This is a genomic window from Parendozoicomonas sp. 209JJ7-1 (assembly GCF_058147085.1).
Map to the genome: position 1 here is coordinate 1 of NZ_JBYVJU010000012.1, position 57,671 is coordinate 57,671.

Genomic DNA, 57,671 nt, shown 5'->3' on the forward strand with positions numbered 1-57,671 from the left:
GATGTTTTTAATGCTCAAGGCAAGGTGCCTGTAAACACCACACAGGTCAATCGTACTCTCCGTGATGATTCTGCAGACTGGGTTTACCTGCCCTTAATTCAGGCTTTAACGGCACTGGCCGCCTTGTTTCATGACTGGGGCAAGGCCAATCAACAGTTCCAGCACAAGCTTCAGGTTGAATCTAAAAAACCATTAGGGGATGCCTTGCGCCATGAGTTTGTTTCCTGTCTTTTACTGAAAAAACTTATCGGTCAGCCAGAAAACGACCAACAATGGCTGGAATTGCTGGCCAATGGCGACTTACTTCAGTTGGATCAGTTGGAACATCAGAAAGAAGACCAGCCTCTCAAGGATTTACCACTCACTGCACAAATTGTTTTCTGGTTAATTGCTTCCCACCACAAGTTACCTTATTCAGAGAACTGGGGAGGTGCAAAAGCACCAGACTTATCAGATTCTCTCAACAAGATTGACCAGGACTGGGGTTTTTACATTTCACAAGCCAGCCAGACACTGAATAACTGCCTGCGGTTTGAAAACGGGTTATTAAGTACATCAAAACCCTGGTTAAAACAGATTAAACGCTGGGCGGGGAAGCTGTTACAGCTTCAGCCTCACCTGCAGCAACTGACTGAGAGCGGTGCAACCCGGTTATTGCTGCACCATTGCCGCCTGAGCCTGATGCTGGCTGACCACGGTTATTCCTCTATACAGGTGGATGGAAAGTGGCAGGGGCAAACCAATCTGGTAGCCAATACCAAAAGCTATAAGGCCGGCAATAAAAAAGGGTTTATTAAAACAAGTGAACCCAACCAATACCTGGACCAGCACCTGCTTGGCGTCTGTGAGTACGCAACCAAAAACATTCGCCTGTTACCGTCTATGGAAAAACAGGCACTGAAAAGCCCTAACACCGCCAGTCTGAAGAAAAAAAGCCCCCCTGACTTCGCGTGGCAGGATAAAGCCGTCCAAAAGATTAAAGCATGGCAAAGCTCGGAAACGAACTATCAGCAACAAGGCTTCTTCGCTGTCAATATGGCCAGCACTGGCTGCGGGAAAACCTTTGCCAATGCCAAAGTTATGCGTTGTTTGTCATCAGATGGCGACAGCCTGCGTTACATTCTCGCTTTGGGTCTGCGTACCCTGACCTTACAGACCGGGGATGAATACCGGGAGAAAATCTTCCACAACAGTGACGGCTCAGACCTTGCTGTGTTAATCGGCTCCAAGGCTGTTTTGGAATTGCATGAGGACAAAAGAGCTGCTGAAAAGGAAGAAAGCAGCCTTTGGGAGCAGAATGGCTCTGCGTCCGCCCGCCCCATGCTAGATGAACAGGACCAGGTGATTTACGAAGGCGACTTCCCCGAAGACACCTTAGGCACCGTACTTAAAAACGACAAAGATCGTGGTTTTTTTCATGCCCCCGTGCTGGCCTGCACCATCGATCATTTGATGGCCGCCGTCACCAGCAAGCGAGGCGGACGTTATATTCTGCCGAGCCTGCGGTTGATGTCGTCTGATCTGGTCATTGACGAGATTGATGACTTTACCGGTGAAGACTCCATTACCATTGGCTGGCTTATCCATCTGGCCGGTATGCTGGGGCGCAAAGTCATGATCTCTTCTGCCACTATTCCTCCCGCTATGGCCGAAGGTTATTTCAGGGCCTACCAGAACGGTTGGCAATTGTTTGCCAGCATGCGTAATAAGAGCAGCAAGATAGGTTGTGCCTGGATTGATGAATTCAACACTCAGGTGCAAACGGTGTATGCCCCTGAAACCAGGGAGTTGCTGGCAAACTATCAGCAGCTGCACAAAAAATTTATTGATGCCCGCATTAAAAAACTGTCCCAACAAATAGCCCGGCGCAAAGCCACCATTATTGAATGCTCACACCTACTGACACTGGCACAGTCAGAGAAGCAAACGGCTTATCACCAGGTCATTACTGAAGCAGCCCTGCAAATGCATCAGCAGCATGGCTGGCAGGAGCCAGGCTCTGGGTTGAAGATCTCATTTGGTGTTATTCGCTTTGCCAATATTAACCCGGCTTTGGCTTTCACCCGTGCTTTGCTGGAGTGCACAGTAGCGGATGATACCTGTCTACGGGTTATGCCTTACCACAGTCAGCAGGTTCTGCTGTTACGCAATGCCCAGGAACAACATCTGGACCGGGTACTGAAACGTAAGGAAAAAACCGGTGAACCACCACAGGCACTGGCTGACGGTATTATCAAACAGCATATTGCCTCAGCAAAACAGCAAGGTTGCCACAATCTGGTATTTATTCTGGTCGCCACGCCGGTAGAAGAAGTTGGTCGGGACCATGATTTTGACTGGGGGCTTATCGAACCCTCTTCCTACCGGTCACTGGTGCAGATGGCAGGGCGGATCCGGCGGCATCGAATGAGTGAAGTGGAGCAACCCAATATTGGCATTCTGCAGTATAACTGGAAGGCATTAAAAGAGGGTGATAAGGCGGGCAAGTGCTACTTCCAAAAACCCGGTTATGAAATAGGAAGCAAAGACAGAAAAGTGTTCTCCTTTCGCTCCACGCACAATATTACAGAACTGGTTAACACTAAAAACATGGCTGAAAGGTTTGATGCCAGCCCTCGTATATCCCCACCAGATAAAAAAGACCGGTTAGCAAGCCTGGAGCATGCCGTTATTCACCATGATCTTTGTGAGAGCAGCTCCACAAAACCACATACCCTGCACGGCTACCTGACCCAGTGCTGGTATTTAACCAGCATTTGCCAGCATAAGGTTTCATTCCGCAAAAGTGAGAGCAATGTTCAGCTTTACCTTACGATTGCGGAGGATGAAACCACATTTTTTATTGAGCGGGATAACAATGGAAAACCCTCAAGACTGGAGAATGGCGAACTGGCCAGTGCCGAACAGTCCCGCCACATTGGCCGTATTCAACTAACAGCCCAGCAAAGCCAGCGTTTATGGCTTAATCGCGATTACACAGAACTACTCGCACAACAGGCTGAGCGGCAGCAAATCAGCCCTTTTTACGCCAGTATGCGTTATGGCGAATTGACCCTGCGAGACCAGGATGACCACTGGTTTTACAACGACCAGCTAGGGCTGTTCAAAGAGATTTAATTATTAACAGACTTTCCTCAAACAGGCTTTTCTTAAACAACAGGAGGACACTATGGCCGATCCGGCAGTCCGGGCCTTTTTCGAAGATCGAAAACAGGCCTGGTTGAAAAGTAAAATCAAAGCATCAATGGATGATGCCCAGGTGCAGGACATACAAACGGAAGGGAACCAAAAGTTCTCTTTTGAGCACTGGTTACCTAATGCCGCCAAGCGTGCAGGGCAAATCAGCATCTCCACCCACCCCTGCACCTTCAGCCACCCCAGTGCCCGGAAAAACAAGAACGGTTCAGTTAATTCCATTATTGCCAAAGCAGAACATAACAATGATGGCTTTTTGCGCAGTGGTAACGTAAAAACCAGTACCGATGCTTTAGGCAATGCCGCAGCACTGGACGTGTACAAATTCCTCACACTGGTGATGCATGATGGCCAAACGCTGTTGCAGCATATTGAGCAGGAGACCGGGCTTGCAACCACTCTTCTGACCATAAATAGCCAGGATTACCAGACTCTTCGTGATGGTTTTCTGGCTATGACAGCCACTGCCACAGAGCAGGTTACCAGCTCCAAAATCAAGCAGGTCTACTTTCCTCTGCCAGACCATAACGCAACAGACGATTACCACCAGCTCTCCATTCTCACCAATTCCGGCATTGTGTTTGAAATGCGGCGCCGGCTGGATGCCATGCGTTTTGGGGTTGACCCGGAAAACGCATCTATTGCCGAGCAAAAAAAATACCTGACCAAAGACGAACTAAAACAGGCACGGGATAAACGACGAAAAAAAGAGTTCTTTGAGAAACCATTTACAGAATTATATGGCCTGACAACTATCGGTTACGGCGGCACCAAGCCCCAAAATATCAGTGTGTTGAATAACCAGAATGGTGGCAAAGCGCATTTGTTGTTATCAGCGCCTCCCCAGCTGGAACAAAGAGACTTTAATTTTCCCACCAAAGATTTCTTTCGCCAGTCGGTTTCCCCTTTTAAGGTCAGGGATGCTTTTCTTGCGCTGGACAAGATATTTAAAACCCATAACGCAGAATCAAGTATTCCCTTGCAAAACCTGCGTACAGGGCTGGGCCGCAGACTGGAACAGATTACTGACCTGGTGATTGAAACCATGTGGCGGGCTCGTGCTGTTGCGGCTGAGCAGCATTTTCCAGCCACATCACAGCTGGATAGCCTGCAGAAAAGCTGGCTGCTGGAAGAGTTTGTTGAACAGCGACAGCAGGATGACTGGCTGGATACCCTGGTTCAGACAGTCGTTGACTGGATTAGCCAGGGCTATCGCAAGATCATTGATAATCCCAGTACTCTGGGTGATGCGGAAGTCGGGTTTATCCATGACTTTGTGGACCAGTACCGGGAGGCGTTGCGATGAGTACAGATATTCTGGTTATCCCCCGGCTGAAAATCCATAACGCCAACGCACTGTCCAGCCCGTTTACCATTGGTTTTCCGGCCATGACAGCCTGGCTTGGGGCAGTTCACGCCCTGCAACGGAAACTTCAAACCCGGTCCATCGATATTGAATTGTCGGCCGTAGGCGTGGTGTGCCATCAGTTTGATCTGCAAACCTACCAGGGTCCGGGGGATTTCGTACACTCCATTATCGGCACCGCCAACCCGGTTGATAAAACCGGCGCAAGACCTGCCTTTATCGAAGAAGCACGCTGTCATTTGCAGGTTAGCCTGCTGATTGAAATACCCGAGCTTTCCGCTACCGAGCAGGAACAATTGAAAACCAGTATCACTCATCATCTCAATAGCGGGATGAAACTGGCGGGGGGCGATATTTTGCAGTTTGGCAAGCCGTATATCCCCACCGATTACGAAAAACTGAAAAACCAGCTGATGCCGGGCTACGCCATTGTCGAGCGCCGGGAACTCATGGCTAATGCCATGGAAGACGGGCAGGACGCAGTGGATGCTTTGCTCAGCTTCCTGACTGTAGAAAACCAGTGCACACAGGATGAGCACGGCAAAGTGGAATGGACTCGCCAGCGCAAGGCGAAAGGCTGGCTAGTGCCTATTGCGACAGGTTTTCACGGTATCGCCCCTCTGGGGACAGCTAAAAACCAGCGTGACAGCGATAAACCCCACCGGTTTGCTGAAAGCCTGGTGACTCTGGGTGAATTTGTTATGCCCTACCGGTTGGACTCTATTGATGAACTGCTCTGGCACTACCATACCGACCAGCCCGGCAACCTCTACCTCTGTCAGCAAAAACCTGTTGATCATCAAGGCTTTTAATTCCAAGGAGAAACATCATGGCTAAAAAAGACAACATTGCATCTGTACTGGCTTTTGAAAAAAAACTGGTCCCCTCTGATGGTTATATGTACGGCACCCAGTGGGAACAGCGTAAAGAACTGGCAACACCGTTGAAGCTGCAGGAAAAATCTGTACGGGGCACCATCTCTAATCGCCAGAAGCCCGCGATTCAAAAAGACCCGGCCAAGCTTAATGCAGAAGTGGAAAAACCCAACCTGCAAACCGTTGATGCCTGCTCCCTCGCCCCGGAACAAGACACACTAAAATTGTGCTTTACCCTGAAAGTGCTGGGCGGAATCTGTCAGCCATCTGCGTGCAATAATGCCGCTTTTAAACAGAGTTACAGTACAGCGGCCAAGGCATATATCGAAAAAGAAGGTTTTACCGAGCTGGCTCGCCGCTACGCTCTGAACCTGGCTAATGGCCGGTTCCTGTGGCGTAACCGGGTGGGTGCAGAAAATATCGAAGTGGTCGTTAATGCCTTAAACGGTGAAAAAACCCAATGGACATTTGATGCCACCCAGTTCAGCCCCCGTGATTTTGAGGCCAGCGACAGTGATGTAAGTGCTTTGGCCAGCCGTATTGCCACAGCCCTGGCCAGTGAGGATGACTTTCTGATGCTGGATATCAGCTGTTTCGCAAAGGTTGGTAAAGCCCAGGAAGTTTATCCCAGTGAAGAGCTGGTGATGGACAAAGGAAAAGGCAATAAAAGCAAAATTCTCTATGCCGTGGAAGGGAAGGCGGCCATGCACTCCCAGAAAGTGGGTAACGCCCTGCGCACCATTGATACCTGGTACCCGGATTTTGCTGATATTGAGCAGTCTGCCGGACCTATCGCTATCGAACCCTATGGTGCCGTTACCAATCTGGGTAAAGCTTTTCGCACCCCGAAAGACAAACAGGATTTTTACACTTTCTTTGATGGCTGGGCCCGTGGCGATAAGCTGCTGCGCACTGAAGACGAACACTACGTAATGGCTGTATTGGTACGTGGTGGTGTATTTGGCGAAAGCGACAAGTAGGAGCGGCTATGAAGGTCTACATCGATCTGACTTTGCTGCCCAGCGACGATATCGGCATAAACTTCCTGTGGCAGAAGGTGTTCCAGCAGGTACACCTTGCACTGGCGGAACAGAAAAACGCCACTGGAATTCAGCCTGTTGCCGTAGCGTTTCCCAGCTATCGTTCTCGCCAGTTAGGAAGCAAACTGCGATTACTGGCTGCCAGCTCTGATGATTTGGAGAGGCTAAAACTGGGGCAATGGTTAAACCGGTTAACGGATTATGTGCATCAATCCTCCATCAGGGCAGTACCGGACAAGGTCAAGAAGTTTGTGTGTTATTCCCGGCAGCGCAGTAAAACCAGCAGCGAACGGTTGGCCGCCCGTTATGGCAGGCGGCATAACATGACTCTGGATGAAGCTAAAAAGAAGTATCAGGCTTTTCAACCAAGATACCTGGAGGCACCATTTATCCAGATGAAAAGCCTGAGCGGCGAGTGTGCTTTCCGCCTGTTTGTTGAGCAGACTTTACTCGATAAAGCTCCGGAACTGGAGAAACCGGTTGATTTTGGCAGTTATGGATTGAGTCGCTCTGCGGCTTTACCCCATTTTTGACCAATATATTTTGCTCTTTAAAAAAATGCATTAGAAACAAAGCGTTGCACGCTTGGCCGAAAACATTGGTCAAAGTGGCATAATGGCAGCCCAGGCCTTGCTGCAACGCAGCTTTATTGGTTATTGTTCAGGGTTCACCGCCGCATAGGCGGTTTAGAAAATTCACATAGGTGCATTGAGGCCCGTCTACGTGTTCACCGCCGCATAGGCGGTTTAGAAAACTAATCAAACTGTTAATGATTTAAAGAATGCGTTCACCGCCGCATAGGCGGTTTAGAAACGAACCCCTTCCGGAACCGAAGCAGGAGAAATGTTCACCGCCGCATAGGCGGTTTAGAAAATCTGTTATATCTGAGTGTATTTCCACTCCCAGTTCACCGCCGCATAGGCGGTTTAGAAAGCGTACGCAAAAGGAAGGGGAAAAGGGAAAAAGTTCACCGCCGCATAGGCGGTTTAGAAACACATGTTCAGAAAGTTACAAACGCCGGTTACGTTCACCGCCGCATAGGCGGTTTAGAAATATGAGCGGTGATCGTGATATTTACAATGATCGTTCACCGCCGCATAGGCGGTTTAGAAAAAACATAAAACGCAGGAACAGGGCTGACTGATGTTCACCGCCGCATAGGCGGTTTAGAAAACAAAGCCTCCGGCAAAACAGGGCAGAGGTAAGTTCACCGCCGCATAGGCGGTTTAGAAACAGTAATACAGGGTACGGCGGGGAACACTCAGGTTCACCGCCGCATAGGCGGTTTAGAAAACAGTGACCGGTGAAGGTGGTGGTAGTGATCTGTTCACCGCCGCATAGGCGGTTTAGAAAACAATATCGCCGCTGCGCTTGATTGCGCCGTAGTTCACCGCCGCATAGGCGGTTTAGAAATACAGCCGCTCTTTGAAGAGGCTACCGCCGATGTTCACCGCCGCATAGGCGGTTTAGAAAAGTCATCCCGATAACAAGATCAAGCTGAAAGAAGTTCACCGCCGCATAGGCGGTTTAGAAAAACAGCAAAAAGTGTCAACACACCAAAGAAGCGTTCACCGCCGCATAGGCGGTTTAGAAAACCAGCACGGATAATCGTTGTGCTGGTTGTACGTTCACCGCCGCATAGGCGGTTTAGAAATATGGGTCCAAAGGGTCAAGATGGCAATCCTAGTTCACCGCCGCATAGGCGGTTTAGAAATACGAAATAATGAATACCGTGCAATGTGTCCGGTTCACCGCCGCATAGGCGGTTTAGAAATCGTTGTAGTGACGGGACTCGATAAACCAGGGGTTCACCGCCGCATAGGCGGTTTAGAAAAGTAAGCGTAATGGGGCCAAATTTTTACGACGGTTCACCGCCGCATAGGCGGTTTAGAAATAAAAATTCTTCGGGTGGGTTGGTTTTATGATGTTCACCGCCGCATAGGCGGTTTAGAAAGTGATATGGAGCTGTCGGGTTATGAGGTGATGGTTCACCGCCGCATAGGCGGTTTAGAAAAACTACAGGAATAACCGCTATCAGTAATATTGGTTCACCGCCGCATAGGCGGTTTAGAAATTCGAGGGGCCCGGAAATATAGATGTCCCCGACGTTCACCGCCGCATAGGCGGTTTAGAAATATGCGAGAGAGTGTTTTGAACAGGCTATTCGGTTCACCGCCGCATAGGCGGTTTAGAAAAATAGTCAGCCACTTCTTCAGGCATGGGGATTGTTCACCGCCGCATAGGCGGTTTAGAAAATGGTGGATCCATAACACTTCGATTCCCATCTGTTCACCGCCGCATAGGCGGTTTAGAAAATACTGGCTGTGCTCTCTCCAGAAATTCTGGAGTTCACCGCCGCATAGGCGGTTTAGAAACAGGGGAAGCAAAACATAGTGATTTCTCTCTATGTTCACCGCCGCATAGGCGGTTTAGAAAAGGAGCCAACACCGCCGAAGGACATTAGGGATGTTCACCGCCGCATAGGCGGTTTAGAAAACCACGAGGCTGACCCGGGTTCAGAACCTTGGGTTCACCGCCGCATAGGCGGTTTAGAAAGATGTTTCTGCACCCTGGGGCAGCATGTTATCCGTTCACCGCCGTATAGGCGGTTTAGAAAAGTAAGCCAACGCTTCAACGAATGTCGATAAGGTTCACCGCCGCACAGGCGGTTTAGAAAAGGAGAGCCAAAGGTAAAGGTTTCGGCATTGCGTTCACCGCCGCATAGGGGGTTTAGAAAAATATAAGCGACAAAAGCACCTTTAATAACCTGTTAGGCGCTATTGCAAAAAATTATGGTATCCCATTTTAGGATGATGGTGTCGAACATGATTACCAAGATCATTGAAAGACTCAATACGCCAAGGTAGAGGGCAATGTGGGCATAGAAAACCATTTTGACATTTTTCCATTATCTTTTGGAAATCTTTTTGATGATTCTGTTTATAATGCTTCCTCCTGTTATAACCATTACGTTTCAGTTGAGCGCCACACTTGAACAAGCATCTTGAGACGTGTGATGTAAGAATGTGGTCTTCTCCAAAAGAATAACTGCTAGATGTAATATCATCATTCGCTGAGAACACTTCATATGGCTGCTGAGTTGAAAATTCTTCTAAAGATAACTGATATAAAAACATAGCTATTGCCTGAGGTTCTGTGACTTCACTATCGAAGAGATTATGTAGTTCTTCAGGAAGTAATATATCGACGTTGATAAAATCATTGACATATAATCCCCCTTTATCATGCAAAAGAGCAGAAATTGTTTTTCCAGCTTCGGTCTTTAAGTGTATTTTAACGCCGTTACTCAACGTGTACCCATAGTCGTCTGACATGGCTTGAATAGGCAATAACAATACGCTAAGGATTACAATGAGAGAACAAAATATACTTTCCATATAAATTATCAAGTTAAGATGATGGAAAATTCGTATGAAGCCTAGCAGATATATCTGAATATCGCCTAACAAGAAAAATCCAGGTGACGCCTACGGTGCACCTGATTTAGGCGTTATGTGCAATAGTGGTTTTGGAATAGATTCCTATTATTTGACATTCGGACGAGTATCAAAACCTTTATAGACTTTATTAATAAACAAGTCTTTCTGTTTCATACCCACAAGCCAATTTGACGTTGTGACCGCAAATGGCAGCTGTACTACTCCTTGTTTCTGGCCAATCGGAATCATAGCCATTAGTGGATTGCGTTTATATCCTTTATCTCTTTTTCCTTCACGTCTTCTAACAATGGATTTCGCAAGATATTCACCTTGCTGAACAGCTAGGTAGCCGAGCTTCGCTTCACCAACGTCTGCGATATCGCCCAAAGCATACAAGTTTTGCTCGCCATTAACTTGTAGCCTGCTATTCACTTTTACAAACCCCCGGTCATTGAGGATATGCGCCAACCGTGGTGTAAGAAATTCGTTATTAGGTAATACTCCAGTCGCTTCAAATACCAGGTCAGCATCACTGATTTGTCCACTATTCTGATCGATATAGCGACCACCCTGATTTTGATAGCGACACTTATATTGGATGTTAACGCCGAGTGCTTCCAGTTGCTGCTGGGCTTTTATCTGGGCTTTGGGCTTAAAGCCGTTCAACAGTACATCACCGTTATGCGCCAGAGTGAGTTTGCTGTCCGGCATGGCATGGGCAATTTCTCCGGCCAGTTCGGTACCAACAACACCGCCGCCAATCACCATGACTTTTTTTGCCTGCCGGAGTTGTTTATGCATCTCTGCCAGTTCCTGGTGACGGGATTGAATGTCCATCGCTGTGTTGGTTTTAGCTGCCGGCATGCTGGGATAGCGAGTTCCTGATGCTATGATGCCGCTATCGAAGCTGATCTCTGTGTCATCCTCCAAACGGGCAGATTTTGCAGTCATATCCACCACTTGACCATGTAAAAAGCTGCTGCTGAGAAAGTCCCTGTAGTATTTGCGTGCCTGATTACCTGTACTGACTGGATCGGTAAGATTCCGCAGCATAGCGAAGGTTACCTCAAAATAGTCTTTTTTATCCACCAGGGTAGTGCTGACCCCCTGTTTTTCCAAAGCTTGAGCCGCGGCTACGCCTGCAAAGCCTCCACCAACAATCAACACATCTGTTTTAATCGTCATTATTGTTTACCTGACAAGTGCAACTGAACTATTCCCATCCATGTTATTCAATAGTTTTTTTGCCATAAATGAGCGATTATGAGACACCTATGTGCATTTATGCACATCTCAAATTATGCAGACACGGTCGTGTGATGGATAAGTGGTCAGAACTAAGAACGGCTTACAAACTGGCTAAACTTGGTACACTCAGCGCCACAGCCCTGGATATAGGTGTACACAGGTCTACCGTCATGCGTCATATCGATGCACTCGAAAAAGACCTTGGAGTAGTGTTATTTCAGCGCAACGATAAAGGATATATTCCAACCGAAGCCGGACTGGAGATCATGCGCCTGGGAGAAGTTACCGAATGCCATTTCTCCCAGTTACCCTCAAGGTTAAAATATCAGGAGAAGGCTCTGAAGGGTACTCTTTCTATTACCACCATCAGTGAGATGGCAAGCTTACTGATGCCAGCAATAAAAAACTATCTGGCACAGCATCCAGGCATGCGCATTAATATGATCGGTGATCTGCGTAACTTTAACCTTGAATATGGTGAAGCCGATATTGCTATCCGTGCAGGAGAGAAACCAACAACACCAGATAATGTTGTATTACCACTGATAACGATAGAAGTAGTCTTTTGCGCTCACAAAAATTATATCCGGGACTATGGTTCACCGGATCAGGGTAATATCAAAGGACACCGGTTTATAGCCCTGAATGATCGTCCATTGCATCTTCCCTGGAATGAATGGATTTACAACACTATTCCTGAGCAGAGAATTGTACTGTCCGCTTCCAGCCAGCAAATTCTCAGGCATGGTATACTGTCCGGCTGTGGTATTGGCATCATGCCTAAAGCCCTGGTTAATAACACCAAAGACCTTGTCGAAATTCCGCTTTCTCAAAATTGGCAGCTTTCCATCTGGATTCTGGTGCACAGAGATATGTTTAATATGACAAAGATTCGTAAATTCATTGATATTCTACAGCAACAGAGCACATGGCCCCTTGAATCACTATAACTGTAGACATAGGGCTGCACATAACAAGCGGTTCCAGGTGACGCCTTCGGCGCACCTGAATCAAGCGTTCACCGCCGCATAGGCAGTTTAGAAAAGGGCCAGGATCTGCAACAGGTGCGAAGCGCTGGCACGCAACACCGTGCACGGAAAAAGTGCGGTGGCTGGTTTTGCAATGCGCTGCCCGTGCCTATAGAGTGGCCTCATTTTTCGGATGAAAGCCATTTATGTCGGATTCAACCCTTATTCTGGTCGGGGCGGATACCTTTGCCGGTGAAGCTGCCCTGCATCTTCTTGGTGAGGCTGGTTTGGCCCAGGGCAATATTGTTGCTCTGGTGGCGGATGGAAACAAAGATGAGGCTTCCGTTCAGTGTAATGGCCAGCCTCTGCCTGTTCAGTCAGTCCAGGATTACAGCTTCAGTTCCGGTGAACTGGTTGTGTGCGTGGAAGATGCGGCTCTGGCTGAGATTGTTATTTCCCGGGCTGGTTCCGCCGGTGCCCTGGTTATTGACGCAACGTCGTTCAGCCGTAGCCGGGGGGAGGTGATTCTGGTGCATCCTGAACTGAATCCGGAAGGGTTAATGAGCCTGTCCCAGGATGGGGTTGTGGCTGTGCCCGGGGATGTGGCCATGCCGGTGGCCCAGGTGCTCAGGGCTTTTGGGCAGCTGGGAGAGATTGGTCGTGTAGATATGACCTGCTGTCAGTCCGTCAGCAGCGCAGGCAAGGACGGTGTCAGTGAACTGGCCGGGCAGACAAGCCGTCTGCTGAATGGTTTACCGGCAGAAAACGCCATTTATCCTGCCCAGATCGCCTTTAACCTTCTGCCCGGCAGCAGGAATGGCGGTGATGTGGTCACGGCGGCCAGGGAACTTGCCGTTCTGAGCGGCCATGAAGGTCTGCCCATACATGTTCATGGTATGGTGGCCTCGGTATTTTATGGTCAGCTTATTCAGTTGTCAGTCTCCATGGACTGGGCTGTGGGTGTCAGTGAAGCCTGGGAAGCCCTTGAAGGTATGCCCGGCCTCAAGGTGGTTTACGATGATGAAACCGTCACCCCGATTACCCTGGCCAATGCCGAAGATGAAGAGCGAAAGCAGGCCTGGATTTACGGCTTAAGTGTTTCCGAAGCCCAGGATAATGTCCTGAATATGTGGATTGTGTCAGATAATTCCCGGTCAGGAAGTGTTTCAGGGGCGATACGCTTGTATCAACAGTTGATTACCGAGTTTCTGCAGTGATAACTTAGGCTTATATTGGTGAATTGTGGGTGCTTTTTGTTGTTAACCATGATAAACGACAGAACCCGCACTCTGCAGCAAGAGAATACAAAGACCATTGTCCGGGCTGTGAGTGGCAAAGTCTGATCTGTATGAACAGAATGCTATGGAAAGTAGAACAGTACAGGCAGCAGCTCTCATGTAGTTGCAACCGGAAAATAAATAGAAAGGATAGGGGATGATGTTACGCAAGCTGGCTGCAGCCATTGCAGTTGCGGGAAGCGTTAGCGGGACTTTTGGTTCCGGTGCCGCCTTTGCGCTTGGGCTCGGGGATGTGCGGCTGAATTCAGCTCTGAATCAGCCACTGGACGCCGAAATTGAACTGGTGCAGGTCAAGGATTTGACCAGCGGCGAAGTGCTGCCCAGTCTGGCCACCCGGGGAGACTTTGAGCGCGCTGGTGTTGAGCGACCATATTTTCTTTCCAATCTTCGCTTTGAAACAATTGTCCGTAAAAATGGTTCGGCCTATGTCAAGGTCACCAGTAAAAAGCCGGTTATTGAGCCTTATCTGAATTTCCTGGTTGAGGTTCACTGGCCCAGTGGTCGTCTGCTACGGGAATACACGTTGCTGCTTGATCCACCTGCTTTCAGTAAGCAGGTGGCTGAAAATGCCGCAGGCAGGAAACCCGCCCAGCCTCAGGTTGCCAAAAACAGCCCGAAGCCTGAACCAACTCTGCAAAAAAAAACAGTTAAGAGTCAGCCACAGTCTGTAGCCAGTCAGCCGACGTCGTCTTCCCCGGATGGTTCATCGGAGACTTACAGAGTTCAGAAAAACGATACCCTCTGGGAAGTGGCCCTGAAAACCCGTCCCGGCAAAGATATCAGCCCTGTCCGGATGATGGCGGCGCTGCAGACCGAAAACCCTTCCGCATTTATCAATGGCAATATCAATCTGCTGAAACAGGGTTCTGTTCTCCAGATTCCCGATCGTACGGCTATTGAGGTTATGGATGCTTATTCTGCCAGCAAAAGTGTGGCGGATCAGAACCGTCAGTGGCAGAAAGGCAAGATCCAGGTTGATGCGACCCGTAAGTCTGAGGTTGTGGAAACCGCCCGGGGTACTGTCAGCGAAGATCAACTGAGCATTGTCAGTGCCGGCAGTGTCGATTCCGCCAAAGATGGCGCAGACCAGGGTGATGGCGATGTCTCCGGCCGGTCCAGAACTCTTGAGTCTGCCATCTCAACCAATCAGGAGCATCTGGATACCCTGTCCCGGGAAAACAGTGACCTGAAAGGGCGGTTGCGGGAACTGGAAGATCAGATTGCCTCCCTGGAAAAGCTGGTGATTCTGAAGAGCGACCAGCTCACCGCTGTACAGGCCATTGATAAGCAGGCGGAAAATACTGCGGCCGCTGAGGCTGAAAACGAGACTGTAGATTATAACTACCACGAAGCGGCTCCCATTACCGAAACCGGTGAAGAGTCTGAAGCTGCTCCGGCGGTTGCTCCCGGCCCGGCAGACAGTGCCCGGACACCCACGCCTCCGCCACCTCCTGCGCCCGCCCCCAAGAGCTTTATTGATTCTCTGCTGAGTAATCCCCTTTATCTGGCTATTGCCGGAGGCACCAGTGCTTTGCTGCTGGCTATCCTGGCCCTGGTTCTCGTCCGTCGTCGTAGGGAGGAAGAGGAAAAGGCTGAAGAGGAGCCAGCTATGGATACTGCAGCCCGGGAGATGGGTGCCGGTGTCGCGCCTGCCGAACTGTTCCCGGAACCTGTGCAGGAGTCTGAAACCGAAGCGGTTGATCCTGATCTGGTCATTGATGAAGAGTTGCTGGAAGAGATTGAACCCACCCGTGCCCAGACGTCCGATGCTCTGGGTGAGGCGGAGATCTATATTGCCTATGGCCGTATTGATCAGGCCATTGAGCTGCTGAATGACGCAGTCAACAAAGAGCCGGAGCGTGCGGACCTGCGTATCAAAATGCTGGAGGCCCTGACCGAAGCCGGTGATGCCGAGGGCTTCCTGGTACAGGAACGCGCTCTGCAGGGTATGAATAGCAGCGAGGGTATTAACCGTGCAAGTGAGCTGCGTCCCCGCTTTCCCGCCGGCGCTCTTGATATTGCTATACCTGAGCTGGCTGCCAGTGAAGTGGACGCTGTAGTTGTTGAAGATGCCGTTTCTGAAGCGGATGTTGAGGAAGCCGCCCAGATTGATCCGGAACTTGAAGCCGCTGTTGAAAGCGAGGTTCAGGAAGAGCTTGAGTCAAATGGAGGTGTAGAAGGGCTGGAGTTTGATCTGAATGATTTTGATCTTGAAGCTGACCTGGATATTGAGGAACCTGCTTCAGATCAGACTGACTCCAGCGAAGTTGCTGAATTCGACCTGGATTTTGATGCTTTAGGTGAGGAGGTTGAAACTGAAATTTCCTCCATGGGTGATGAAACTCATGACATGATGGAGCTGGATACGGCGAATATTCAGGAAGAGCTTGAGCAGGAAGTTGATACTTTCGAACTGGATATGGTTCTGGGTAGTACTGATTCTGGAGATCCTGATGCCCATGCTCCCGAGGTTTCAGTGGATGAGTCTTTAACAACACTGGACCTGGATAATGAGCTTGAGCAGCTGGATGAGGAGCTGGCTTCCCTGACCGCAGACCTGGATGGCGTTGATATCGAAACCACCCTGAAACCGGAAGAAGTCAGCGAGCTGAAAGGTCTTGCTGATCCTGAGCCTGCTGAGTCTGCGCCGGTTGAGGCTGCTGCTGCAGAGAAGAGTGAAGCAGGTCTGGCCGAAGATCAACTGGATGCTGCCCTTGAGTCTGTTCCAGCCGATACCGCGATACCTGCGGATATCGAAGCCATGGAAGGGGAATTCTCTTTCCTGGAAGACACCGACGAAACAGCCACCAAACTGGACCTTGCCCGCGCCTATATGGAGATGGGTGATGAAGAAGGTGCCCGGGATATCCTTGATGAGGTGATTCGGGAAGGCAGTGAAGAGCAACAGGGGGAAGCCAAAGGGTTGCTGGAGCAAATCAGCGGCTAAGGATTTTTGCCCCACAGGAAAAGGCTGGTATATCATACCGGCCTTTTTTTATGGTCAGCGAGACAATGACAGACGGACAGACAAAAGCTGTACAGGCAGACATTGAACAGACACAGGTTGAGCAGGCTCCCGAGGTTTTCCGGTTTGCGGCCTGTGTGGAATATGATGGCGCTGCTTTTCATGGCTGGCAGACCCTGAAAACCGGCCTGCCGACCATTCAGGAAAATGTTGAAAAAGCCTTGAGCCGTGTGGCCGACCATCCTGTAGCCGTTGTCTGTGCAGGGCGCACAGATGCCGGAGTGCACGGCTCCCGCCAGATTATTCATTTTGATACCACCTCTGTACGCTCCGAGCGGGGCTGGGTCTACGGCAGCAATACCCATTTGCCGGATACCATAGCCATGGGCTGGGTAAAACCGGTCACTACAGACTTTCACGCGCGCTTTTCCGCGCTGGCAAGACGCTACCGCTACGTGATATACAATAACCCCATACGACCGGCCCATCTCAGCAGGGGGGTTACCTGGAATTACCGTCCCCTTGATGTGGAACGTATGCGCGTAGCTGCCAGCCATCTTGTGGGAACCCATGATTTCACCTCCTATCGGGCGGTGCAGTGCCAGGCGAAAAATCCCGTGCGGACCATCGAACACCTGGAACTGCACAGATTTGGTGATGTGATTGTGATGGATGTAAAAGCCAACGCTTTTCTCCACCATATGATTCGTAATATCGCCGGTGTCCTGATGGCCATAGGTTCAGGGAAGCGTGAACCTGTATGGGCGAAAGATGTTCTTGAGGCCCGGGATCGCCGCGACGGCGGTGTAACAGCTGCGCCCTGGGGGCTGTACTTTGTTGATGTGCAGTATCCGGAAGAATTTGATCTGCCCAGGGAGGCTATAGGGCCGTCTTTTATTGCTCCGTTAATGGCCCAGGCCGGGCTGAATGATGGGGTGAAGCAGCGATAAACAGAGCAGTGATAACCGCTTGTACAGGATAGAAAAAGATGTTTGATGGCAGGTCTGTTTCAGAAGAAAGAACACGGGTAAAAATCTGCGGCCTGCGCCAGCGCGAACATGCGGTGCTGGCGGCGGACTGTGGGGCTGATGCCATTGGACTGATGTTCTATTCCCCCAGCGCACGTAATATTTCCGCAGAGGATGCGACAGAAATTGCTAATGCCGTGGCCGGGCGGGTCACCCGCGTAGGTGTTTTTGTGAATCCGGAACCTGATTTTATTGAAAGCATTCTCAAACAGGTTAATCTGGATGTACTGCAGTTTCACGGTGATGAGACCAACGGTTTTTGCAGCCAGTGGGATCTGCCCTGGATTAAGGCTGTACGGGTGAAAGATGGTATGGATGTGGCGGCCGAATTGAAACAGTGGCCCGGCGCGTCAGCCTTCTTGCTGGACTCCTTTACGCCCGGTATATATGGCGGAACCGGCGAAGCCTTTGACTGGAAACGCTTCCCCCGCCACCTGGATGTTCCCCTGATTCTGGCCGGTGGTCTGACCCCGGCCAGTGTGGCCGAAGCAGTGGTCGCAATAAACCCCTGGGCTGTTGACGTTTCGAGCGGCGTTGAGAGTGCCCGGGGAATAAAAGACGAAACCCTGATACGTGGGTTTATGGAAGAGGTCCGCAATGTCCGTGAAAGACGATGAGCGATACAACCAGCCGGATGAGCGCGGTTATTTTGGCGAGTTTGGTGGTCGGTTTATTCCGGAAACACTGATGCCTGCGGTGCAGGAATTATCAGACGCCTTTGAGAAATTTATCGGTGATCCGGAATTCCTAGAAGAGTTTGACAGGGATCTGGCCCACTATGTCGGGCGTCCGTCGCCTTTGTATCATGCTGATCGATGGTCCCGTGAGCTCGGCGGTGCCCAGATCTATCTGAAGCGGGAAGACCTGAATCATACCGGAGCCCATAAAATCAACCACGCTGTCGGCCAGATTCTGCTGGCAAAACGTATGGGCAAAACCCGTATTATCGCGGAAACCGGAGCAGGCCAGCATGGTGTTGCCACAGCGACTGTAGCCGCGCGTCTTGGTCTGGAATGTGTCGTTTATATGGGAGCCAAGGATGTTGAACGCCAGGCTGCCAATGTTTACCGCATGAAGCTTCTGGGTGCAAAGGTTGTTCCCGTGGAGAATGGTTCCCGAACGTTAAAGGACGCTATCAATGCGACCCTGCGGGACTGGGTCACCAATGTCGACAATACCTTCTACCTGCTGGGTACTGTCTGTGGTCCGCATCCGTATCCGAAAATGGTGCGCACCTTCCAGAGTGTTATTGGCCGGGAAGCCCGTCGCCAGATTCTCGATATGACAGGTAAACTGCCCGATGCCCTGGTGGCCTGCGTGGGTGGCGGTTCCAACGCCATGGGGCTGTTTACCGACTTTATCGATGATAAGGACGTAAAAATCTTCGGTGTGGAAGCCGGAGGTGAGGGTGTGGAAACCGGCAGACATGCGGCCCGCTTCAGCGATGGGCGTAAAGGTGTGCTGCAGGGGAACCGTACCCATATTATGTGTGATGACGCCGGACAGATTATCGAGAGCCATTCCATCTCTGCCGGTCTGGACTATCCCGGTGTTGGCCCTGAGCATGCGTGGTTGCGGCAAATCGGTCGGGCGGAGTATCCGTATATCAAGGATAACGAAGCCCTGCAGGCGTTCCATGACCTGACCCAGTTTGAAGGGATTATTCCGGCTCTGGAAAGCAGTCATGCTCTGGCTTATGTCACCAAGCTGGCACCCACCATGACGCCGGATCAGAGCATTATCGTTAACCTGTCCGGCCGTGGTGACAAGGACATGCATACTGTCGCCGCCATTGATGGCATCACACTGTAAGGGGAAAAGCTATGAGTCGCATTGATGCCTGTTTCGCGCGTCTGCAGAGCGAAGGTCGCAAAGGACTGATCCCCTATGTGACAGCGGGAGATCCTGGCCCCGAAGCTACGGTTCCTCTTCTGCACGCCATGGTGGAGGCAGGCGCGGATATTATTGAACTGGGTATTCCTTTCTCCGATCCGGTGGCCGATGGACCGGTCATTGAACGGGCCCATCAGCGGGCTGTGTCACAGGGCGTTACACTTGCTGACGTTCTGGCAATGGTCGCGGCCTTCAGGAAAAAGGATAATGTCACACCAATTGCCCTGATGGGGTATCTCAATCCGATTGAGATTATGGGTTATGACGCGTTCGCCCGGAGCGCGGCCGAGGCCGGTGTTGATGGCCTGCTGGCGGTTGATATTCCTCCGGAGGACTCAGAACAGCTGCTGGAACCATTGAGAAAAGAGGGGCTGGACGCAATCTTCCTGCTGTCCCCCAATACGGTTGATGAACGCATCAGCAATATCTGCTCTTTCTCCAGCGGTTATGTGTATTACGTGTCACTCAAGGGAGTGACAGGGGCCGGCAACCTCAATGTTGATGAGGTGAAAGAGCGGGTGGAGCATATCAAGAGCTTTACCAGTCTGCCGGTATGTGTAGGTTTTGGTATTCGTGACGGTGCGTCGGCAGCGGCGATCAGCCAGACTGCGGACGCGGTGATTGTGGGTTCGGCGCTGGTGAAAGAACTGGCTTCCCACAGTAATTTCGACGACGCCAGCGCAGCGGTGGCTGCCCGGTTGAACGAGATGCGCCAGGCCATAGATGCGGCGGCGCAATAAACGCCAGCATCGTTACGATACCATCGATCAGTGACCCGACCCCGCTTAGTGCGGGGCTGTGGTTAACAGGGATCAACTGAATAACTGGAACGTTTCATGAGTGGCAGTTGGCTAGATAAACTTGTTCCCTCCCTGTCCCGCACCGGGAAGCAGGCAGGGAAAAGCAGTGTTCCGGAAGGACTCTGGAAGAAGTGCGTGAAGTGTGAGTCGGTTCTGTACCGTCCTGAGCTTGAGCGCAATCTGGATGTCTGCCCGAAGTGTGAGCACCATATGCGTGTCCCCGCCCGTGTGCGCCTTGAGCGTCTGCTGGCGGAAGATACCCGGGAAGAGATGTTCGCTGACCTGGAGCCGGTAGACCGGCTGAAATTCCGGGACAGCAAAAAGTACAAGGACCGTCTGGCCCAGGCCCAGAAGGCCACCGGTGAGAAAGACGCCCTGGTGTGCATGAAAGGGCATATAGATGATCTGCCGGTGTTGGCCCTGGCTTTCGAATTTGCCTTTATGGGCGGTTCCATGGGTACGGTTGTGGGCGAGAAGTTTGTCCGCGCCGGTGAGTACTGTCTGGAGCACAATATTCCCCTGATCTGTTTCTCCGCCAGTGGTGGTGCCCGTATGCAGGAGGCCCTGTTCTCCCTGATGCAGATGGCTCGTACCAGCGCGATTCTGGAGAAAATGAAGCAGGCCGGAATTCCCTATATCTCCGTGCTGACCGACCCGGTTTACGGTGGCGTATCCGCCAGTCTGGCCATGCTGGGTGATATGAATATTGCTGAACCCCGTGCCTTGATCGGCTTTGCCGGCCCCCGGGTTATTGAGCAGACGGTACGGGAAAAACTGCCGGAAGGTTTCCAGCGCAGTGAGTTCCTGCTGGAACACGGCCAGGTGGATATGATCGTCCATCGACATGATATGAAAGAAACCCTGGTGCGCTGCCTGCGTCGTATGGGTGCCCATAGAGCCAGCGGTGTAGCCAAAACAGCGGAAGCTGATGCGGGCTTCGATATTGAAAATCCGGAAGAAGCTGCCGGCGCTGCCTGAAAGCACGAATAAAAGACTGCTTGTAAAGAGGGAAGAATCGCTGTAATTAAACGGGCTGGATTTCTAACCGGCACGCTATACAGCGATGAACCAAGATACTTCCGCAGTACCTTCTGAGACTCCGGCCTGCCCGGAGTCTGCAGACTCCCTCAATACCTGGTTATCCTTCCTTGAAGCCCGTCGCCCTGAGCATGAAATGATGCTTGGTCTGGAAAGGGCGGACAGAGCTGCCAGAAAATTACTTCCTCACGAATTCTTTTCCGAGAAACGCCCTGTCAAAGTGATTACCGTTGCCGGTACCAATGGCAAGGGCAGTACTGTGGCCTGTCTGGCTGCCATGCTGCGGGCTGCCGGTATCCGTGCCGGTGCCTGGACCTCTCCCCACCTGCGCGTCTTTAACGAGCGTATTCGCATTGATGGTGAGATGGTGGCGGATCAGCCAATCTGTGACTCTTTTGCCCGTATTGAAGCCTTACGGGGAGATGACTTCCTCAGTTATTTCGAGTTTGGCGCTCTGGCCGCCCTGGATATTTTTATTCGGGAAAAGGTTGAGGTAATTCTGCTGGAGGTTGGTCTTGGCGGACGTCTGGATGCGGTGAATATTGTTGATGCAGATATCAGCATTGTTACTACGGTTGATCTGGATCACCAGGCCTGGCTGGGGGATACCATTGACAAGATTGCCCGTGAAAAAGCCGGAATCTTCCGCAGTGGCCGTCCGGCGATTTGCGGAGATGCGGAACCGGCCCAAAGCCTGAGCCATTATATTGCAGAGATTCAGGCTGTTGGGCTGCGGAATCAGGATGCTTTCGAGCTGGTTTCAGAAAGGCTGTCTTCAGAAAGGCCGTCTTTAGAAAGGCCGTCTTTAGAAGAAAAAGATTTCCGCTTCCGTGGCCGTACAGCCCAGGGCGACACTGTTCTTATTGATCATCTTCCTGATCCGTCTTTGCCGCTTCCCAGCGTGGCCTGCGCCCTTGAATCTCTGGTGTGGCTGCGTTCGGCCGGTAATCTGCCATTAACCGATGATCATATTCGTCAGGGACTGTCTGAGGTTCATCTTTCCGGGCGTTGCCAGCGTATTGAAACCGTAAACGAAAAAGGGGAGCCGGTTACAGTGATTCTGGATGTGGCTCATAATCCCCAGGCGGCCCGTTATCTGGCTGAACGGGTAAAGGATATTCCCGGGCAGCCACAGGCCGTACTGGGCATGTTAAACGATAAGGATATGGCCGGTGTTATCGAGCCACTGTCCGGTTGTTTCCGCCACTGGCATGTGGCCAGCGTGGAATACGCAGCCCGTACCCGCAGTGGTGCGGAACTGGCTGATGCTCTTATCAGCGCTGGCGAGGTGGTGACCTGTTACGGTTCCGTTGCCAAAGCGCTTAAGGTTTCCCTTGCCACTGCGAAAACTGGTGAGGCTGTTGTTGTTCTCGGGTCTTTTCATACCGTGGCCGAGGCGCTTGCCTGTCTGGACCTGGATGGCGCATCGACAGCCTGACAAGTGTCCGGGTATTATCCCGGTATATATCTGGTTTTAAGCCGTGGATGGCAGCAGGAAGGACAGAGAATGGAGCACAAGCGTAAACAGCGGTTGATGGGGGCTCTGGTGCTCATCGCTATGGCTGTGGTGGTATATCCGCTGTTATTCGACCGGGACCTGCCTTCCAGTGAACTGACCCTGACCATCCCGGAGCCTCCGCCCCAGGGGGAGATACCCAGGTATGTCAGTCGCATCGAGAAACTTTCCCCTTTGCCTGAAGAACCCACGGACTTTGAACAGGCTCCCCCAGCGGCCGGTGACCGGCCAACCCTGGATGATCAGGGTATCCCTGTCAGCTGGACCCTGCAGCTTGCGGCTTTCTCCAGAGAAACCAACGCGATAGAGTTGCAGGATAAACTCCGTGATGGCGGTTACCGGGCTTACACCCGCGCGGGCGTGAACTCCAAAGGACAGACCCTGCACCGGGTTTATGTGGGGCCAGAGCTGCGTAAAGAATTGCTGGTGGGCTTCCGCGAGAAGATCGGGAAGGAATATCGCCTGAAGGGTATGCTGGTTCGTTTCCGTCCCTGAGGGATACCGTTTTTAACCGAAAACCAGAGCGTTTTACGCTGACCGACGTACCTGATTACTGATACAATGCCCGGGATATCCACCCCTAACGAGAGATTTCATGACTTTGACCTGGGTTGACTGGGCCATTGTGGCTATTGTTGTGATTTCGTCACTTATCAGCCTGTCCCGTGGTTTTTTCCGGGAAGTCCTGTCGCTGATGACCTGGATTGCCGCCATTATTATTGCCTGGCTGTTCAGTGGCAGCCTGGCTCTTATGTTTGAGCAATATATTTCCACCCCCTCCCTGCGGGTGATTGCTGCGGCTGCTCTGTTATTTGTAGCCACTCTGCTGACCGGCGGGCTGGTCAATACCGTGATTGGAAAACTTGTGGAAGTCACCGGCCTGACCGGGACCGATCGTGCCCTGGGCATGATTTTCGGCGCTCTGCGGGGGGTATTGCTGGTTACCATGCTGGTGGGCATTGCCGCTTATATGCCGGTCCGGCAGGATACCTGGTGGCAGGATTCAGCAATGGTTCCTCATTTTGAGATGGTTTCTGACTGGGTAAAGAGGCTGGCCATGGAAACCCTGGCGCCGCTCTTTGCCCGTTAATGTGAATGGTTTTCCCGGTGTGGCATGCTCTTGAGCAAATAAAAAGAAAGAGTCGCACCCGTGTTCAATGGCAGTGTGGGCCTCCCCGCTGAATGAAATGAGGTATAAACACCCATGTGCGGTATTGTCGGGATCTCTGCAACCAGCTCGATTAACCAGGAACTCTATGATGCATTAACGGTATTGCAGCATAGGGGCCAGGATGCAGCTGGTATGATGACCTGCCATGAAGGGCGCTTTCATCTGCGTAAGGACAACGGTCTGGTCAAGGATGTGTTTCATACCCGCCATATGAAGCGTCTGCAGGGCAATATCGGTATCGGCCATGTCCGTTACCCCACGGCGGGCAGCTCCAGCTCTGCTGAAGCCCAGCCGTTTTTTGTCAACTCACCCTACGGTATTGCTCTGGCCCACAACGGTAACCTGACCAATGCTGAAGACCTCAAGAATGATCTGTTCCGTACCGAACTGCGTCATATCAATACCAGCTCTGACTCTGAAATACTGCTGAACGTATTTGCCCATGAGCTGCACAGGCACAAGCAGTACAAACCCCAGCCTGAGCACTTCTTTAATGCCGTTGCCAATGTGCTGACCCGCTGTCAGGGTGGCTACGCTGCTATTGCCGTAGTAAACGGCCACGGTCTGGTGGCGTTCCGCGATCCCAACGGCATCCGCCCCCTGGTGTACGGTTCCCGTCAGACAGAAGCGGGCACCGAATATATGATCGCTTCCGAGTCCGTAGCCCTGAGTGCTCTGGACTTTGAGATTGTGCGGGATATCCAGCCCGGCGAAGCGATCCTGATCGACGAAAATGGCAAGGTGCATACCCGTCTGTGCAGTGGCGAGGCCAGGCATACCCCCTGTATTTTTGAGTATGTTTACTTTGCCCGTCCGGATTCCATTATGGATGGCGTGTCCGTATATACGTCCCGTTTGCGTATGGGCCAGAAGCTGGCGGAAAAAATCCAGCGAGAATGGGCGGACCATGATATTGACGTAATCATGCCTATACCAGACAGCAGTCGTCCAGCCGCCCTGGAAATGGCTAATGTTCTTGGGGTCAGCTACCGGGAAGGCTTCGTAAAAAACCGCTATATTGGCCGCACCTTTATTATGCCGGGCCAGACCCAGCGCAGGAAGTCGGTGAAGCAGAAACTCAACGCCATCTCCCAGGAGTTCAGGGGCAAGAACGTGATGCTGGTGGATGATTCCATTGTCCGCGGCACGACATGCAGCCAGATTATTGAAATGGCCCGGGAAGCCGGTGCGAAGAAGGTGTATTTCTGCTCCGCCGCCCCGGAAGTGCGCTATCCCAATGTTTACGGTATTGATATGCCGGTGGCCACCGAGCTGATTGCCCATGGCCGGGAAGTGGATGAGATTGCCGAGCTGATTGGCGCAGACAGGCTGATCTACCAGGAGCTGCCGGATCTGATTGATTCTGTGCAGGCGGATAACCCGGATATCACTGAGTTTGACTGCTCTGTCTTTGATGGCCGTTACCAGGCCGGCCATGTCGATGAGGTGTACCTGAACCAGCTGGCCATGGCCCGTAATGATCAGGCGAAAACCGCATCCGAGAGTGATGAATCCGTTATAGATGTGCATAACCAGTCGGCTTGAACAAAGAGCCAGTCTGCATAACGGAAAAACAGCCAGGCAGCGTTTTTGTTAACGCTGCCTGTGCTCAACAAGAGATATCAAGTATGAGCAATGGCCCCGACTCCCTGGACGCTTTAGCGTTTGAAACCCTTTCTGTACGGGCCGGAACCCTGCGTTCCGCCGAAAGAGAGCACAGCGAAGCGATTTACCTGACATCCAGTTTTGTCTATGACTCCGCAGCCCAGGCGGCAGCGGTGTTTGCCGGTGAGGAAGAAGGGAATGTCTATTCCCGGTACACCAACCCCGGTGTTCGCATGTTTGAAACCCGGATGATGGCGCTGGAAGGGGCGGAAGAAGGCTGTGCTACCTCTTCGGGAATGGCGGCCATTCTGGGTGTATGCATGTCCCACCTGAAAACCGGTGACCATGTGGTCTGCTCCCGCAGTGTATTTGGTACCACGGTGACCATCTTTGCCAAGACCCTGGCCAACTTTGGTGTGACAACCACCTTTGTTGACCTGACCAGCCTTGATCAGTGGCAGGATGCAGTGACTACGGAAACAAAGATGTTGTTTCTGGAAACACCGTCCAACCCTCTGTGTGATGTAGCAGATCTGGAAGCCATTGCCAGGATTGCCCATGATGCTGATGCCCTGCTGGTGGTGGACAACTGTTTCTGCACACCGGCCCTGCAGCAGCCCCTGAGCCTGGGGGCGGATATTGTGGTGCACTCGGCCACCAAATTTATTGATGGACAGGGTCGTTGTATGGGCGGTATTGCCCTGGGTCGAAAGGCGCTGATCGAGCCGATGCAGATCTGGCAACGTTCGGCGGGTGCGAGCCTGAGCCCGTTCAATGCCTGGGTGCTACTGAAAGGGTTGGAGACTCTTAAGCTGCGTATGGATGCTCACTGTCGTAATGCCCAGCAGCTGGCCTGGTGGCTGGCGGAGCACCCCAAGGTGATGGACGTCCATTACTGTGGTTTGCCCCATCATCCCGGTGCGGCCCTGGCTCGCAAACAGCAGCAGGGTTATGGCGGTGTGCTCTCCTTTGAGGTGGATGGTGGCCGGGAAGCGGCCTGGACGGTGATCGACAGCCTGCAGATTATCTCCCGTACCGCCAACCTGGGGGATTCCCGCAGTACCGCGACCCATCCGGCGACGACAACCCATTGCCGTTTAAGCGATGAAGACAAACAGAAGGCGGGGATTGTTGAGGGGCTGGTCCGTATTGCCGCCGGTCTGGAAAATGTTGAAGACCTGAAGGCGGATATTGAGCGGGGTCTCTCCAGGCTTGGATAAAAGGGGTCAGGTTCATTAAAAGTGCGATAAATGGGGTCAGGCACATTAAAGTCGAATCAAAAATGAACCTGACCCCTTTTTACTTTTTTACTCCATTCTTTGAGCTGGATGATTATTGGCAAGGTGGTCGTGTCTGGTCAGGCTCTATGAATGTTAATCTATCATTATCAGAAGCTATTTCACGCCATAATTTACGACTGTCCAAAAGTTTGCTTTCTATATCCACTCCGAATTTTGATAATAATTCTGGATAATTTTTTCCGATTCTTTCCCAGATATCTCTTGTCGTTGACATGAAAACTGTTAAAAGTGATTCACTTAAAGTTAGTGAGCTGCTGTGAATATTTACACAAACCATAAAGTCGCTATCTGCTATAACGAACAAACCTTCTTTTGTGGCGTCGATCGCTGTTTTAGCGACACAAGCATCGGAAAAACAGCCTGTGACAACTAAATCGCTAATATGGTTTTCACGAATATAATCGATCATTTGGTTGTCCATGTCGCCAACTTTTTTATCATTAATCCCACTTTCAATTTTGTGATAGTAGTTAAACCCACGAAAAGCACTATCTTCTGTTTTATTCCATATTAGATAGAAGTTTTTCCTCATGAGTTGTTCCCTGAGATCAGGAATAGTTTCTCCATATGTTTTCCCTTCTGCAGAGTAGTGTACATCTATGAATGTAACATCATTATTGTTATTGAATTCTGCTAGAAGCCTTGCTTGACGACTAATTACTTGGTCGTATCTTTCTAAAGGGTGAAAACTCTGTTTGAAAGCAGACTGCATATCGATAATTAGTATTGCAACTTTTCTTCCATGCAGTAATCTAGAATTAATTTCATGGATGAGTTCATTAATCCCTGCATGCATGTATGTATGAAGAATAGAAAATGATTGTGAAGAGTAAACTGATGCTCAGTAAAATAATCTTTAAACTGAACCATTCTCGAATGTTATTCATGATGAAGGCAGCTCAACATAATTACGACTGAATTATTATATTCTAAAAATGTTGCAGGGGCGTAAAATTTGCTGTTTTTATTTTATATATTAATCTTGGCAACTTACTCTTTGTAAGTAAATCTATATAATTAACTCGATAAGTTTGATGAATGGAATTTAGCCCAGATCAGGTGCGCCGTAGGCGTCACCTGGATTTTTTTATTAGGCTTTTGACTGCGGTCAATTAACTATTTGAGTAGTAGTGTCTCATTAATTGGAATAAATTCACTTGAAGCATTAATCAATGCAGTAGATGTTAAACTTGGTACACCATATACTTCAACCTTCTTGCCCCAATCAATTCTAAGCTTCTTGGCAAGAAGGTCGAAGTCGCCATCTCCTGAAACTAAAACGACAATGTCTACTAGGTTCGCGTATTCCATTGCATCGATAGTGATACCTACATCCCAATCACCTTTCGCAGAACCATCAGACCTTTGAATAAAAGGCTTCAGCTTTACCTCAAAGCCTATTGCTCTCAAAATATTTTGAAACTCATACTGCTTTTTATCACCACGATCAATGGCATAGGCAATAGCCTTTACGACTTCTCTTCCATCTGTAGAAATCCTCCAAAACTTATTGTAATCAAAATTCCGTCTATAAGTTTGCTTAGATGTGTAATAAACGTTTTGTACATCAATAAATAGCGCAACTTTATCCATTATTGAATTCCGGTATTGTTGAGAAGCCTAACAGTTCATATATATGAACTATATGTTGTCTAATCTACTATACGAGATATTGAAGTTCATTAATCCCCCTTTTCAAAAAACATTTTTATAGCTCACATAATATTATCTGTAGTCGAACTTATAAAAGGGGGCGGGTTCATCTGACGCATTTATTCCAAAAAGGAACCTGATTCCATTTCCTGCATTTATTGCAATCAGAAATAGGCAGGTTCCCTCTCCAGCATGCCCGAATCAGGGCATATCCCGCATCTTGTAAACCTGCATGCGATGATTGTGGGTTTTCAGTGCATACCAGCCCGTCACCCCGATAACAGTGAGGCCTACAGTAGCCACGGTAGCCACAGGCAAACCGATGCCCAGCCCCACGCCCAGCTGTGCGCCGGGAGCAGGAGCATTTAAGGCATTTAGAGAAGAGCGCCTCACCAAAGATTCAGGGAATGACAGCCCGGCTTACGGGGCTGTCAGCCACACCGGTAAACTTTTCCCCGCCACCAGCCTCTGAGCCTCTGGATTCATACAGTTTTTCTCCCCCCCCCCAGAGAAGCAAGAGGAGCAGCAGGCATGAACAAAAGGAATAACAGCGCAGGGCAGCCACCGGCTTTCACCCCACTGGCCGGGGCCATTGCCATGGCGGCGGTTTTGGGAGCGGGGATGGTGCAGGGGCAGGCCCCGTCCCTGGATTGCCCGACAGCCTGTTTCAATCAGACAGCCACTTATACCTGTACAAACCCGGGTGGAGAAGTTACACCGTTGCAGTGGACCATAAGAAACCGGGCAGATAATGGATTTTTGTCCACACTCATTCCTACATCCCAACAACCGGCTATTCAAGACATTGTTCGTGGCGTTCTTATCAGCGCCAAACGGTCAAGTAATGAACTGACTGTGACACACACTGCCAGCTCCGTAACAAATGACCTGCGATTTGTCTGTGTAAATGCAGATGAGAATACACCTACCTTCTGTGACCCCCTGGCGAGGGACTGTAATACGGTGTCTCCATCACCCTCTTTCACATCCTCACAGGCCTTAACCTCATCACAGGCTTTAACCTCATCACAGGCTTTAACCTCATCACTGGCCTTAACCTCATCACAGTTTCTGACCTCTTCTTTTTTGTTGCCAATGGCAACCCCCACTACCGAACTACCCACTCTGGTGACTCTGCCATCAACAGACCCCCCCTCCAGCGGCCCCTGTGACGGTGCGGTGTGCCCGAACCAGGTCAACGGTTCCGTCGATGCCCTGTTCAGTGATGGCAGCAGCTTTTACGGGCTGGTACGCCAGGCCGGTAACCAAAAGGCGACACTGATTCGCTATAGCCGGGGCCTGCAGCTTGAGCAGATTAACGGCGACTGCTGCGCCTACAGCTTTAACAACCTGCTGCCGGACAGCCGCAACACCACGCTGACCGAAGGGATTCAGGCCAGTGCCCTGACCTACGATGCCGCCAGCGGCCAGTTCTCCATGGCGTATAATCTGCCCGGCGGCAACAGTACCTTCCTCAGCCGTTACAGCGCTGATGATAATGGACGCCTGACGTTTGTGAACGCCACCGTACAGTTGCCGGACCGGATGCATACCCTGCTGGTGCCGCCTGCTGTCAATGGCATCGCGCCTATGGAGATTCTGGGCCTGAGCAGCGGCGATGCCTGGGAGGTTCCCTTTGACGGTGAAGCCAGCCGCTTTGCCAAGCCCTCAACGCTCCCATCGAATGCGCAGTTTATTGCTGGCTGGCGGGATGAGCGAGACAACAGTGTGTTTGTCGCTGCCCAGAGTTCAGGGCAGGTCAGCGTGATCAAGTACCGGGAAAGTGGTGCCACCTACAAGCCGGATGTCGTCTTTAACAACGGCCAGCCGGTCACGGTGGCGGCCAATCGTTTCCAGTCTGCCACCATCAGCGGTGAACGGCTGTACACTGCCGTGACCGGCAGCAATGGCCTGGACATACAGGCTATCAGCACCCGCACTGGCCAGCCGGTGAGTGATTTCAGCCCCGTCCGTATCCAGAATGTGCCCGCTCAGGCGGTACTGGTGGCACACGGCAACCTGCTGCATCTGGTGCAGGCCGAAGAGAGCGGTGCTGTCAGCTGGAACCAGTATGCCCTTAATGGGCAGCTGGCCGGGGAGTCCGTCGCAACACGGAGCACCGTTTCCACTCTCAGCAACCTGCATCTGTATCTGGACCTGGGGCAGATTATCGCCTCCGGTGCCGACAGCAGCGGCCAGCCCGCCGTAGAACCGCTGACCTTCAGCGGTCTGCCGGGCACCACGTCACCCCTGCTGCCAACCTCCACGCCTACAAACAATGGTGGTGGTACGAATATCGGGGCGGCGGTTGCGGTGCCGGTTATTGTGGGCGGCGCTGTGGTGGTGACCGCCGTCGTTATCGGGCTCGGCGTAAAATACCTTATGAAACACCATGAATACCGGAAGGCCAGCCACAGCCATGCAGCCCCCTGATTGATTTAAGAGGTTTTGATTTTAAGAGACTTTGGATTGAAGAGAATGAGGATACAAGTATGCAATCAACAGCATCAGGCTACCCGCTGACAACACTGGCAAGACGGGTGCCCGCCAGCCCCCCACCGGCTGAACAGGAGGCCGAAACGACGCTGACCAACGTGCCGGATTTTTTACAGAATATTATGGCGAATAAAACAGGTGGCTTGACCACCTGGCTGAACAGTGGGCCAGATCTGGAACAGACCTGGCTGCCCCCTGGCAAGAGAGTACCGGCAACAGCGCTCTATATTGCGGCGGCCAGTGGCAACCGGAAGGCAGTCACACTGCTGCTGGAAAAAGGTGCCAACCCTGATACCAGGCTGCAGGATGGTATGACCCCCCTGATGAAAGCGGCGGCGAACGGAGCGGACGATATCATCAGCCTGTTGATCCAGCACGGGGCGACAGTCGGTCTGTGCCAGGACAGTGGTGTGGACGCGCTCTACCTGGCTGCCCAGTGCGGAAAGAAAGATGCCGTCACCACACTGCTGGAGAATGGCGCGCGGCCCGGTGCTGTCTGGGACTGTAATAACAGTACCGCCATCCATCAGCTTCTCATCAGCCAGGGGGCCGATGAACAGACCCAAACGGCGATCATCAAGGCGCTGGTGGAACATGGCGCAGATATCGAGGCCCGGATGAAAAACGGTTTTACCCCGCTGCTGCTGGCTGCGGAAGCCGGTTCTGCAGAAACCATCAGGACACTGGCAAGGTGCGGGGCGGACGTTAACACCCCCCTGCCGGACAACGGTGAAACACCGCTTTATCTGGCGGTGAAACATGGCCACAAAGAGGCGATTGCCGCCCTGCTGGCGGCCGATGCCGATAAAGATAAAACCTGCAGGGGCTTTACCCCGTTGCACAAGGCGGCTTCTACCGGCCGGCTGGATATAGTCAAAATGCTGATGGGCAAGGGGGCCGATGGACGACGGAAGGCCGACAGTGCAACAGGTGCCACACCGCTGATTATGGCAGCGGAAAAAGGGCACAGGGCTGTTGTCGATCATCTGAACAGTATTTATGGTGGCCTGGATGCTGACTTTTCTCTGGATGAAAAATCAGATGACGGTTACACAGCCCTGCATGGGGCGGCCCGCAATGGCCATCCTGAGGTTGTCAGAACCCTGCTGCAAGCCGGTGCCAACCCGAATGTGAAATGCGCCCTGCTGGGCGAGGGCACACCCCATTGGGAAACCGCAGCCAGCGCTGCCCGGCAGAGACTGCTTGGCACCAAGGTGGATCATCTGGCCGAAGCACTGACCCTGAAAAAACTGTGCGATCACGATTTGAGCGGACGGTTAACAGAGGTGCTTCAGGTGCTGAGTGAAGAGAAGCAAAAGCGCAGCAGGCAGGCAGCAGAGAGGCAAACAGGCGGAGAGTAAACGCCCTGCTGCTTCTGTAACAGATAAGTGGGTCAGGTACATTAAAATCGTTAAAATTGAATCAAAAATGAACCTGACCCTATTTATTGATAGGGAGTTTTTATGTTTTCTGTTGGAAACTCAACCCTGAAAGAAGTTGTTTCATTTACTAACTCGAAGGAACCAGAGTATGTAGCATTAATGAAAGGACGATATGTTAAAAAACATTTTTTAGAAAAGTGTAGCAACGAAGTCTATCTGGCCGAACAGATAGATAATAATAAATCAGTGATTATAAAGTTTGCTAAATATCATGGTGTTATTGAAGTTGAAGCTCTTAAGAAACTTAATCCACATCCGAATGTTGTAGAGCTTATTGATTATAGATTTTTAAATGAGAGTGCAATCTTAGCATTAGAATTAGCCGATTGTTCTCTCGCAAAATTAGTTTGCTTATGGGGAGAAGAGAAATTATATTTGAGCAATGGTCAATTAAATTTCATACTACACCAACTAATTACTATCTGCATGCTTATAGAAGAAAAGGAACTAGTTAGTAACTTTACCTTGCATTCAAAAAATATTATTTATTTTTCAAAGCAACAATTATTAAAAGCCTGTGATTTTGGAGAAGTCAATGCTGGACACCTATGGTTTAGATTAGGTTTACTTATGCATCATATCATTCGGAGAATGAAACATCATTGTACTGGATGGCAAGGTTTGAGTGATCGATTTTGTAAAAAATGTTATTCCGATAGAGATGACAACTTAGTAGAGGAATATGAAGTTTGGAAGCAGTACTGTGAGATAGGAATGGCAGAAATCATTCTTAGCTTACTGCAATCACGTTTATCTAGAGTCAAGTTAGAGGCACTAAATGAAAGCTTAAAAATGGAATCAGAGCTTTTACACGTACCTTCTACTTTAACTTTTTCTGACCATAACGCAGTGAGTTGATTCCTTATAACGCCTAAATCAGGTGCGCCGTAGGCGTCACCTGGAACCACTTGTTATGCTGAATTTGTTCACATTCAAGGCATGTTTTATTGTTGCTTTAGTTTGATTTGAGGTGTTATTTACTGCTGGCGAATTAGGTATTAGTTCTATGATAAAATCACTGCCATGTTGTTGGCTGCTTCCCAATATAGATATAAGGTTGCCATGTTCATCAATATTTATAACAACATCATGGCTTCCATCAGAGTCACTAATATCCCAGTATGCATATATTGTATAAACTCCCTCTGAATAGGTTGAACTTTGGAAATAGAAAATCGGATCAACAAGTTCATTTGTCGATAAGAAAAAAGAAGGCGCTTCTTCTAGCCAAAAAGCATTTCCCGCTAATAACGTTAAATCTTCTAATGGGTAATCATAAAGATGCTGTAATATATTTATCGCACAAGTTTGTTCTCCACTAAACAGAAACACATCTCGCACAGGAGGATAACAGTTTAATTGCTGATTACTAGATAAAGTATGAATTTGGTCTCCTTGAGTTGTAGTTACAACTGTTATTTGCGTTTGCAGAAAAGAGTCTTCAGAGCCTGCCTCTGACTTAGATGGTATTAATTTCATCTGATGCTTTGAATATACTTCAAGTATTTGACTTTTATTTCCTTCTGTTAGCTGATATCTCTTTATGGCAGCTGCATTTGTCGATAATAATATAAAGAAAATACAAAGTAGACGTTTCATTTGAGATGACTGGTAACTATGGATAGCAATAAGTTAGCACATACTGGTGATTTTTCTTATTCGGCATAACGCCTAAATTAGGTGCGCCGTAGGCGTCACCTGGATTTATTTGTTAGGTGATTTTTGTTTTACCCTGCTAATAATAAATACATGCAAGAGTGGGAGAGATTGGTCAACAAAGTATATTAGTACTTCGTTTTTACATAACGAAATTACCCTGGCAATATTTTCTGTTTCATAGCTTGGACCTTCAAGATAAATCGATCCATCATCACTATAAGTAATGGTACCACTCTCAAATAGTGAAGTACTTGGTTCAAAGTATTCGACATGAAATACATCACATGCTCTTACTGTCCAAGGAATGATAATCAGTACAACTAAAAATATTGAAATATATTTATATGCTTTGATCATAACAATAACCACAGTAAAAATAGATGATTATATATAGTAGCTTTTTTGAGTATTTCCTATTTTTTCATCACTTCTTGTTAAAGAATTATAAAACATAATATTGACTGAGATGAATGCTGCGACTTTCGGCACCTAACAATCCATATGTACGACCTATATGTCGTCTAACCTACCATATGAGATAGTGAAGTTCATTAATTTCCCCTTTCAAAAAAATTTATAGCTCACATAGTATTATCTGTAGTCGAATTCATCTCAATCTCAATCGCTCTTCAAGTGCTTATACTTCTCATCACTTTCAAGCGTCTTTCGATAGTGACTTTTCGCCTGCTCAATAGTTTTGTCTGATCTGCCCAGTGCCCGCTGTTGTGCCGTGAACAGATTCAGCCGTTTCTCGACTTTCTTCTGATCTAAAGCCACTTGCCTCGTGATGCCAGGGTTGCTGTCCCAGCCATTGGGTGGAAAACATCTTTAGCCAGCGCTCTGAAGTGTGGAGATGAGCTGCTTCTTAAATTCGGCCAGGGTCGTTCCTTGCGCGATGGCCTGCAGGGGAGCCCAGAGCGACAATCTGGTTGTCCCGCTCGGCACGGGCTTTCAGGTCTTCGGGTGGTTCAGTGTTACGCCAGACGCCGGGAGGGGTGGCTGCAGGGAAGTTCCATTCGGTGAGCCACTTTGACCACTTGCAGGAAAAATGTACCTGACCCCTTTTTACTCTTTTTACTAAGAACAAATTTCCAGCTTATAGAGAAAATGCCTTCTATTCTATATTAATGCTTCTTACTGACTAGGTTAGTTTTAAGAGGTTAACAAGTAATGAATAAGAAAACATTACTCATGTATTTAAAAGAAGCTTCGCTATTAGTCATATGTCTTTTTACAATTAACAATATATACGCTAATGAAGAAGAAACGTTTGCCCAGGAAAAGGCGAACCCGCACTGCATCTGCAACTGTCATTGTGATAAACAAAAGACTTGCAGATTTCTCATTTCAGATGTCGATATCCCTAATAGCGTTATGGCCAATATAAGATGTTCAAAACTATGTGGTCAAGCAAACCTGTACTGGAGTGGAAAGTATGTAGACTGGCCAGATCCTAGTAAGTGTGAATGCTGCACATCACCATAAAACAGGAGGCAATTACAAATCTGCATACATAACGGTTTGATTATTTTATCATTCGATACAGGGATGTAGCGAAGCAGAATATACTAGACGCTTTGCATCTACTCTTAGGCGAATCTGATTCAACTAAGCTATAGCAGCCGGGAGTTTTATCCCGCATCGCGGGAAAAGCTTTACCTTGATCCCGCCAGATAGCTGGCTCCTGGATAAGAGAATCTGGTGCTGTACCCGGCACGTTATAAATCACGCTATAAGCAATAAAGTTTGGGGAAGCTGTGTCTGAAATCTGGAAATGAAGCCATTTTGGAGGGAGATTTGAAGATCTTTGCCCGTCCAGGTTGGAATTCTGGAAAAGTCACCGGTTAAGAAATATGTGGGCTATACTGCCCAACTGCTTTGGGACATCAACAAGGTATAGACCATGTGTGTTTTGAGACAGTATGAAAAGCAACCGGTAAGGCGGTGTGTGTCTGCTTTTTTTACGACTGTCTCCAGGTTGAATTTCTGTATGCTTTTTTCTTGTGCCGTCACTTCAATTACAACTGCAACAGTGTTGTTTGGCGTTGTACAGTCCCATGCCGACACCAGTAAGGATACACGCCGGAATAATACAGGAACCGGTGTGAACTATACCTGCGCCTTTGATGTGCCGGCTTCTCCTCTAATCAATCACGTCGGTCCATACACTGTCTATACCCACACATGCGCCTATAGTGAAGCTGATAGAACCATATCATACGGCCCGGTGGGGAGCCTCTGGTTAAGTGCTACCTGTATAGTGAATAAAGACTCGGCCGGGTATAAACGCCTGGAGCAGGAATGCCGTGCAATTAAGCCAAACCATGATGATAATGTGAGTGGTATGTTTACCACTCCCGATCTCTCTTTTGATAATACAGACGTAGTTCTTTACGTTGAGGCGACCAGTTCAGGAGGGAACTGCCCACACTCAGTTCCCAATTGTCTTATAAACACCACTGGTCAGAGCAGTACGAACTGGGGGATCTCTTCCACAAAGATTCGGCTGAAATCAGTGACCTGTGGCATTGTCTGTGGCTAAATGGGGACATAGCTTAATGGGGTCAGGTTCATTTAAGGGAAGGCTGGCAGCGGTAGAAAGAAAAAGGGGGAGGAAAAATGTACCTGACCCCTTTTCCGCTAGCCTGTGTTGCTGGCAAGCTGAATGGCTTCAAAGGCATCCTGGGGATCTTCAAGCTGGCTGCTGATATCAGCAGCTACGCTTTCTGCAACTTTCGCCATAAAATCAATGGTCTGGGTGCTGTCCTTAAACTGTTCTATCGCCAGCCATTGCCTGATCATTTTTCCCGGGGCCGTATTGGGCGCAAGGTACTTCTGGGTAAGCAGTGACATCACTTCATCGGTAGAGTTAAGGCTCTGCAGCTCCTTTGTGAAATGCTGCACCGGCTGTTTCTGTTTCAGGCTTTTTGTGTAGAGGTCGGTGAGAATCGCCTCGCTGGCGGCGGCTTTAATCTCCTCTCTGGCCCGTATTCCGAAAGCTTCCCCAAGCTGCTTGTAAGTATGGGTATCATCCCCGGCTTTAATTCTTGCGATAGCCAGCTCTTCAAAGCCGTCGCAATACTGGTTAAGTTCACCCAGCAGATCATCAACATCCATTTCGCTAATATCCGGAATATCGCTGAGAGAGTTATCTGGCTCAATAAATGATGCCTGTACACTTTCGTCGTCATTGCCAAAACGCGCCTGAAGGGAAGGTTGTGCTGATTCAGGTTCTGGCTCTGGCTCAGGTGCTATTGGTTCCGCATCCTCCTTCGATATATCTGCTTTCTCCGGTACCTCTGTGTCCTCGGGTATTTCCGTGATTACGGCATCTTCTTCATCCATAAAATCTTTCATAGTGAATGTCCTGTCCAGATCCAGGACTTTTGCAGTTGTATTGAATGGGTGAGTCTTTTCGGTTCTAGCCTGATCTGCGCCAGCCACCAGATTGTCCAGGGTATTAAGACTCCTGTTTTCCATAGAAAGACGGGAGTTCGGGTCAATCACCTGGAGAGCAAAGTCAGGAAGGCTTTTCTTTGCCGGCCCGCTGGCCCCGGGTTCGGGGTGAAAGCTGGACAGACAGGCCACAGGTTGGGCCAGGGAGACCGAATGCTGTTTAAAGGTGGCCGGGGAAGACAGCACCGAAGGATCAGTTTTACCCGGATGCCCTGACAGCGCACCTGTCTGGGGGATTGGGAGGTTATTCATACGATCCATGTTTCGCGTCCCTGCTTTATATCCCATTGAGGTATCCTATTGAGTTTAGGCATAAGCAGGCAGACCGTTCAGATGGGGGAAATGTCCTGCTTGCCCTGCCCGTGAAGATCACGCCGGATACAGGTAAGATTGAAAATTCCTGGGTTTATTTTTTTATTTCCACTCTGGGTGTGTTCTTTAGTTCTATATCGCACCTTTGCGTTTTTCAGGGAGTTGTCATGGATATGACAGTGATAATCGGGGGGCTGCTGCTGGCCGCTCTAGCGGCTGTTGCCGGGTATTTTTTCGCCACACTGGAGGCGAAAAGTCAGATAAGTGTCAGCAAGGCAGAACTGCAGCGGGTGATGGCGGATAAACAGCGATTGGTTGAAGAATTGTCCCGGGAGCAGGCATCCCGGGTTGAAAATGAGGTTCGTGTTCAGAAACTGGATGTGGAACTGGCCCGTCAGGAGACCGCAGGTACGGCTTTGCAGCAGCAGGTGACTGATAAAGCCCGGCAACTGGAGCAGCTGCAGCAGCAGAACAACGACCTGAATGAAAAATATACCCGCCTGAACATCACCCTGGAACAGCGTCAGGAGAGTTTTGACCAGCAGTTCAGACAGTTGGAGCAGAACCGTGAGAGCCTGACCAGAGAGTTTGAGCGCCTGGCCAATGAGGTTCTGGAAAAAAAGGGCCAGAACTTTAAGGAGCTGAATAAAGAGAGCCTGCAGAATCTGTTAAACCCTATTCAAACGGAGATGAAAGGGTTCAAAGAAAAGGTGGAGAAAATCCACGAGCGGGACGCGGAGCAGCGCATCCAGCTGAAAGCCGAGCTGCAGAACCTGCAGAAGCTCAACCAGGATATTACCGATAAGGCGGACAAACTGGCGACCGCGCTCCAGGGACAGAAGAAGATACAGGGCAACTGGGGCGAGCTGATGCTGGAAAATGTCCTGGATGGCTCTGGTTTACGCCGGGATGTGGATTACAAGCGGGAGATGAGCTTTAACACCGAAGATGGCCGTCTGCGGCCCGATGCCGTGATGTTCCTGCCCCAGAAGAAACATATGGTCATTGATGCCAAAACTTCTCTGGCGGCCTACACCCGTTATGTGAATGCAGATAATAAAGTTGAACGCCAGCAGGCCCTGAAAGAACACAGCCAGGCGGTGTCTGACAGAATTGTGGAGCTTTCCGATAAAAACTATTACCAGCTGCCAGGGTTGAATTCCCCGGAAATTGTGGTGATGTTTATTCCTGTAGAGTCCGCCTATGTGGAAGCGCTGAAATATGATAACTCGCTCTACCAAAGGGCGATTGAGAAAAATGTGCTGGTAGCGACACCCACAACACTGTTGACCAGTTTGAATATTGTCAGCCAGTTGTGGCGGTTTGAAGACCAGAATAAGCACACAGCTGAACTGGCCAGCCGGGCAGAGAAGTTTTACAACAAACTCAACAGTTTCCTGGCCAGTATGCAGACGGTAGGCAATCAGCTTGATAAAGCGAAGGATTCTTATACCAAAGCTATCGGCCAGCTCTGTGATGGCCGTGGGAACCTGATTAAGCAGGCCTCGGAGTTTAAGGAGCTGGGGGTCGCGGTCAGCAGAGAATTGCCAGCCGAGTTTGTGGAAAAGGCTCACCTTGAGCTGGACCAGTTGCCCCGGCAGGATGCCTGAGGTTTTTCCGTTTAAGGTTTTGCTTTAAGACTAAACCGCCTGTTGCCCTGCGTCGTTTGTAACAGGCGGCTTTGTACGCATAGTGTGTTTGTTAATGCCTGTTTCTGCCGACTTCTTACTATCCTTGTTCTTCCCGTCAAGTCTGTTAACTGGGTTCCCATGAAGACATTAGTGTGCGCAGCCGGTTCTTTACGCTTATGGTTATTTTCTGTCTGGTTACCCGTTTTTACAGGCTTAATATTCTGCTGCCGGGTTCAGGCTGGAATAGAGATTTTTGACTATTATGGGCGTTTGGTGACGTATACAGACAGACCTATAGTAATCAGCACCATGAGTCATTTGCGTAATGTATTTGAAGGCCCCAATATGATGTCGAAGGAAAACCAGCTGGGCTTTCTGCATATCAGTGTCCTTGATCAGGAGCTGCCCTGGAGTGAAAAAAATTCCGGTCTCGGGAGACCGGAATTCGCTGCGGTTATGAGAACCCGCAAAGCCCTTGAGTCCGTGAAATTATTTGATGAAGGTATAGCCTTTAATGGTCGTATTATTGTCGCTGTGCACGGTGGAGAAGGTGGTTATGCTATCGCGAGTACAGGAGCACCCAGAAAAGATAAAAATTTTCCCAAAAGCTCAGAAATAAAGATTGATCCCGAAACGGGGAAACCCGTCCAGATCGAGGGCTATATAATTATGGAAGCAAGAGACCTCGGCAGAAGGCTGGGAAGGTTCTTTCAGGAATACAAGATAAATCCCGCGCGGATTGATATGTCCTGCTGTTGCGGGGGAGTTATGAGCGAAAGAATTAAAGCGGGGCTGGCGGATTCTGATTACAACGGTGTTGAACTGGTGTCTTTCAGACTCAATACGACCCAGGGTCGCCAGGGCAAAGGGAAAGATATGCGCGCTATTTTCGGTGTGGTCGATACAGAAGCAGGATATCGTGACGTAATTGATGCGGAGCACTTTTACGTTGATGGCGTTGTTGGTGTTTTCAAGGATGCTGTCACCCGTGAGCAGCTGGGTAATCCTCCAGCCATTGAGCCGGTAACATCCGATCATCCCACCCCCTGTAGTCTCTGAAACTCCTGAAGGTAATAAGGTAGTGTATATTACTGGCCTTACTCAATTCTGGAATTTTTCTTTTTTCTTATCTGTCTTTGTTGCCTTAACAGCCTGTTGCCGGGTTCAGGCGGGAATAGAGATTTTTGACTATTATGGACGATTGGTGACGTATACAGACAGGCCTGTAATAATCAGCTCCATGACTCATTTGCGTCGGGTATTTGAAGCTCCCAATATGATGTTAAAGAAGAACCAGCTGGGCTTTCTCCATATCAGTGCCCTTGACCCGGAGTTGCCCTGGCGTGAGGAAAATATTGGGCTCGGGAGGCCGGAATTTGCTGCATCTATGAGAACCCGTAAAACCCTTGAGTCGGTGAAATTGTTTGATAAAGGTATAGACTTTAATCGTCGTATTGTTGTCGCCGTGCACGGTGACCAGGGTGGTTACATTATCGTAAGTGCCGGGGGTTCTGAGGATGAGATCAGCAGCGGTCTGGAAGTACATATAGATCCCGAAACAGGAAAACCAATACCGATTGATGGCTTTATAATTATGGATGCAAGAGACTTCGGCAGAAACATGGGAAAGTTCTTTCAGGAGTACAAGCTCAACCCTGCGCGGATTGATATGTCCTGCTGCTGTGGGGGGCTTGTGAGCGAAAAAATGAAAGCAGGGCTGGCAGATTCTGGTTATAACAACGTTGAACTGGTCTCTTTCAAACTCAATACGATTCAAGGGCACCAGGGCGAAGGGGAAGAGATGCGCGCTGTTTTCGGTGTGGTCGATAAAGAAGCAGGGTATCGCTACACGATTGATGCGCCGCACTTTTACGTTGATGGTGTTGTTGATGTTTTCCAAAATGCTGTCACCCGTGAGCAGCTGGGTAATCCTCGAGCCATTGAGCCGGTAACATCCGACCATCCCCTCTCCTGCAGTACCTGAAGTTCTGTCTCCCTGCAGTCTGCTACACCAGAGTAACGGATAGGTATGGCCAGCTGTTTTTCCTGTTTCTTACTATCCTTGTTCTTCTGCCAGGCCTGTTATCTGTTATAGGGTTCCCATGAAGACGTTGGTGCGTGTTACTGGCCTTTCTCGATTCTGGAAGTTTTCTTTTTTCTTATCTGTCTTTGTTGCCTTAACAGTCTGTTGCCGGGTTCAGGCGGGAATAGAGGTCTTTGACTATTATGGGCGCCTGGTGGGTTATTCGGACAGACCCCTGCTAATTTCCACCATGAATCATATGCGCTGGGTATTTTCCGCTCCCAATATGATGTCGAAGGAAAACCAGCTGGGCTTTCTCCATATCGGTGAACTTGATCCGGAGCTGGCATGGAGTGAAAAAAATGTTGGTCTTGGCAGACCGGAGTTCGCTGCGGTTATGAGAACCCGCAAAGCACTTTCGTCAGTGAAAATGTTTGATGAACAGATAGCCTTTAATGGTCGTGTTGTTGTCTCTGTGCACGGCGGAGGAAATGGTTATGCTGTCGTGAGTACCGGGGGGGCTGATGAGGAGGTTTCAAGGGGATTGGAAGTGCGAATAAATCCCAAAACAGGAAAACCCGTACAGATTGATGGTTTTATAATCATGGAAGCAAGAGACTTGGGCAGAAGGCTGGGAGGTTTTTTTCAAAAATACAGTATCAAGGCAACACGGGTTGATATTGAATGCTGTTGTGGAGACGTTATGGGGGAAAAAATTAAAGAAGGTCTGGCGGATTCCGGTTATAACGACGTTGAACTGGTCTCTTTTAAACTCAATACGGTTCAAGGCTACCAGGGCAGGGGTAAAGGAAAGCGTGCCGTTTTCGGTGTAGAGAGTGCGGGAAAAGGATATCGCCACATGATTGATGCAGAATACTTTTATGTTGATGGTGTTGTCAGTGTTTTTCAGAGTGCTGTAAACCGGGAGCAGTTGGGTAACCCTCCACCCACTGAGCCGGTAACATCCAGGACTGCCGCTACCTGTCGCACCTGAGCCTCCGATGGCAAAGAAACCCCGGGAATTTTTCCTGAAACCTGGCATTGTGGTTTACTCTTGAGCGCCCACAGCTTTATGGGCTGTCAGTCCGGCATGTTTTCTGTAACAATGCGCGACTTTTTATCGTTCCAGAATCCTTTTATGCCAAAGACTGCTCCTGATCTGTTTTCCTACCCCAAATACTGGGCAGAGTGCTATGGCTCTGCCCCTTATCTGCCTATGTCCAGGGAGGAGATGGATGGGCTGGGGTGGGACTCCTGTGATGTGATTATCGTCACCGGGGACGCCTATGTAGACCATCCCAGCTTTGGCATGGCGGTGATTGGCCGGTTCCTGGAGTCCCAGGGGTTTCGGGTGGGGATAATATCCCAGCCGGACTGGAATGGCCCCGAAGACTTTATGAAGCTGGGTCGGCCCAATCTGTTCTTTGGTGTGGCCGCCGGCAATATGGATTCCATGATCAACCGCTATACGGCTGATCTGAAAGTCCGCAGTGATGATGCCTACACCCCCAATGCCGAACCAGGCAGGCGCCCGGACCGGGCGGTCACCGTATACAGCCAGCGCTGCCGCCAGGCCTATAAAGATGTGCCTGTGGTTCTGGGTGGTATTGAGGCCAGCCTGCGTCGTATTGCCCAGTATGATTACTGGTCCAATGAAGTACGCCGTTCGGTACTGATTGATTCAGGCGGTGATATTCTTCTCTACGGTAATGCCGAAAGGGCCATGGCCGAACTGGCCCACCGGGTTGCCGCCGGTGAGAAGGTACAGGATATGAACGATATCCGTGGCACGGTGGTGATTAAACCCTTGACCCCGGAAGGCTGGACCGAGATTGATTCCTCCCGTATCGACTGGCCTCGGGATATTTCTTCTCTGGAGGAAGCTTATGGTGCCAACCCTTACGAGTGGAAGGAGGAGAGTGACTGCGCCGAGAAAAAGAGCGTGCAGGTTGTAGAGCCGGGTGAAGAAGTAAAAGCCGAGCCTGTTCGTATTATTCCCCTGCCTCTGCACCGCAGGGCGGATCTGGATAATGACAGAACCTGCATTCGTCTGCCCTCGTTTGAGAAGGTCAGCAAAGATCCGGCCCTCTATGCCCATGCATCCAGGGTCCTGCACCAGGAAGCCAATCCCCATAATGCCCGGGTGCTGGTACAGAAGCACGGCAATCGGGAAGTCTGGGTGAACCCGCCTCCCATTCCTCTGGAAACACCGGAGATTGATGGTGTATTTGGCCTGCCATACCAGCGTCGTCCACACCCGTCCTATGGGGACGCGAAAATACCCGCTTACGATATGATCAAAACCTCGGTTAATATTATGCGGGGTTGCTTTGGCGGCTGTACCTTCTGCAGTATTACCGAACATGAAGGGCGGGTAATCCAGAGCCGTTCCCATGAGTCCGTACTGGCGGAGCTTGAGGATATCCGCGACAAGGTTCCCGGTTTTACCGGTCAGATTTCTGATCTTGGCGGGCCTACGGCCAATATGTACTTCCTGAACTGTAAGTCTGCGGAGATACAGGCCAGCTGCCGTCGTCTTTCCTGTGTGTTCCCGGGTATCTGTAAAAATCTGGTGACCTCCCATAAGCCCACGACGGAGCTTTATCGCAAGGCCCGTAAGGTGCCGGGTATCAAAAAGATTGCCATAGCTTCCGGTCTTCGTTATGACCTTGCCGTGGAAGATCCGGAATATGTGAAGGAGCTGGTGACCCACCATGTGGGCGGATACCTGAAGATTGCCCCGGAACATACCGAAAAGAACACCCTTGACCTGATGATGAAACCGGGTATGGGAACTTACGACAATTTCAAGAAGATGTTTGAGAAGTTCTCCAAAGAAGCTGGAAAAAAGCAGTACCTGATTCCCTACTTTATCGCAGCCCACCCCGGTTGTTCCGATGAAGATATGATGAACCTTGGCCTGTGGCTCAAGAAGAACGGTTTCCGGGTGGACCAGGTGCAGACTTTCTATCCATCTCCCATGTCCCTGGCCACGGCCATGTATCATTCAGGCCGTAACCCGCTGAAGAAACTGAGTTACAAGGATGGCCGGCTGTATATTCCCCGGAACCTCCAGCAGCGCCGCCTCCATAAAGCGTTTCTGCGCCATCATGATGAGAAGAATTTCGCCACCCTGCGGGAAGCCCTGAAGGAGATGGGGCGCATGGATCTGATCGGTAACGGTCAGCATCAGCTGGTGCAGGGAGAAGATAACCATGGTCGTCAAACCCGCAGGCAGGGAGATCGTCCCCCTGCAAAAAATGCCGGTAAGCCGTTCCAGAAGGCCCGTGGCGGGCAGTGGGACAGCCGCTCGGCAGGTGGTCATAACAGAAAGAAAAACGGCAATGGCAAAAAGCCCGTGTCCAGGTACCGTTAACTTCGCGGACTTTTAACTTCGTTTTTAATTATCCCCGGATTCATGCAGATATTCGGGGATAATTACCTGTGGGAGAATTTCTGATTCGTTATAGCGGCTATATTGTTACCCGCTTTTCGCAATATGAGAATTCATGCCATGAAGTTTTCAACCTGCAATGGCGAACCCTCCTGCAAACCGAGAGGCTACCAATGCTGTTCTCTGTGGATTTTCTGCTGTTTTTTAGCATTCGTCTCTCTTGCACAGGCGAATTCCCGTACGGTAGATATTGTTAACGGGGCAGGTCATCAGTTCGAGAAAAATATAAATTTGCCTGTATTTATACCAACCAGCAAAATCCTCGCCCATCTGAATATCCAGAATCGGGGAGATCCCTGGGATCGTGCCGGAAGAATTTACATTGATACACCCGGGGGCTCTATTGATCTGGTGAAGTTTGTCACCGGTTTTGGCGGAACCTACGCCAATGAGCCTGTCGACGTAACAAACCTGCTTCCCGTTCTCAGGGACAATGTCACAATTCATGGTGATATCTGGCAAAACAGCCAGTGGGGCATGACTTTTTCGCTTGAGGAAGTCTTTGGTGGCAACCAGGAAAAGCCCACAACATGGGTCCTTCCGGTCATCCCATCTGGCACTGCGTTTGATCACAGTACATTTCTGAATGGCAGAAAGGTCTACCATGTCACAATTCCCATGGACGTCCTTAATAAAGACAAGATCACCCTGCACTACTACGCCGCGGGTTATGGCGGCAGCAATGGTCGCGGGTGTTGTGAGTTTCATTCGCGCATCCACAGAATCTGGGTCAATGGAAAGCTCGTTTATAAAAAAATGCCCTGGCGTGGGGCTTCAACAATGTTTCGGAACCGAAACCCTTACTCCGCAAAATGGTGGCCCGGGTGGTCATCAGATTTTGCCCGCTCGGGCTGGCTGCCAGGTGATGTTATTTGGCCTGATACCGTTGATGTGACCGCATTCCTGCATCCTTCTTCCGATCAGGGGCAGGTTTTTGAATTCGAGGTCGAGAATCTGGACTCGGGGAATTTTGATGTTTCCTGCTATCTGAGTGCGAGCTGAGAAACGCGCATAGTGAAAAAGACCCAGCCCGGGTATACGGTCATGGATGGGTGACTGACGTCAGGTTTCTGTGGTCATTTGAGCGGGCTCTGATCCTTCGTCCGGTATCTGTGCCGGACGATAACCAACCACCGATGACAGAGACATAACACTGGCTTTACCCAGTTCCCAGACGGACAGGAATACACCTTTGAATTCGGCTCCGAGAGTCCAGCTTAATAACAGCCCGGCCAGGCCATTAACGGAGGGCAGGGTAATCTCAGCGGCCTGGACACCTCTCAGGCAGGGGTCTGTCTGCAGCCCTGTCCACATTAAGCCGTAGGCCGACAGGGTAAAACAGGTTGATGCTCCCGCACCAATGAGAAAGAGCAGGTTATTTGGCAATTCCTTTAATCGGCAAAGGTTTTTCCAGCCTTTGCGCTGAAACCAGTTTGCTGTTTCAGAGAAGTTTGCCCGTATCACCATGGAGTCGGTGACAGCGGAGGCAAAGGCCATTGTCTGGCCAATCACATGATAATAAGCGTATTGCAGGGCAAAACCGGTAGGCTTGCAGTTTGCGGCTCTGTTGGCTGATGCCAGAATATCGTTGATAAACGGGGATGTCAGCCCCCAGACATAGCCCATGCTTATCAGGTGCAGTGGGATATGGGTGGTTCTGCGCAGCCATAACCGGAGTCCGCTCAGCCTTGTCTCAACAGCTTCACTGTCCAGAACCCTGACGGAAACACTTTTCCCTTCCCTGACTCTTTTTTTAAGGGCCGCGATGATATTGCGGGCTTTATGGGGTTTTGACGACAGTGGAATAACAGTCATCAGTCGTTCCCAGGCACCTCTGCGGTTAATAATACGTTCAGCCAGGACGCGACCGGTCGTCTCCCAGGAAGGTGCCTCCTGGTTATTGACCAGTGACAGATAGTCGGGGGAATTCTTCAGGGTTCTGAGCATTTCCCCGAGAAGCCAGACAGCTCTGTCCGCGTCCTCTTCTTTCTCCGGGTCGTGTCCCCGTAGAAAGTCGTAAAACTGATCCATTATCCTCCAGAGGAAAAACAGGTTTGAGCAGCCGTTGATAAGCGCTCCTGTGAAGGCCAGGGCGACAGGAATACCCAGAAGGGTTAGGGCGGTATAGGCCCCCAGGGCTTCAAATATGACCGGTGCCAGGGACAACAGAGCTGTCAGAATTTGTGAAGGGTGGGAAATACCTTCCCAGGTCATGCGGTTGGCAGCATAAGCCCCAAACAGATTAGCTGTCAGGAATGACAGGGCGGAGACACCTATGGACAGGGGGTTGGCGATTCCGCGACTTAATCCACTTACCTGGAAAAACTCTGTCAGTCCGGCCCGGCCTATCCACAGTGAGGCTCCGCTGAACCCCAGGAATGCCAGACCGGCCGTCGCCCGCTGGAACAGATGGTGATTAAGCCGGCTGGGCTGGTCTTCGTAAGCGGATATCGCACCACGTAATAACTCATCAAGGTTGCTCTGCAGGTTTCCCGTTGTCAGTGAACTCAGGGGGCCGGAAAGGTCTTTGGCAGGCAGCCCCTGCTCAAGGCAGCGCTGCTTTAAGGTTCCCGGAGTGTTGCTCCACCAGTGGGAGACTTGCTCTTCTGCTGAGGGGGGCTCTTCCGGAGTATGACGCTCAGGCGCTGTTGACTGAGAAACTGCAACAACTCTTTGTTTTAAAAGCGTTTGTTTTAAAGGCGTTTGTTTTAAAGGCGTTTGCTCTACAGGCGTTTGTTCTACAGACGTTAGGTTTACCCAGCCCCGGGGATAATGGGACTGTCTCTCTAAGGTATCATCAGGCCGCGTGCCGGAATTCTCAGGGGGCAGTGGAGGGGCCGTTGTAGTGCGGGGTATCATAACCAGCTCTCCCACATGGGTGGCTTATTCACTGGATACGATCGGGTCCAGTATGGAGTGAAAAAAGGTCTGTTCCAGAGAGTATTGATGATGCCGTTTTGTTTCTTTGTGGATCTAACAGGGCAGTTATCCGGGAGAGTGCGATCGTAAATAAAGTTGGTTATAAAAACTTTTTCCGGTATATCTGTGCGCTTCTGTATGGAAGTGAATGTAAATCCCGGGGAGTAGGTGTCAGTGCAGGAACTATCTCAAAGAATAATACCGGAAGGATTCCGCCAGATCAGTGATACAGATTTTGACCTTCTGATTGGCCCTTTTTATATGACAGAGCCGGAAGGGCAGGTCTACCGCTTTGGGCTTTATGGTGAGCAGCGCCATACCAACAGTCTGGATACCATTCATGGTGGCATGATGATGAGCATTATGGATGAAGGCATGGGTGCAACAGCCAACCTTATCTGTAACGGTAAGTGCTGTACTGTCAGTATGAACTGTGACTTTATCGCGCCGGGCATGGTGGGGGAGTGGCTGGAGTGCGTAGCTACAGTCAAACGCACGGGTTTCAGTACCGTATTTATCAATGGCGAACTGTACAGTAATGATCGACTGGCTTTGACCGCATCCGGCGTATTTAAAATTCTTGAAAGAAACTGAATCTGTTTTCTTTTATACGCCGTAAGAGTAAATGTATAAACGTCCAGCACCTTTGGCGACAGGGAAAAGTAACTTCCCTGTCGTTTTTTTATCCCTTCAAAATGATTACGAGCGTTGTTGTGGCAGAGATTGCTATCCCCCTATAATCGGTAACAGAACAACAGCGCATAAAAATAAATCCAGAAGTCATTATTTATGTCCCTGACTGATCAGATTCTCCAGAACCTTTCCCAGGCCGTTAGCGGTAAACCCCGGCAATTGCGGCAGGCCCTGTGCTGCCTGCTGGCCCGTGGTCACCTGCTGATTGAAGATGTACCGGGCATGGGCAAAACCACCCTGGCCCATGCTTTGGCCAGAGTCACCGGTCTGGACTGGCGACGGGTGCAGTTCACCAGTGACCTCCTGCCCGGGGATATTCTCGGGATATCTGTGTTCGACCGGAACAGTTCCACATTCCGCTTCCAGCCCGGCCCGGTATTTACCAGCCTGCTGCTGGCGGATGAAATCAACCGGGCCACGCCCCGTACCCAGAGCGCGCTGCTGGAAGCCATGGAAGAAGGGCAGGTATCTGTGGAAGGGGAATCCCGCCCACTGCCGGAACCTTTCTTTGTGATTGCCACCCGCAACCCTGTTTCCCAGTCCGGAACCTTTCCCCTGCCGGAATCCCAGCTTGACCGTTTTTTAATGCGTATTCAGCTTGGTTATCCTGACCCTGCCGCAGAACGGGCCATGCTGGGAGGGCAGTCCGGGCGTGCTGTGCTGAACCAGTTGCAGACCCTGTTAAACCCGGAGCAGCTGCTTTCACTGCAGGTGCGGGTGGATCAGGTAAAGGCCAGTGACCAGTTGCTGGATTACCTGCAGCGACTGGTGGCCTCGACCCGTGAAGGGGACAGGTTTGTCTGTGGCCTCTCCCCCCGCGCTTCTCTGGCGTTATTGGCGGCAAGCCGTGCCTGGGCCTTTATGGCGGAGCGGGATTATGTGCTGCCAGAAGATGTGCAGGCGATATTCCCCGCTGTTGCCGGGCACCGTCTGCAGAGCCGTAAGGGAGAAGCGATCAATACATTGCTGTCCGAAGTTGATGTAACCGGTGCCTGATGGGCTGCTTCCCGGATATTCAGGAATAATTTTCCATGGCGCTGAAAAATATCGGCCGGGCCAGCTGGAGTCGCTGGCTTAACCGGCGCATTCCACCGGCACGTTCCGTCACCCTTGACCAGAAAAGCCTGTTTATTGTTCCCACTGCAGCAGGTTATGCCTTTCTGCTGGTGGCGGTTTTAATCTTCCTGGCCGGAGTCAATTACCGCAACAGCCTGAGCTATGGTGTGTCGTTTTTTATGGTCTCTCTGTTCCAGATTACCCTGTGGCAGACCTGGCGCAACCTTGCGGGAATAATCCTGACAGCACGACAGTCGTCTTCTGTTCATGCCGGACAGATGGCCGGGTTCCAGATTGCCTGCCGAGGTGTTGCAGAACGCAGGCAGCAGGGGGTTATGGTTGGCTGGCCGAAACAGGGCATGATCCGGGTTGATCCTCTGGCCGCGGAAGTGGATGTGGTGATCGGCCATCCGGTGGCTGAGCGGGGCTGGTTTTATCCGGGTCGTTTGAAAGTTCAGACGGTTTACCCCCTTGGGCTGTTCCGGGCCTGGAGCTGGGTTGATCTCGACCAGAAGGTGCTGGTCTGGCCCGCTCTGCAACCGGTGGAGCCGGTTACATCCGATGCCGCCGGTGAAGACGGCCACCGGGAAGTGGCCGATGGTATGGATGATTTTGCCGGGCACCGGTCGTTTATGCCCACGGACTCCGCCGCCCAGGTGGACTGGAAAGCCCTGGCCCGCAGTGATGAGCTTCTGGTGCGTCGTTTCCATGGCCTGGCCGGTGAAGATCTGTGGCTTGATCTTGCTGAAGCCCCCGGTCTGAATCTGGAACAGCAACTTAGCTGGCTGGCCAGCCAGAGTCGTTTACTGGGTGACAGTGGGTTGATCTGGGGCCTGACCCTGGGAGGGCAGAGTACCGGACCGGGGCAGGGTCGTGACCATGCCCGCCACTGCCTGGATGCCCTGGCCCTGTTTGGCAAAAACGAGCAGGGAGGTCGGAGCTGATGTTAAGTAAAGCGTCGGGTAATAAAGTATTGGGTAATAAAGTGCAGGGTAAAAAGAAAACAGTTTCTGAGCCTGTTACCCGTGCTGCCAGCTTCAGCCTTGTGGTCACTCTGGTGATGGTGTGTCTGCCCCTGTTAACGGTTCTGCCACCGGGTATTTTTGCCCTGGTGGCCGTTGCCGTAGTCTGGCGATTGGTTCTGTTGCGCTCAAAAGGCAGGCTGCCGGGCTGGCTTATTCGTTCGCTGCTGGTGGTACTGGCCCTGGCTCTGATTATTCTACATTTTGGTACCTTGCTGGGTCTGGAGGCTGGCACTACAACACTGGTTGCCGCTTATTCATTGAAGCTGCTTGAACTGCGCACCCGCCGGGATGCGCTGCTGCTGACCTTTCTTGGCTTTTTTGTGGCGGTGACCGGACTGCTGTTTTCCCAGTCTATTCCCATGACCGCTTATCTACTGTTGTGCCTGGTGGTGCTTGTCTCAGTTCTGGTAGGTTTGCACCAGAGCAGAGAGCAGACAGCGGTTATGCCTGTGGTGAAAACGGGCCTGATACTCAGCCTGCAGGCTTTGCCCCTGATGGTGATCCTGTTTGTGCTGGTTCCCCGGATTCCGCCCCTGTGGGCTGTACCTTTGCCGGATAACTCGGCGAAAACAGGTCTTTCCGATGAAATGGCACCGGGGGATATTGCCCGCCTCAGCCAGTCCGCGGAACTGGCTTTCCGGGCCACCTTTACCGGCCCGGTGCCACCACCGGAGCAGCGCTACTGGCGGGCGGTGGTGATGCACTGGTTTGATGGACGACGGTGGTTCCAGGGTAAGCAGCAAGACTGGCTGGCCAGCGGAGCAGATGAGCGTGATCTGGTTAGCTGGCATCCCGAAGAACCTTTATGGCCTGTACCCCTGGAGGCGGATGAATCAGATACGTCGTATAACTACGATATTATTCTGGAGCCCAGCGGGCGCTCCTGGCTGCCGGTGCTTGGCCCGGTCAGCCAATCGGTTTCCGGCGCTGGCCTGACCCGGGACCGGCGGTTGCTGGCCAAAGAGCCGGTGGATATTCTTCGTCAGTACTCCATGACGTCCGGTGCGGACTCTGCCTTTGACAGAAAGTTACCGGCCTGGTTACGTGATGTCAGCCTGCAGCTTCCTGAAGGAGGTAATCCCAGAGCCCGGCAGATGGCTGAACAACTGTCGGAGCGTTTTGAGGGTAATACCACCGGGCTGGTCAACCATGTACTCGATCACTTCCGGCAGGAAGAATATTTCTACACCCTGCGTCCGCCGCTGCTATCGGGGGATACAGTTGATGGCTTTCTGTTCGACAGCCGCCAGGGTTTCTGTGCCCATTATGCTGGTGCGCTGACGTTTATTCTCCGGGCCGCCGGTGTGCCTGCACGGGTGGTAGCGGGCTATCAGGGCGGTGAGGTGAAGCCGGGAACCCGTCCGGATGAGACTGTTATCCAGGTGCGCCAGTTTGATGCCCATGCCTGGGTGGAGTTCTGGCAGCCAGGTTATGGCTGGCAGCGGGTAGACCCTACCGCTGCGGTGGCACCGGACCGTGTGCGCCAGGGGCTGGAGTCCGCTGTGGCCAGGGAAGGTTCATTTCTGGAAAGTTCTCCTCTGTCCGTGGTGCGTTATCGCCATGTGCAGTGGCTGAATGCTCTGCGTCTGCAGTATGAGCAGATGGAGTACCAGTGGCAGCGCCTGGTACTCTCCTATGATGATGAAGCCCAGAAAGACCTGTTTAAAAACCTGTTTCCCGGCCAGGATACTCTGCAGACCCTGCTGCAACTGCTGGTAACCAGCGTAATGCTGATGATGCTGGTGGCCGGTATCTGGCTGATAAAACCCTGGCAGCAGCGACTGGCTCCCGTGGACAGGTATTACCAGACATTCTGCCGACGCATGGCCCGGAAGGGTATTCCCAGGGAAAAAGGAGAGGGGCCGGAAGCCTACGCCCGTCGTATAGCAAAGGAAAAGCCAGCCCTGGCTCGTCAGGCTATGCAGGTGACAGCTGTGTATATCCGGTTAAGTTACGGTATTCCGGAGCAAGGGGATTTGCGAAGGTTAAGGGCGTTGTTATAAGTGCAGATGTGGCGGCATTTCTGATCGACTAACCGGGATAACTGGGGAGAATCATTGCCAACAGCAGACGTACTGTCCATCCTGTGCAGCTGTCGATGAGCTTGTTTGGGAAAGGCTTGGTAAGATAACCGTGTTTCAAACACCGTCAGGATGATGTTCCTTTCATGGCTTTCCAGCTTCGCCCCTATCAGAAAGATGCTGTTTCCAGTGTTATTCGCCACTTTCGTAACACCAGTTTACCGGCGGTGGTGGTTCTGCCTACGGGGGCAGGAAAGAGTCTGGTCATCAGTGAGCTGGGGCGAATTGCCCGGGGGCGGGTGTTGGTGCTGGCCCATGTGAAAGAGCTGGTGGAGCAGAATCATGGCAAATACGAAAGTTATAACCTGAAAGCCTCTGTCTTCAGTGCCGGGCTGGGACGTAAAGAGGCTGCGGAGCAGGTGGTGTTTGGCAGTGTGCAGTCGGTGGTGCGTAATCTCGGGCATTTCCAGGATAGCAACTACACCCTGCTGGTGATTGATGAATGCCACCGTGTCTCTCTGGAAACCAGCAGCAGTTACCACAAGGTGATTAATCATCTGCGGGGATTGAATCCCAATCTGAAAATTCTGGGATTAACCGCAACCCCTTACCGGCTGGAGATGGGCTGGCTTTACAATTATTTCTCCCAGCCCGGTTGCCAGCAGCGGGTCAGGACTGATGACAAGCGTTTTTTCTCTGACTGCGTTTTTGAGTTGCCCCTGTCTTATATGATCGACAACGGTTACCTGACACCACCGGTTATGGTGGATGCTCCTGTGGCCTGGTACGACTTCAGTCGTTTGCCTTCCGATGGAAACGGACATATTCGGGAAGCGGACCTGAACCAGTTATTGCGGAAGGAAACCCGGGCCACAGCGGCCATTATCCACCAGGTTGTAGAAGAGGCAAAGGAACGCAGGGGGGGCATGATATTCGCTGCGACCGTGGATCATGCCCGGGAAATCCTTGGTTATCTTCCGGAACATGAAGCCGCTTTGATTATTGGTGAAACCCCGGGCCCGGAACGGGACAGTCTGATTACAGCCTTTAAGGATAACCAGCTGAAATATCTGGTGAATGTTTCGGTACTGACCACAGGCTTTGACGCGCCCCATGTGGATTTGATCGCTATTCTGCGGCCAACAGAATCCGTCAGCCTCTATCAGCAGATTGTTGGCCGCGGGCTGCGCCTTGCTGAAGGCAAGAAAGATTGTCTGGTGATGGATTTCGCCGGTAATAATTACAACCTGTTTTCTCCCGAAATTGGTGAACCCCGGCCGGATTCCGGCTGTGTACCGGTGGATATTCCCTGCCCTGTGTGCGGCTGCCAGAACCAGTTCTGGGGAAGGCTGGATAAAGACGGTGATCTGGTGGAACACTTTGGCCGTAGATGTCAGGGGTTGATTTACCATAATGAAGGTGAGCAGGACGGCGAACGGCGGCGTTGTGAATTCCGTTACCGTTTTAAGGAGTGTGGCGAATGTAACGGGGAAAATGATATTGCCGCCCGCCGCTGCCATGACTGCGGCAAGGTACTGGTCGATCCGGATCAGAAATTACGGGACGCCCTGAATCTGCGCAATACCACGGTGATTCGCTGTTCATGGATGACCATGGTTGTCGAGAACGCCAGGAACGGAAAACCCCGGATCAAAGTCAGTTATTTTGATGACGATGGCCTGGAGATACCTGAGTACTTTTATCTGGAAACTCCCGCCCAACAGGGTGTTTTCTATCACAGGTTTGGCAAGCTTCACCAGATTAACCGGGGGGAAGTATTCCGGGCCAGAACTCCTGATGATGTGGTCTGTCAGCAGAAGAAATTCCGCAGACCGGATTTTGTGATTGCTACCCGGGAGAAAAAAGGCTGGCAGATCCGGGAGAAGATTTTTGACTATATAGGCAGATTTTCCACCGCTGATAATGCGGGTTAGCGAGGCTTTTCCAACTCCTGTCTGGTTTTTCCATAGAGGATAACGGGGTGGAGTTCGTAGAGTTCCCGCAGGGCCCACAGCCTTTCATCAAGGTGATAAAACAGTGTGGTGAATGTATTTCTCCGGTCATCATTGGTGATGGGGATATGGCGGTTCACGATAATACTTCTACTAAAGTAATTTAGGGCCAGGGCAATATCTTTTAATGTTGCAGACCATAATTGCCTGGGGTTGCAAACACCTTTGAAAATAAACTTTTCTATACGCTGGTCTCGTTGAAAATCCACGACTTCCACAAGTTGGTTCGGGTGTGAGGCATAACCCAGATGATCGCTGAGTTGCATAGTGGGTACACATTTATTCAAGCGTTTTCCCACTTCCTGGAACAGGAGAGCAATGGCATCCACATACTCCTTATCATTGGTATCCTGAAAACAGCGTATGTTTCGAGCTTCAATCAGGCGTAACTGGCGAATAATGACCATTGCAAGGGTTTCCGCTGTATACATATCCATCTTCAGCGTGCCTTGCCTGTGGCTTTCCATCAGTTTGTCCAGATTCCCCTGAGAGAGCAGGCTGTTTGTTTCCAGTTGGCTGGTGGCGTCCGGGAGCCTGAGTTTACCCGATGCAGCATCCCATACAGGCATTGCAGGCGTTGCAGGCATCGCAGGCATCGCAGGCATCGCAGGCATCGCAGGCATTAAGAGTACAGCCGGATGGGGTTGAGCAAATAGAGTCTGGCTATTGCTTGTCAGCAGTGGGCTGGGATTTAGTGGCCTGTGGATATGCCTGTTATGGGGCTGAAAGCTCTGGCATGACCTTGTTGACAAGGATGGTTGTGAACCGCTCCATTCTGGCAGCGTGGAGTAATAACTGCCTTGAGACAGGCCGTGTGTGCTATGGGACAACCGGGGTTCAGAACGGCTTCTGTAAAGAGCATCTTCTTTTGAAGGGAAGGTGGCCGGGGGGATGTTCGGGATATAGTTTTGCTGTTGGCTGAGGTTTTGCTGTTGGCTGAGAAAAGCTGAATAATTGTTGAACATATTATGGCCGACCTATAATTTGCATCTTTTATTTATTAGACACTGACAACAACGGTCAATCACTGACAACGTGGTTATATATGCAGATGCAGAATGACCTTTCCTTGGCCTGTGATTGTTTTTTGTAAGGTTTTTTTGTAAGGGACCGGGGCGGGGTTTGCGGAGTATTATGGAGATACTGTCGTAATTTAGTGGCTCACCTTTCCCCTCATGGCCTTGATATTTCCCCGCTGGACTTTGTTTTTAAGCCTCTTTTCCTTTGATCTTCTGGTCGGTTTCGTAGGTCGACGCTTTTTTTGTATGACGTTTGCTGAGCGGATCAGCTCTGCCAGTCGTTCCAGGGCGTCCAGACGATTCTTTTCCTGACTGCGAAAGCGTTGGGCCTTGATAATGACAACCCCTTCCTTGCTTATCCGGCTGTCCGACCTGGCCAGTAACCGGGTTTTATAAAAATCCGGCAGGCTGGAACCGGAAATATCAAAACGCAGATGAATAGCGGTGGAAACCTTGTTTACATTTTGGCCGCCAGCTCCCTGGGCCCGAATAGCAGTGATCTCTATCTCATCAAACGGTATGGAGACATTACCGGAAATTCTGAGTCCGGTGTCTTTCAGCATATCTTCATCCCTGATTATCTCTGGTATTAATTGAGTCCAGAGTTTAACTGCTGCGCGAATTCCATCATAGCCTGCCTGTGACGTATTTCGATGTCTTTGGCCAAGTCATTATTGGAGGGCTGTATCGTAACCTGATGTCCATCAATTACATAGAACGCTTTTACTGAACCTGGACTTTTACCCCAGAGGATGTCGGCTACTTGTCTTCCTGCTGTTAACCGCTTAATCAACTTGTCCGGATTGACCGGATATTCAGGATTAAGATCGGCGTATGGGAGGTCCCTCAGTAATGAGGGAGATGTGCCTGTTACCAGAGCAAGGACAGTTGTCATAATATCCAGAACTGGCTGGTTCAGATCGTTTTTAGCAAAAGGTGCCAGCAGAAGCTGGTAATCAATACGGAAATGGGCCAGTCCTGAAGAAGGTTTCTTATCCGCCAGTATGAGATAAATAGCATCTGAATAAGCATTTCTTAAGGCAGCAGGAAGAAGGAAGCTGGGGACAGGTTGCGTGCCAAGACAAATTTTCGTATGGCCTGGTGGGAGCTGTAGAGTAGAAAGAAAATCTTCATTAACCTCATCACTGAGTTTGCATTGATAACCTAAAGGAGAAAAATCTCCTGTCTTCCCATTAATGGCACTTGCGAATAAAAATAATTCATCCTGATAGGATTGAACAAGGCTCACCTGCTCCGGATATCTTTTTTCTATTCCTTTCAGGCAATGGTTGAAACGCCTTAACTCTGCCTGAAACAGGGGGAGATTACTTTCGCTGGCATCATGCTTCATCACCGTTAACCCTCGCATTGAGCGAAAGTGATCTATCCACTGGTCAGGCGGAAGCATAGCTTCGGGAGAAATCAGTATTCTTTTGAATTGGGAAGACCGGGTAGCCAGTGATGTCAGCTGATCATCAGTTTCACAGCCTGCAATACTGGCCACATGCAGGGTAAATTCACTCAGAGCACCCGCCAGAAGATCAATAGTCACAGAATTTTTACTTCCATAAGTTTCCAGACTTTCCATAAATTTCCTGGTCATCTGCCATAGAAGAGCACTTTTCCGTAACTCGAGTGACTGAGCCAGAGTGATATGAGAGGACGGTTGTGTTGCAGAAAGGTGATAATAGAAATCGGGAAATAACAGACGAATCAGAAGAAAATCATTGGCTTTCGTTAGAAAATCAGTGAAAAAGGCTGTTGGCAGGGGAACAGCTTTTTCCAGAATGACTTTTGGTTCCAGAACATACAGGGGTTTTCTTGTTGGTGGAGCGGGTTTTAGCTTGGCGGCTGTAGGGATGGCTGCTACAGGTAACGGCACAGCCCCAAATACTGATGTCTGGCCTCTGGAAGTATTTGGATGACGGGGCGGTTCTGGTGGAAGCCTGCGAGGGGCTTTGGATCCAGTTGCTGGAGGAACCATAAGTTGGGATGCATCTGGCTTTGGCAGGCTTAAGCGCTGTGTTTGAAGCTGTTTTATAACTTCATTCAT

The 57,671-nt window shown here is 50.5% G+C and carries 45 protein-coding genes and 1 CRISPR repeat array; of the genes, 32 read left to right on the top strand and 13 right to left on the bottom strand.

What is annotated here, in order from left to right; genetic code table 11:
- The 5 genes from cas3f to cas6f all read left to right on the top strand — a co-directional run.
- Positions 1–3,117, top strand: a 3,117-nt coding sequence (gene cas3f, locus ACY2RQ_RS12830) for a type I-F CRISPR-associated helicase Cas3f (RefSeq protein WP_490113381.1), incomplete at its 5' end; no start/stop codon positions are given.
- Positions 3,118–3,169: 52 nt separating this feature from the next.
- Complete coding sequence (locus tag ACY2RQ_RS12835) at positions 3,170–4,501, top strand: type I-F CRISPR-associated protein Csy1 (RefSeq protein ID WP_490113382.1); 1,332 nt, start codon at positions 3,170–3,172, stop codon at positions 4,499–4,501.
- Complete coding sequence (csy2, locus tag ACY2RQ_RS12840) at positions 4,498–5,373, top strand: type I-F CRISPR-associated protein Csy2 (protein ID WP_490113383.1); 876 nt, start codon at positions 4,498–4,500, stop codon at positions 5,371–5,373. Before ACY2RQ_RS12835 ends, csy2 begins: the two co-directional genes overlap by 4 nt.
- A 17-nt stretch (positions 5,374–5,390) precedes the next feature.
- Positions 5,391–6,416: a type I-F CRISPR-associated protein Csy3 gene (gene csy3, locus ACY2RQ_RS12845; protein WP_490113384.1), complete on the top strand. Its 1,026-nt coding sequence runs from the start codon at positions 5,391–5,393 to the stop codon at positions 6,414–6,416.
- Positions 6,417–6,424: 8 nt separating this feature from the next.
- The gene (cas6f, locus tag ACY2RQ_RS12850; RefSeq protein ID WP_490113385.1) at positions 6,425–7,009 is read left to right on the top strand and encodes a type I-F CRISPR-associated endoribonuclease Cas6/Csy4; all 585 of its coding nucleotides are present in this window, start codon (positions 6,425–6,427) and stop codon (positions 7,007–7,009) included.
- 132 nt (positions 7,010–7,141) lie between these two features.
- A CRISPR array of direct repeats spans positions 7,142–9,213; the repeat unit is 28 nt; unit sequence GTTCACCGCCGCATAGGCGGTTTAGAAA.
- A 40-nt stretch (positions 9,214–9,253) separates the two neighbouring features.
- Here cas6f and ACY2RQ_RS12855 read toward each other — a convergent pair.
- Together ACY2RQ_RS12855 and ACY2RQ_RS12860 are read right to left on the bottom strand one after the other, a co-directional pair.
- Positions 9,254–9,787 carry a hypothetical protein gene (locus ACY2RQ_RS12855; RefSeq protein WP_490113386.1) on the bottom strand — a complete coding sequence of 178 codons (534 nt, stop codon included), beginning with the start codon at positions 9,785–9,787 and terminating at the stop codon, positions 9,254–9,256.
- Between the two features lie 234 nt (positions 9,788–10,021).
- Positions 10,022–11,101 (bottom strand): FAD-dependent oxidoreductase, encoded by a 1,080-nt coding sequence (locus ACY2RQ_RS12860; protein WP_490113387.1) that lies wholly within the window; start codon positions 11,099–11,101, stop codon positions 10,022–10,024.
- A 134-nt stretch (positions 11,102–11,235) separates the two neighbouring features.
- On the opposite strand from ACY2RQ_RS12860, the gene ACY2RQ_RS12865 reads away from it, so the two are divergent.
- The 13 genes from ACY2RQ_RS12865 to ACY2RQ_RS12925 all read left to right on the top strand — a co-directional run bounded on the left by ACY2RQ_RS12865 (position 11,236) and on the right by ACY2RQ_RS12925 (position 26,666).
- Entirely contained in the window at positions 11,236–12,114 is an 879-nt protein-coding gene (locus ACY2RQ_RS12865) for a LysR family transcriptional regulator (RefSeq protein WP_490113388.1), read from the top strand.
- A gap of 224 nt (positions 12,115–12,338) precedes the next feature.
- Positions 12,339–13,349 (top strand): Asd/ArgC dimerization domain-containing protein, encoded by a 1,011-nt coding sequence (locus ACY2RQ_RS12870; RefSeq protein ID WP_490113389.1) that lies wholly within the window; start codon positions 12,339–12,341, stop codon positions 13,347–13,349.
- Positions 13,350–13,566: 217 nt separating this feature from the next.
- Entirely contained in the window at positions 13,567–16,377 is a 2,811-nt protein-coding gene (locus tag ACY2RQ_RS12875; RefSeq protein ID WP_490113390.1) for a motility hub landmark protein FimV, read from the top strand.
- A 50-nt stretch (positions 16,378–16,427) separates the two neighbouring features.
- Positions 16,428–17,345: a tRNA pseudouridine(38-40) synthase TruA gene (truA, locus tag ACY2RQ_RS12880; protein ID WP_490113391.1), complete on the top strand. Its 918-nt coding sequence runs from the start codon at positions 16,428–16,430 to the stop codon at positions 17,343–17,345.
- Between the two features lie 38 nt (positions 17,346–17,383).
- A complete protein-coding gene (locus ACY2RQ_RS12885) occupies positions 17,384–18,040 on the top strand; it encodes a phosphoribosylanthranilate isomerase (RefSeq protein WP_490113392.1) in 657 nt (218 codons plus the stop codon).
- Positions 18,021–19,235, top strand: coding sequence for a tryptophan synthase subunit beta (gene trpB / locus ACY2RQ_RS12890; protein WP_490113393.1), 1,215 nt, complete (start codon positions 18,021–18,023; stop codon positions 19,233–19,235). Before ACY2RQ_RS12885 ends, trpB begins: the two co-directional genes overlap by 20 nt.
- 11 nt (positions 19,236–19,246) lie before the next feature.
- Positions 19,247–20,056 carry a tryptophan synthase subunit alpha gene (trpA, locus tag ACY2RQ_RS12895; protein WP_490113394.1) on the top strand — a complete coding sequence of 270 codons (810 nt, stop codon included), beginning with the start codon at positions 19,247–19,249 and terminating at the stop codon, positions 20,054–20,056.
- Between the two features lie 96 nt (positions 20,057–20,152).
- Positions 20,153–21,094 carry an acetyl-CoA carboxylase, carboxyltransferase subunit beta gene (accD, locus tag ACY2RQ_RS12900; RefSeq protein ID WP_490113395.1) on the top strand — a complete coding sequence of 314 codons (942 nt, stop codon included), beginning with the start codon at positions 20,153–20,155 and terminating at the stop codon, positions 21,092–21,094.
- Positions 21,095–21,179: 85 nt separating this feature from the next.
- Positions 21,180–22,592 carry a bifunctional folylpolyglutamate synthase/dihydrofolate synthase gene (locus ACY2RQ_RS12905; protein WP_490113396.1) on the top strand — a complete coding sequence of 471 codons (1,413 nt, stop codon included), beginning with the start codon at positions 21,180–21,182 and terminating at the stop codon, positions 22,590–22,592.
- 69 nt (positions 22,593–22,661) lie between these two features.
- Complete coding sequence (locus tag ACY2RQ_RS12910) at positions 22,662–23,165, top strand: SPOR domain-containing protein (RefSeq protein WP_490113397.1); 504 nt, start codon at positions 22,662–22,664, stop codon at positions 23,163–23,165.
- 100 nt (positions 23,166–23,265) lie between these two features.
- On the top strand, positions 23,266–23,760 hold the full coding sequence (locus ACY2RQ_RS12915; protein WP_490113398.1) for a CvpA family protein: 495 nt from the start codon (positions 23,266–23,268) through the stop codon (positions 23,758–23,760).
- A gap of 114 nt (positions 23,761–23,874) precedes the next feature.
- Entirely contained in the window at positions 23,875–25,386 is a 1,512-nt protein-coding gene (purF, locus tag ACY2RQ_RS12920; protein WP_490113399.1) for an amidophosphoribosyltransferase, read from the top strand.
- 83 nt (positions 25,387–25,469) lie between these two features.
- Positions 25,470–26,666, top strand: coding sequence for an O-succinylhomoserine sulfhydrylase (locus ACY2RQ_RS12925; RefSeq protein WP_490113400.1), 1,197 nt, complete (start codon positions 25,470–25,472; stop codon positions 26,664–26,666).
- Between the two features lie 112 nt (positions 26,667–26,778).
- Here the strand turns inward: ACY2RQ_RS12925 and ACY2RQ_RS12930 are convergent, their stop codons facing one another.
- From ACY2RQ_RS12930 to ACY2RQ_RS12940, 3 genes are all read right to left on the bottom strand, one after another.
- Positions 26,779–27,543, bottom strand: a complete 765-nt coding sequence (locus ACY2RQ_RS12930; RefSeq protein ID WP_490113401.1) for a cysteine hydrolase family protein — start codon at positions 27,541–27,543, stop codon at positions 26,779–26,781.
- Between the two features lie 320 nt (positions 27,544–27,863).
- Positions 27,864–28,340, bottom strand: coding sequence for an NYN domain-containing protein (locus ACY2RQ_RS12935; RefSeq protein WP_490113402.1), 477 nt, complete (start codon positions 28,338–28,340; stop codon positions 27,864–27,866).
- A 261-nt stretch (positions 28,341–28,601) separates the two neighbouring features.
- Complete coding sequence (locus tag ACY2RQ_RS12940) at positions 28,602–28,793, bottom strand: hypothetical protein (RefSeq protein WP_490113403.1); 192 nt, start codon at positions 28,791–28,793, stop codon at positions 28,602–28,604.
- A gap of 138 nt (positions 28,794–28,931) precedes the next feature.
- Between ACY2RQ_RS12940 and ACY2RQ_RS12945 the strand changes: the two genes are divergently transcribed.
- From ACY2RQ_RS12945 to ACY2RQ_RS12955, 3 genes are all read left to right on the top strand, one after another.
- Positions 28,932–30,833, top strand: a complete 1,902-nt coding sequence (locus ACY2RQ_RS12945; RefSeq protein WP_490113404.1) for a hypothetical protein — start codon at positions 28,932–28,934, stop codon at positions 30,831–30,833.
- A 59-nt stretch (positions 30,834–30,892) separates the two neighbouring features.
- A complete protein-coding gene (locus ACY2RQ_RS12950; protein WP_490113405.1) occupies positions 30,893–32,257 on the top strand; it encodes an ankyrin repeat domain-containing protein in 1,365 nt (454 codons plus the stop codon).
- A 102-nt stretch (positions 32,258–32,359) separates the two neighbouring features.
- Entirely contained in the window at positions 32,360–33,196 is an 837-nt protein-coding gene (locus ACY2RQ_RS12955; protein ID WP_490113406.1) for a protein kinase family protein, read from the top strand.
- 36 nt (positions 33,197–33,232) lie between these two features.
- On the opposite strand, the gene ACY2RQ_RS12960 is transcribed toward ACY2RQ_RS12955, so the two are convergent.
- From ACY2RQ_RS12960 to ACY2RQ_RS12975, 4 genes are all read right to left on the bottom strand, one after another.
- Positions 33,233–33,937, bottom strand: a complete 705-nt coding sequence (locus tag ACY2RQ_RS12960) for a hypothetical protein (RefSeq protein WP_490113407.1) — start codon at positions 33,935–33,937, stop codon at positions 33,233–33,235.
- Between the two features lie 105 nt (positions 33,938–34,042).
- Positions 34,043–34,354: a hypothetical protein gene (locus ACY2RQ_RS12965; RefSeq protein WP_490113408.1), complete on the bottom strand. Its 312-nt coding sequence runs from the start codon at positions 34,352–34,354 to the stop codon at positions 34,043–34,045.
- Positions 34,355–34,862: 508 nt separating this feature from the next.
- Positions 34,863–35,084, bottom strand: a complete 222-nt coding sequence (locus ACY2RQ_RS12970; protein ID WP_490113409.1) for a phage portal protein family protein — start codon at positions 35,082–35,084, stop codon at positions 34,863–34,865.
- A gap of 1,553 nt (positions 35,085–36,637) precedes the next feature.
- The gene (locus ACY2RQ_RS12975) at positions 36,638–37,714 is read right to left on the bottom strand and encodes a hypothetical protein (RefSeq protein ID WP_490113410.1); all 1,077 of its coding nucleotides are present in this window, start codon (positions 37,712–37,714) and stop codon (positions 36,638–36,640) included.
- Positions 37,715–37,932: 218 nt separating this feature from the next.
- Here ACY2RQ_RS12975 and ACY2RQ_RS12980 point away from each other — a divergent pair, with 218 nt between their 5' ends.
- The 6 genes from ACY2RQ_RS12980 (at position 37,933) to ACY2RQ_RS13005 (ending at position 45,875) form a co-directional block, all read left to right on the top strand.
- Positions 37,933–39,375: a DNA recombination protein RmuC gene (locus ACY2RQ_RS12980; RefSeq protein WP_490113411.1), complete on the top strand. Its 1,443-nt coding sequence runs from the start codon at positions 37,933–37,935 to the stop codon at positions 39,373–39,375.
- A 330-nt stretch (positions 39,376–39,705) separates the two neighbouring features.
- On the top strand, positions 39,706–40,455 hold the full coding sequence (locus ACY2RQ_RS12985; protein WP_490113412.1) for a hypothetical protein: 750 nt from the start codon (positions 39,706–39,708) through the stop codon (positions 40,453–40,455).
- Between the two features lie 181 nt (positions 40,456–40,636).
- On the top strand, positions 40,637–41,380 hold the full coding sequence (locus tag ACY2RQ_RS12990) for a hypothetical protein (protein ID WP_490113413.1): 744 nt from the start codon (positions 40,637–40,639) through the stop codon (positions 41,378–41,380).
- A gap of 118 nt (positions 41,381–41,498) precedes the next feature.
- Entirely contained in the window at positions 41,499–42,413 is a 915-nt protein-coding gene (locus ACY2RQ_RS12995; protein WP_490113414.1) for a hypothetical protein, read from the top strand.
- Positions 42,414–42,557: 144 nt separating this feature from the next.
- Positions 42,558–44,795 (top strand): YgiQ family radical SAM protein, encoded by a 2,238-nt coding sequence (locus tag ACY2RQ_RS13000; RefSeq protein ID WP_490113415.1) that lies wholly within the window; start codon positions 42,558–42,560, stop codon positions 44,793–44,795.
- A 309-nt stretch (positions 44,796–45,104) separates the two neighbouring features.
- On the top strand, positions 45,105–45,875 hold the full coding sequence (locus tag ACY2RQ_RS13005) for a peptide-N-glycosidase F-related protein (protein ID WP_490113416.1): 771 nt from the start codon (positions 45,105–45,107) through the stop codon (positions 45,873–45,875).
- A gap of 60 nt (positions 45,876–45,935) precedes the next feature.
- Here the strand turns inward: ACY2RQ_RS13005 and ACY2RQ_RS13010 are convergent, their stop codons facing one another.
- On the bottom strand, positions 45,936–47,732 hold the full coding sequence (locus tag ACY2RQ_RS13010) for a hypothetical protein (protein WP_490113417.1): 1,797 nt from the start codon (positions 47,730–47,732) through the stop codon (positions 45,936–45,938).
- Between the two features lie 234 nt (positions 47,733–47,966).
- Between ACY2RQ_RS13010 and ACY2RQ_RS13015 the strand changes: the two genes are divergently transcribed.
- The 5 genes from ACY2RQ_RS13015 to radD all read left to right on the top strand — a co-directional run bounded on the left by ACY2RQ_RS13015 (position 47,967) and on the right by radD (position 54,521).
- On the top strand, positions 47,967–48,386 hold the full coding sequence (locus ACY2RQ_RS13015) for a PaaI family thioesterase (RefSeq protein WP_490113418.1): 420 nt from the start codon (positions 47,967–47,969) through the stop codon (positions 48,384–48,386).
- Between the two features lie 195 nt (positions 48,387–48,581).
- Complete coding sequence (locus ACY2RQ_RS13020) at positions 48,582–49,481, top strand: AAA family ATPase (RefSeq protein ID WP_490113419.1); 900 nt, start codon at positions 48,582–48,584, stop codon at positions 49,479–49,481.
- A gap of 35 nt (positions 49,482–49,516) precedes the next feature.
- Positions 49,517–50,485 (top strand): DUF58 domain-containing protein, encoded by a 969-nt coding sequence (locus ACY2RQ_RS13025; RefSeq protein WP_490113420.1) that lies wholly within the window; start codon positions 49,517–49,519, stop codon positions 50,483–50,485.
- Positions 50,485–52,569: a transglutaminase TgpA family protein gene (locus ACY2RQ_RS13030; RefSeq protein ID WP_490113421.1), complete on the top strand. Its 2,085-nt coding sequence runs from the start codon at positions 50,485–50,487 to the stop codon at positions 52,567–52,569. The genes ACY2RQ_RS13025 and ACY2RQ_RS13030 overlap by 1 nt, the downstream gene beginning before the upstream one ends.
- A 164-nt stretch (positions 52,570–52,733) precedes the next feature.
- Positions 52,734–54,521, top strand: a complete 1,788-nt coding sequence (radD, locus tag ACY2RQ_RS13035) for a DNA repair helicase RadD (RefSeq protein WP_490113422.1) — start codon at positions 52,734–52,736, stop codon at positions 54,519–54,521.
- Here the strand turns inward: radD and ACY2RQ_RS13040 are convergent.
- From ACY2RQ_RS13040 to ACY2RQ_RS13050, 3 genes are all read right to left on the bottom strand, one after another.
- Complete coding sequence (locus ACY2RQ_RS13040) at positions 54,518–55,168, bottom strand: hypothetical protein (protein WP_490113423.1); 651 nt, start codon at positions 55,166–55,168, stop codon at positions 54,518–54,520. The two genes, radD and ACY2RQ_RS13040, sit on opposite strands and share 4 nt — an antisense overlap.
- A gap of 584 nt (positions 55,169–55,752) precedes the next feature.
- Positions 55,753–56,181: an alternative ribosome rescue aminoacyl-tRNA hydrolase ArfB gene (gene arfB, locus ACY2RQ_RS13045; RefSeq protein WP_490113424.1), complete on the bottom strand. Its 429-nt coding sequence runs from the start codon at positions 56,179–56,181 to the stop codon at positions 55,753–55,755.
- 26 nt (positions 56,182–56,207) lie between these two features.
- Positions 56,208–57,206: a hypothetical protein gene (locus ACY2RQ_RS13050; RefSeq protein WP_490113425.1), complete on the bottom strand. Its 999-nt coding sequence runs from the start codon at positions 57,204–57,206 to the stop codon at positions 56,208–56,210.
- Positions 57,207–57,671 lie beyond the last annotated feature (465 nt).

Bases quoted from the DNA above. Each gene is read 5' to 3' on its own strand.
- ACY2RQ_RS12835 (WP_490113382.1), top strand. From the start codon at position 3,170: ATGGCCGATCCGGCAGTCCGGGCCTTTTTCGAAGATCGAAAACAGGCC.
- csy2 (WP_490113383.1), top strand. From the start codon at position 4,498: ATGAGTACAGATATTCTGGTTATCCCCCGGCTGAAAATCCATAACGCC.
- csy3 (WP_490113384.1), top strand. From the start codon at position 5,391: ATGGCTAAAAAAGACAACATTGCATCTGTACTGGCTTTTGAAAAAAAA.
- cas6f (WP_490113385.1), top strand. From the start codon at position 6,425: ATGAAGGTCTACATCGATCTGACTTTGCTGCCCAGCGACGATATCGGC.
- ACY2RQ_RS12860 (WP_490113387.1), bottom strand. From the start codon at position 11,101: ATGACGATTAAAACAGATGTGTTGATTGTTGGTGGAGGCTTTGCAGGC.
- ACY2RQ_RS12865 (WP_490113388.1), top strand. From the start codon at position 11,236: ATGGATAAGTGGTCAGAACTAAGAACGGCTTACAAACTGGCTAAACTT.
- ACY2RQ_RS12870 (WP_490113389.1), top strand. From the start codon at position 12,339: ATGTCGGATTCAACCCTTATTCTGGTCGGGGCGGATACCTTTGCCGGT.
- ACY2RQ_RS12875 (WP_490113390.1), top strand. From the start codon at position 13,567: ATGATGTTACGCAAGCTGGCTGCAGCCATTGCAGTTGCGGGAAGCGTT.
- truA (WP_490113391.1), top strand. From the start codon at position 16,428: ATGGTCAGCGAGACAATGACAGACGGACAGACAAAAGCTGTACAGGCA.
- ACY2RQ_RS12885 (WP_490113392.1), top strand. From the start codon at position 17,384: ATGTTTGATGGCAGGTCTGTTTCAGAAGAAAGAACACGGGTAAAAATC.
- trpB (WP_490113393.1), top strand. From the start codon at position 18,021: ATGTCCGTGAAAGACGATGAGCGATACAACCAGCCGGATGAGCGCGGT.
- trpA (WP_490113394.1), top strand. From the start codon at position 19,247: ATGAGTCGCATTGATGCCTGTTTCGCGCGTCTGCAGAGCGAAGGTCGC.
- accD (WP_490113395.1), top strand. From the start codon at position 20,153: ATGAGTGGCAGTTGGCTAGATAAACTTGTTCCCTCCCTGTCCCGCACC.
- ACY2RQ_RS12905 (WP_490113396.1), top strand. From the start codon at position 21,180: ATGAACCAAGATACTTCCGCAGTACCTTCTGAGACTCCGGCCTGCCCG.
- ACY2RQ_RS12910 (WP_490113397.1), top strand. From the start codon at position 22,662: ATGGAGCACAAGCGTAAACAGCGGTTGATGGGGGCTCTGGTGCTCATC.
- ACY2RQ_RS12915 (WP_490113398.1), top strand. From the start codon at position 23,266: ATGACTTTGACCTGGGTTGACTGGGCCATTGTGGCTATTGTTGTGATT.
- purF (WP_490113399.1), top strand. From the start codon at position 23,875: ATGTGCGGTATTGTCGGGATCTCTGCAACCAGCTCGATTAACCAGGAA.
- ACY2RQ_RS12925 (WP_490113400.1), top strand. From the start codon at position 25,470: ATGAGCAATGGCCCCGACTCCCTGGACGCTTTAGCGTTTGAAACCCTT.
- ACY2RQ_RS12930 (WP_490113401.1), bottom strand. From the start codon at position 27,543: ATGCATGCAGGGATTAATGAACTCATCCATGAAATTAATTCTAGATTA.
- ACY2RQ_RS12935 (WP_490113402.1), bottom strand. From the start codon at position 28,340: ATGGATAAAGTTGCGCTATTTATTGATGTACAAAACGTTTATTACACA.
- ACY2RQ_RS12945 (WP_490113404.1), top strand. From the start codon at position 28,932: ATGAACAAAAGGAATAACAGCGCAGGGCAGCCACCGGCTTTCACCCCA.
- ACY2RQ_RS12950 (WP_490113405.1), top strand. From the start codon at position 30,893: ATGCAATCAACAGCATCAGGCTACCCGCTGACAACACTGGCAAGACGG.
- ACY2RQ_RS12955 (WP_490113406.1), top strand. From the start codon at position 32,360: ATGTTTTCTGTTGGAAACTCAACCCTGAAAGAAGTTGTTTCATTTACT.
- ACY2RQ_RS12960 (WP_490113407.1), bottom strand. From the start codon at position 33,937: ATGAAACGTCTACTTTGTATTTTCTTTATATTATTATCGACAAATGCA.
- ACY2RQ_RS12965 (WP_490113408.1), bottom strand. From the start codon at position 34,354: ATGATCAAAGCATATAAATATATTTCAATATTTTTAGTTGTACTGATT.
- ACY2RQ_RS12975 (WP_490113410.1), bottom strand. From the start codon at position 37,714: ATGGATCGTATGAATAACCTCCCAATCCCCCAGACAGGTGCGCTGTCA.
- ACY2RQ_RS12980 (WP_490113411.1), top strand. From the start codon at position 37,933: ATGGATATGACAGTGATAATCGGGGGGCTGCTGCTGGCCGCTCTAGCG.
- ACY2RQ_RS12985 (WP_490113412.1), top strand. From the start codon at position 39,706: ATGAGTCATTTGCGTAATGTATTTGAAGGCCCCAATATGATGTCGAAG.
- ACY2RQ_RS12990 (WP_490113413.1), top strand. From the start codon at position 40,637: ATGACTCATTTGCGTCGGGTATTTGAAGCTCCCAATATGATGTTAAAG.
- ACY2RQ_RS12995 (WP_490113414.1), top strand. From the start codon at position 41,499: ATGAAGACGTTGGTGCGTGTTACTGGCCTTTCTCGATTCTGGAAGTTT.
- ACY2RQ_RS13000 (WP_490113415.1), top strand. From the start codon at position 42,558: ATGCCAAAGACTGCTCCTGATCTGTTTTCCTACCCCAAATACTGGGCA.
- ACY2RQ_RS13010 (WP_490113417.1), bottom strand. From the start codon at position 47,732: ATGATACCCCGCACTACAACGGCCCCTCCACTGCCCCCTGAGAATTCC.
- ACY2RQ_RS13020 (WP_490113419.1), top strand. From the start codon at position 48,582: ATGTCCCTGACTGATCAGATTCTCCAGAACCTTTCCCAGGCCGTTAGC.
- ACY2RQ_RS13025 (WP_490113420.1), top strand. From the start codon at position 49,517: ATGGCGCTGAAAAATATCGGCCGGGCCAGCTGGAGTCGCTGGCTTAAC.
- ACY2RQ_RS13030 (WP_490113421.1), top strand. From the start codon at position 50,485: ATGTTAAGTAAAGCGTCGGGTAATAAAGTATTGGGTAATAAAGTGCAG.
- radD (WP_490113422.1), top strand. From the start codon at position 52,734: ATGGCTTTCCAGCTTCGCCCCTATCAGAAAGATGCTGTTTCCAGTGTT.
- ACY2RQ_RS13040 (WP_490113423.1), bottom strand. From the start codon at position 55,168: ATGCCTGTATGGGATGCTGCATCGGGTAAACTCAGGCTCCCGGACGCC.
- arfB (WP_490113424.1), bottom strand. From the start codon at position 56,181: ATGCTGAAAGACACCGGACTCAGAATTTCCGGTAATGTCTCCATACCG.
- ACY2RQ_RS13050 (WP_490113425.1), bottom strand. From the start codon at position 57,206: ATGGAAAGTCTGGAAACTTATGGAAGTAAAAATTCTGTGACTATTGAT.